Source organism: Rhizobium sp. L9 (assembly GCF_002531885.1).
In the GTDB taxonomy this organism is placed as follows: Bacteria; Pseudomonadota; Alphaproteobacteria; order Rhizobiales; family Rhizobiaceae; genus Rhizobium.
On record NZ_NWSZ01000001.1, the window covers coordinates 1 to 57187 of the forward strand.

Consider the following 57187-nt stretch of genomic DNA (forward strand, 5'->3'; position numbering starts at 1 on the left):
GATGGAGGCCTCGATACCAAGGAGAACGTCGTCGCTGCCTGTCGGTATTGCAACAACAACCGACACAAGGGGAAGCGGCCGAAAGACGAGGTGTCCTATATGGAGCTTGTTCGATCGCGGATGGAGCGAGGTCGATGGCTATCCGTCACGTTGACGGATCCCAGAACGGGTACCGCGAGAGGCTTCATGTCATTCAAGCTTCCACTACGGGAAAATCCTGGCTCACAAGGATTCCGGTAGTTCCCTTGAAACGGGAGGTGCTGGCTCGCGAACTGAACGGTCCGCTGTTTTTTGCTGCCACCGCCCTCACTGAACCACATCAATGCAACCGCTTGGAGAAACAAATCGCGCTTGAAGAAGATTCCGTAAGTCATTGAAAAATGATTCGTTTCGAGTCGGAACGAATCAGCTTCGCACGTCTTTGAGTCGCGACCCCATTGATTCGGAGTAGGCGTCATGGCGACAGGACATCGTGCCCAGTGGAAGGGCTTCCTAAAGTTCGGCGAAGTGAGTTGCGGTGTCGCTCTGTACACGGCCGCCAGCACAACCGAGCGCATCACGTTCAATACCATCAACGCCAAGACAGGCAACCGGGTCAATCGCGTCTTCATCGACAGCGAGACCGAAGAGCGCGTGGAGCGCGATGCCCAGACGAAAGGCTTCGAGATCGACGACGAGCAATATATCATCGTTGATCCCGAGGAGGTGGCCGCGACGATCCCGGAAAGCAACAAGACGCTTGAAGTGCAGGCGTTCATCCCCTGCAGCGAGATCGATGACATCTATTTTGACAAGCCGTATTACCTCACGCCGGACAAGATGAACGCAGAGGCCTTTGTCGCCCTTCGCGAGGCCATGAAGAAGTCGAACGTCGCGGCAATCGCTCGTGCTGTGCTCTTCCGGCGAGTCCGGACGGTGCTCATTCGCCCGCACGGGAAGGGCTTGATCGCCACCACGCTTAATTACGACTACGAAGTCCGCTCGTCTAAAACGGCTTTCGAGGAGATACCGAAGCTGAAGATAGAAGGCGAGATGCTCGACCTCGCGAAGCACATTATTTCGACCAAGAGAGGCGAGTTTGACCCGGCGACATTTGACGACCGCTACGAAGCCGCATTGGCCGAGCTCGTTAAGGCGAAGTTGGAAGGCAAAGTTCTTCCCAAGCCGAAGAAGGTGGAGGTCTCGAAGCCAAACGATCTTCTGGCCGCGCTTCGCGAAAGTGCCGGGCTTCTAAAGGCTGGCGCGGCCGCCGACAACAAGCCGAAACGCACTGCTGCCAACGCCAACAAAGGCACCGGTCGGGATCGCGCCACGCGCGGAGTGGCCTCGAAAGCTTCCTCTTCCGGAGCTACTGCGCGTCGCAAGGCAAGCTAACAGGAGATAGACCATGGCTCCACGCTACTATTGGAAAGGGTATCTCAAGCTGTCGCTTGTCACCTGCCCCGTCGCGATGACCCCGGCCACGTCCGAATCTGAGAAAGTGCGCTTCCATACGCTGAATAAGGCGACTGGGAACCGCGTGGTTTCGCAGTACGTCGATTCAGTGACCGGGAAGCCTGTCAAGGACGAGAACGAGGCCAAGGGCTACGCCCGCGGCGAGAATGACTATGTCATCCTGACCGAAGACGATCTCGAGCGGGTGGCGCTGGACACTGTGAAGACGATCGACATCGAAAAGTTCGTGCCCGCCGACTCCATCGAGTGGACCTATCTCGAGAAGCCTCATTACCTGATGCCTGACGACCCGGTTGGCAACGAGGCGTTCGCCGTCATCCGCGATGCCATGAAGGCGGACAAGGTATTCGGCGTCTCAAAGTTGGTGATGGGCCGCCGCGAACGCGCCGTCATCCTGGAGCCGCGTGACGAAGGCATCGTCCTATGGAGCCTACGGTTCGGTGACGAGGTGCGGCCAGAGGATTCGTATTTCGAGGATATTGACGAAGAGGCGGATCCCGACCTCGTACCGCTTGTCCAGAAGCTCATCAAGCAGAGGTCGGCGCACTGGTCGCCGGAGATGGCTAGCGATCCGATCCAGACCAGCCTGCTCAAGCTCATCGAGGAGAAAAGGAAGGCGCTGAAACCGAAGAAGACCGCCAAGGGCAAGTCGTCTGAGATTGCAGCGAAGTCCAACGTCGTCAACATCATGGATGCTCTCCGGAAGAGCGTCGAAGCTGATCTCAAAGGTCGGAAGGCAGGGTAATGTCATGCATCTGACGAACACCAAAGTTGCCCACGAGAACGGCGGCTGGGGCGTTGACTTCCCTGGGGACGACGGCGATGTCGTTACCGTTCATGTCGCCGATGCTGCCTGTATCGATGAGGAGGAGGTCGTCTAGCGTGCCCGCGCGGTGATGGTCCAGTTAACGGCATTCGGCACGCGAAGTGGTGACCGAACCTCAATCAGTACGATGCCGTCAGCAACGGAAACTTCGATGACAAAGAGCCATTGCTGGGTACGCAGCACTAGCTGCAGAAGTCCCGTTTGCAGGCGGCGCACCATGAGGCATGTTCATTTATTAGAATTCTGATATCTTCCGCGCTCGAAGGAGAGTGAGCGTTATGTTTACCGCGAGTTTGATTCCGGAAGCCTATTACTGGGCGCGTTCAGCAAAGCACTTCGACGGGAAGCTCGCAGTCGTGCAAGTCTCGACTGTCTTCGGAGAAGATCCCAACTACTGGACCCTTGCACTGCCGGGCACCGACCAGCACGCAATGCCATGCGATTTCGAGATCATCGGACCAGTGGTACTCCCGGACGAGAACCCCTTGCGGCAAGCCGCCGAGTAGTATTTTCGACGCAACCGAAATGGTCCTAGTAGCAAGCCCGCGTGGTCGGATATTCAGCCCGCTGGAAGATGATTCTTCCTCCTACATTAGCGAACGCTTGCAAAGCCCGGCAAATCAGCTCACCTTCGCGCCCCATGACCGAGATCGCGCGACCGTCAGTGTCAGAGGATCATCCTGATCGGCAAATTCGATGCCAGGATGCTATGCAACTCGCGTTCGAGCGCCTCGTGGAAAGGGCAGCCGCTGCAGGCTGGTCTGAGCGCGAAGCTGTCATTGCTATTATCGATTTGGCAGACAACCACATGCTTTCGATAGCCGCCAACAACAAGACGAACGCGCTTCTCGATCTATTGAAGCGGATGACGTGAACCGCCAGTGCCAGGCTCCCCAATGGCGGAACATTTAGCTCGCGGCTCGATTACTCGTCCTCAAACATAGGAGGAAACAACCATGGACCACACCAGCCACATCCGCTTTGCGAGCTCCGTACGGCCCGACGCTTTCGATGTTTCTCACGGACCGAAACATAAAGATGGCGCTGCGCTACGCGGTGTCGTCCGCTTTAGTTCCCATGTCTTCTAGATCCCCGCCATCTGCCGAATTTTGCGCTTAAGAGAACCAGGTTCTTTTCCAATCAGCGTTCGCCCCGTTAAATATCCAGAAACCTCATCAGATAACAAAGCAAATGAAGCGTAAAACAAAATAACGACAGGCGAAAATATAAAAAGGAAACACAACATCGCGAGCCCTGGCCCGATCGATAACTCAGACGACAAAGTGGTCGCCAAGACAACAAGGGGAATCCAGGCAAGGACGGAAATTAAAAGCCCAGTTATTATAGCATAAAGGCCATATTTCTCTTCGTTTATCACTAAAATTCTTAGAAAACTAAAAACGTATCTTCGCATCTTCAGTCCCTTAGCGACTCTGGTAAGGCATTAGCGTCTTCAGTGGCGCGTCATGAACATACCACCTTACCCTGGTGGTAGAAACTATTTTGCGGTTAACGTCGACGTCGCCAAGTTATGAAATTGCGCAGACATCAATGCTCCGTATAAGTGAAATCATTGGACCCTACCCGTCATTTCATTCGCAGGTTTCCATGCGTATTATTGCTGCAGCCGCTTTTTGTTTATTTCTGACCAAAGTCGCAACCGTTTACGGCGCCGAAGATAGTCGCTCTTCTCATCAGGCGTTCAATGGGGAGGATAAATCCTGCTATGCCGTAAACCGTGCATACGAAAACATGCATAATACCGGGCGCTACAGCTATACCTTATCGGAATTGCAAGAAGATGGTCATCTCAGGCCTTACGTGGAACTGCGGGTGATAGACAATGTCGTCTATACCAAGTGGGAAAATGGCGTCTGGGATGAAAATAAGCGGCTGCCAATTCGCACCCCGCTCGATGCACATTCGGGGCTGCCAGTCTTCACGTCTTGTAAGGTGCTCGGCGACTCGCAAACCGAAGAAGGTCTTGCTTTTCACTACTCTGCACACTGGCACCGATACAAATGGAGTGCGGCGATAGAAATCTGGATATCGAAGACCTCAGGGAAATTCATCAAGACAATCATGCGCTACGATCAGGGTGCAGGAGAGCTGCCATTTCCAGTGGCTGTCCAAATTATGGATTATGACAGAGCCCACGCAAACAAGCCGACGCTCCCACCGGCCTGTTGGACCCTTGAATTGGAGACCCCGCCTGCCATCTGCATTGATCTCACCTCTCCGAGTCCAATCACGGTCCATTGACCCGCTTGGGACGAGCTGCTGGATATTGCCGCCGTCGCGCCTGCACCTTGTCGAAGACACCATCAAACGGATAGAGGAAGTTTTCACGCGCTATTTGAAGATCATGCAGCACCGCACCGCGCTCCTGTTGCGCAACTCCGGCTCGATTGCCTCCGACGAGGACATAGAAGAAGCTCTTCGGGATCTATATGATTGAGTGCGGCAAGACCCCACGATACCTTCGGATTCATCGTCCGGGGGCGGATGGAGCAGAACACCTATCTGCCGGTGCACGAGTTGGACGAAGATGGAGAGGTCGACGGGAATGGTTGACGGGCGTTGTGCTTGACAGACTCCGCCAACTCTCACTACCAAAGTACCCTGCCCCTTTGATTGAGTTTTTCAAGCATAGTTCGGGGCAAAGGCTCGACGTAAATGTTTAAAAACTTCGCCGGGGTGGATCTTTTCTTTCGCCTTCATAATCAGGCTTTCATCAAACGATACGAGAGCCATATCAGCGGTCCACCGCTCGATACGGTTATTTTGTCTATCTCCGTCTTGTTTCTTTGGGTGATCAGAGCAGGATTACTGGATCATGTCAGCCCGTACCTAAGGTGCATTTTGGTTATTCTGCCCAAATACTACTATGAACTGCCATGGCTGGCGGAAAACCATCCGGAGCAGGTCGCCCTTTACACATGTCTTTCGTTTTCTCTGATTACATTGACATTTACGAAAACACTATTGTTTTCGCTTTATATCATCTCATCGAAACTAGGCCAAGAAATTATAGTTGCCGATCCAAAGAGCTTCGTGAAAAAATCCTTGGTATACCTGCTCACATTCGTTTCTTTTATCTTTGTTATTCCTATTCCGATCTATGGTACAGGCGCTTCGACGACAGTTGTCGGAAATGCGTATTTTCTCACCTTTTTCAATATAGTTTTTCTATGGATGCTGAGCGGTGGGATCTCGGCGAACGTGTTGCTGGCCAAGAGAATCAAAAGGCCGAATAGGAGGGGATCGGAAGCTACTAGGCCGTGAACCTATACGTGCTTGATGACAGCGTTGGGTGGCAACCGCCATGCAATTCAGCTAGTCGTGGTCCATGCTTAAGTTTATAGAACTACAGCTCGGCCAAGGTTGGGTTGCCGAGCCAAACGCGCCCGAGCCGCAGGTTTCACCCGAGGCCTATCTTCGCGATATCCTCACGCGCATCGCCGACCATCCGATCAACAGGATCGAGGAATTGCTGCCCTGGAATTGCTCATTGCCAGCCGCGTGACTGCCACGCAAACAGTCTGCGGAGTTTAATCTGGAAAAAGCTCGTTACAACGGCGGGCGAAATTGACCACGACGTCGGCGTCCTTGTCGGCTATGGCTGCCAAGGAATCGACATGCTTTTGCATGTATGCCTCTGCGTCGGCCTTCGTTCGGTTCAACTTCTCAAAATCCGCTTCCGCTTTCAAAGCGAGTTTGTCGAACTTGGCCTTGTAAACTACGGATTTGCTGATCTCACCGGCGTCCTCATAGACTTTAGCCACGATCGCAAACATCGCTCCGCATTGAAACGGATACTCATTGCGTTTGGTATTCTCCCCAGCTTGGCCTTGGCCAAAACTCGGGTATGCGGCAACGATAAATAAAAGCGATAATAAAATAGACCGACGCAAAGCCGCTCCTTTCCCAGGACAACATTGTCATCGTAGCACTTTAACCAAAAGCAAGTCGACGTCTTCGACGAGGCATAAGCCCATTCCGGAGCCTGCTTCGCCTGTTCAGCCGCGGAACTCGATCTCCGCGATCAAGGTCGCCTTGATCCAGACGACATCGCGAGTCCCGGAGTAGAAGACAGGAGGCTGCCTTCGCTTCCATATCAGCATGTCCATCGTCGATCGGAGCTGGGCCATCTGCCACATGTTGAGGGCCTGTCCCGACCTGCCCGACATAGACCACACCCGATCGCCGCGATACGCACCAAGCGGGAGCGGTCGGAAGGCTCCCATCGATCGCTCGTAGCCGATGATGAAGGAGATTCCGATTGGATGCACTTGACCTTGATCCAGTCGCCTAGGGAAAGCGATTAGGGCGAGGTGCGGGAACCGCTCAAACTTCAGCCCGTCGGTCGGCCCAGTAGTGAAGAAGGCTCAGGCCGAAGCACGAATGAAGCCGACGCGCAGGATCGGTCTTAGCCAAGAGCGAGAGTGCACAAAAAGAAAGCCGTAGGCTGCTCATTCTCGAACCGTTCTACGCTAATTTGGATGGCGTCAGAAGCGAGCACCGCTCGAAACTAGAACATCGACGATTGCGGTCTCATTCCAGCTTTTAGCCATTGCAAGAGGTGTCTGATTGTCTGGCCCTAATGCCTCCTTGTTCGCGCCTAGCTTGATCAGCAACGAGACCAAATCAGGACGGCTGGCAAAAACCGCAACATGCATAGGCGTCGATCCGAACTCATTCTTTGCGTTCAGATCTGCTCCGCTCTCAGCAATGGCTATAACCGCCTCTGGATTCTTCGCGCTGATCGCAACGTGAAGCGGCGTATAGCCATCGTAGCAACGAACGTACGGTCCGGGTGGATTTTGCAGCAGCCTTTTGACGTCCGCGGCGATCGCGCTTTGCATCTTGTTCACGTCGCACAAGCCCTCCATACTTTGAGCACTTGCGGCGCTGGAGAACGCGGTTATGACCCCTGCTGCGATCATAGATCTAAGCACAGTCACCACCCCCGAGCACCTTGAAACATTACTGGTAATGGCCCTGCCAGAAACAGGAACAACAGTAGCGCGGCCACAACTAAAATGATCGGCCGCAGCTCCCATAGCGTCTTCAACTTCTTCAGCATTTACTCCCCTCGAGCATTGAAACCAATGCACCACCCACTTCTTCACAACCTGAACGGGCACCGCAACCCTGTTCAAATGGAATGTTCCAGAGTACATTGCGCCGAGGTTGCCAACAAAGCCACGGAGAGCTTTGCCTGACCTCTTTGTAGCAGATGCCTGGACTTAGAAGGCCAGACATCGGACGCCGACACACCCCCGCGCTGCACCCTCCCAATTGCGATAAGCACTTTACTCAGCGCTTATGTTGCGAGGTATAGACTGCTTTAGATTACCCCAATATTAACGATATCCTGACTTTCGTAATCTGCGGATGAGCACCATTTAATCTTCCAGCTCGTAAACGGTCGCGTCGTCCTGCAGCGCCCGCAGCCCTTTGTAGCTGGAATCCCGCAGCTTGTTGTCGCCAGTCCAGCCGCGGATCTCAATCTCAGGAATGAGGGTCGGCTGAATCCAGACGACATCACGCTTTCCGGAGTAGAGGACAGGGGGAGCTTTCCGCTTCCACAGCAGCTTGTCCATCTTAGATCGGAGCTGGGCCATCTGTTGCATCTTGAAGCCCGTCCCGACGTGACCGACATAGACAACCTCGTCGCCGCGATAGGCGCCGAGCATAAGAGATCGAAAGCCGCCTGTCGTTGATGATCGCTCGTAGCCGACAATGAAGAAGCTCTCGGACTGGATGCACTTGACTTTGACCCAGTCGCCCAGGCGGCCGGATCGATAGAAGCTGTCGAGCCGCTTGGCCACGATGCCCTCAAGTCCGTGATCGCAGGATGCCCGAAAGATCTCGGCGCCGGTCGCGTCGAAGGATTCCGAGAACCTGATCGCGGATTCCGGTCGGCCGGAGATCAGCTCCTCGAGGAGATGACGGCGCACGCGAAGCTCGGTCTTCGTGAGGTCGTGGCCGTCCAGATAGAGCAAGTCGAAGGGCATGAACTGCGCGCCGGAAACCTTCTTCCCGGCTCGGCCGCCGAGCGAGGCCTGCAGGAGATTGAAATCGCTCCTCCCGTGCTCGTCATACATGACCGCCTCGCCGTCGATGATCGCAGATGCAACGCCCAGCGCCCTCCCCCCTTTTTCTATTTCCGGAAAGCGGGAGGTCCAGTCGTGGCCGTTCTTCGTCAGGATCCTGATGCCCGACGGTTCGATGTAGATCGCCAATCGATAACCGTCCCATTTGATTTCATAGGCCCACCGCGGCCCCTCAGGCGGCTTCGGCTTCAGGAGAGCAAGACAAGGTACGATCCGGCGAGGCATGGGATCGAGCAGAAGGTTCGGCTGCGCCGGATCCCGGCGGCGCCGGGGCTTCGACCGAGCGAGACCATCGGTGTCCTGAAGAAGCGGTTTTGACGGCGGCTTGGACATGGGACAATTCAGCCCGAAAAACGTTAAGAAGCTGAGATGAGCAGATTCACAGAGACCGAAACCGCGCTACTTGATCGCCTCCGCGCCCTGAAGGCAGCGCCCGACATGTCGATCTTCCTTGTTCGACATCGGCGTGCCGATGAATGCTGCAGGCTACTCCCGGGAGGAGATAATGGCCGTCCTGGATGCGCTCGAACAGGACAAAATCGTAAAGCGGAGTGCTGCTCGCACCTGGGTGAGAAGGCTGATTAGTCGCTATTGTTTGCCAGCAATAAGATTATGGGGTCCATACTGTACCGCGCTCGGGTAAACCCTCGCCAGTCCGCCATCATATCTAGGGAGGGCGCATCGGAAGCGATTTTGTTGAGATTTTCTTGGGTGCAGTCGATGGGATATAGCCCTTCCGAAAGGTTTCGCCATGTGTATTCGCAATCAAGCTCGATTTCTCTAAGTGCTGTCACATATTCTAAAATTGAAGACGCCAACATGTTGCCTGGCTCCAAATTGCCGTGCTGTGCGAAGTAGAACTGCTTTCCAATATTATCGAGCTTGTTTTTGATCGTTGCGTTCGGCGTGAGCATCGTCGCGACCATCGCGACCTGCAGGCAGTGGTATCCGCCAAATTGGTGGTGCAACGCGATCCATTCACGGTCACTCGAAAGCGGTGGAACGCTTTGCAAGAATGCCAAAACGGGCACCACATGTATGGCTCGACGCTCCTCCTCCTTGGTCGGAAATTGGTGTAGCGAGGCGACGTCGTCGCGGAAAAAGAGATCGCCTGTGTGCGAAAAGAGGTTCGACGGCAGGCTACGCACCGGAACTTTGCCTTTATCGCGAAAGCGCGACAACACCTCTTCCGTAATGATCATGGTATTAACCTCACACCATCATACATCAACCAATACGGTGAGAAAAACCTCTGGCACGCGTAGCCAAATGCCGCAAGTGAACCTTAGCTTCGTCGGGAGCTGTTTGTGGCCGTTGACGATCTCGGCAAGCGTGCTGGTCAGCGAAGCGAGCGGATCGACGGCATCTGTTGGACTCAAACTGATCGAGCGATTACGAATTGATCGAAGTATACCACCTTGCTTCGCTACCAAATCCCATTAACCCTTGCACCACGGCCGAGGCGTCGGCGGGCAACTCGTTCTGCCGCACACGAATGGCACTGCGAGGCCCTCGCTGATCAGAATGCTGCCAACGTCCTTCCCGTCAACCAGCAGTGTGCCGCAATAGCGCCCATGGTTGCACTTCTTCGTACCCTCGGTGCCCGGCGCACACGCGCACGCCACCTTCGTCAGTCGGACAGTGCCATGGGCAACAAGTTCCCGAAGTCGGGCCGACGCCCGCTCTCCCTGTTGGCGTTCGTACTCGCATTCGGGTGAGAACTTCTCCGGCGTGTTGAACCCGACCAGGCGTGTGCCAGCCGCCTCGCCTACCACGTGGACGGTATCTCCATCGGTCACCGTGAATTCCTGCTGCTGCGATACCCGCATTGTGGTCGGAGACGACTGAAATTGTTCTCGCCCAAGGTCGAACACCTGCAGACCGACGGTCACGGCCGCCACCACCACGAAGCCAATGGCCAAGTTTCGGAGATGCCACTTCAACCGCCTGCCTGTCCGGCCGAAATGAAGCCAAAATGATTTCCTTGCCCGATGGGCAGTTGGACGCCTGGTGGCAGTTTGTGGCGGCATCGCAATTACATTGCTTGGTCGCCCGAGAATTTCGAAGACCTTCTTCCATTGTTTGTCCGACAGACGAGCCTGCCCTTGCGACCGCTCAAGCCGGGAATGGATGTCCGTCAGGAAATTGCGCTGCCAGGCCGTCAACCTCTGGCGCTGCAAGGCTTGCTGAATGTCACTTCGGAGATTTCCGGCCGGGTCCATCGCGCTCACTGCCGTATCTAAAAGACTACAGCCTAAACCGGAGGCAGCAAAAAATCGTAAATGCGACAGACGCGGACCTCAATCCGTCTTCCCGCATTTTCGACTGGACCAGTTGCATTGTCACGTGGCATAAAATTGCTACAATCAGAACGCGAAGAAGCAAACAGATATGGGAGCCATCAAAATGGACCAGCATATTGGCGATCTGATCGTAACCGAAATGACGATAACCGGCAGTGATGTGACGGGCGTTACCCACGTCAAACCAGGCGGCCAACTTATTGCCTCGGGTGGCCTTTCAGGTGGACTGAAGATCGAAGCAGGCGCTAACGCAGTTGTTTCTGGCGAGGTGGGCCGCAACGTTCATAACGATGGAAACCTCGTGTTGAGCGGGAAAGTTCTGGGGAGAATCTTGGGGTCGGGCACGGTTGTCAAGAGTGCAGGCGCGACCGTGTCCGGCGACGACCGCCCTCTTGACGCTGAATAGCGTGGCTTTGCCTAAAGAATAGGTGGTTCTGCGGCAGCCGCAAGGTCTACAAGTGGCGCGAGGCCGAAGCTGCCGGAGCCTCTCACGGATCAGGAGCGCGTCCGCGTTCGGCCGATACCGTTGAAAAACTCGATGGAGTAGCCGCTCGTCTGGTGGTTTCGGCCTTTTGCGCAGGGGGTTATCAGTAGATGCCCTGCGCTCGTGCGCAGGGTATTGGTTTGTGCCGCCTTTATGCGGCGATGACGCCGCACGGCGGCCTTGGTGGCCTGAGTTTCGCCAATCTTCTGAGGTTCTGGGCGGTTGCTGCAAGCAAGAATTCGTCCCGCGCACCACATGGACCTCGCAGCCTCAAACGCGCCATGCGGAGAATTCGCTTGAGGTGAGCGAAGAGCATCTCGACCTTCTTGCGACGATGCCGGGACTGCTCATATTGGGGTGTGGCAGCAATCGCTCGGGCTACATCGCGGGCATCTTCGTTGAGATCACGCGGTATTTTGCGCATGGGCATGTTCGGACAGCATCTCTGCTTGAGTTTCGCAGGCGTCGCAGTCTTTCTTTTTTGCCCTATAGAGCCGCGTACCTTCGGCAGTGATCCCCGATCTTGGCTTCTCGTAGGTTCGATGGAATTGCTTCAATTCCTTTCCCGCCGGGCAGATGTAAAGCCCGTTGTTGTCGTCCCAGGCGAAGTCCGCTCGTGAGAACGTGCCGTCCGTCCGGTTCGATTTGTCGAAGACAGGAATGTGCGGCGCGATCTTCTTTTCCTTGACCAACCAGGCCAGATTATCGGCAGAACCATACGCACTGTCGGCGGCAAGATAGTCTGGCCTCAAGCCGAAGCGGTTCTCGGTCCTGTCGAGCATCGTACGGGATGCTCCGACCTCGGCCTGGCGAATAGCCCGTGTCGCCTCCACATCAAGAATGACGCCATGGTCGGTATCAATCAGATAGTTGGTTGCGTAGGCGAAGAAGGCATGGCCTTTGTGGGCACCGGTCCATTGAGCTGCAGGGTCGGATGGTGAGATGAACTTCGGCGTGACCGATGAGGCAGCACCGAAAGCCGCGTCATCCAGAACCGCCAGATATTCCTTTACAGAGCGGCCAGCGTCTTCTTTGGCTTCCCATTCAGAGCCAGGCACCGAGCGCTGCTTGTTGGCGTCCGCTGCGATCAGGCTGGCGTCGACCGCAAATCCTTCCGCGCCGACCAGTCCCTGCGCAAGGCAGCGCTCCACCACTGTCTCGAACATATGCCGCAGGATGTCGCTCTGCCGGAACCGGCCATGGCGGTTCTTCGAGAAGCTGGAATGGTCCGGCACCTTCGCGTCCAGTCCGAGGCGGCAGAACCAGCGATAGGCAAGATTGAGGTGAACCTCTTCGCAAAGCCGCCGTTCCGAGCGGATACCCATGGAGTAGCCGATGATCAGCATCCGCATCATCAGCTCCGGATCAATCGAGGGACGACCGGTACCGCTGTAGAAAGGTCTCAACTGCGCTCGCACGCTGTCGAGTTCGAGATGACGGTCGATCCCGCGCAGCAGGTGGTTGGCGGGAACGTGATCATCAAGGCAGAAGTCGTAGAAGAGCTGCGCCGGAGCCGCCTGACATCCCATCATTCGCCTAATCCCCTGCAAATCACTCAGAGGATTGAATCACGCGTCTCAAGCACCGGCAATGCGTAGTTTTTCAACGGTATCGGCCCATTGCGGTCGTTGATTATTGCCTGGTTCACGGATAGCCTTAGCGCCCCGATGGTCTAAGTTACACAAAGTGGGTCACGCGTTGCTGAGGAGGTTTTTGGTACTCGTAATCGCTGCCCTTCTTGCTCCTGTTTTCGCAGGTGCGGTAAAGTCTTATGGCTGCATTTCAAGTATCACCGGCGATCAGGTTCCTTTGGCAGCCAGGAACGCGTATCTGGAGAAACTGACGGTGACAAAGCGTGCAGGGGCGCGTGATTTGAACTTCGTGAAATGCGGAGTTCCCGATGAAGTTCCCGCTTACTTCTATGGAATCGCTGCAGGGACTGAGTGGAAAGTTTTCTGCGCGTACATTAAAAATGGAAGCGTGCTGACTTCTGAAGAGTTCAGTATCAACAGATGCAAAGCAACACGGAACTGGGAACTCGTCGACGAAGGGTTTCCGAAGCCAGCCCATGGCTCAGGCTATGACAGCCTTTTGTGATGTGTTCGCCGCACTGGGATGACGCTTCTGAGCGCTAATCCATCACATCGCAACCGCGTCTGCATCTGCCTTCGCAAGAAGGCTATAAGAGTGAATTATCTGCGCTCCCAAAAAACAAGAACATTATTTCACGAGGCATTCATGAAAGGTTCGACTAAGCCAAAAAAATTGCGGGTTTTCTTCGCGATTTTTGTTTGCTCCTGGTTTTTGCTTGGCTTTGTTTCGTCGGCTGTGGTGATCGGTTCCAATTTCATTCCGTCTGCCGAGTGGTTGGCACGGACAAATCCTCTGCGTGTCATTGTGGGCTCCCTTTCCGCCGCGCTTTTTGTCTGGATTGCTTGGAAAGGTGGCGCAGGAATGAGCAAACTGAAGCGCGTCCTCGGTGTCATAGTCGGCCCGTTTTTGGGTTATTTCATGGGAGGCAGTATCCTGTTCATCTGGCCGTTGCTGCTCCCACTGATCGCAGGCGATGTAGTTGCGCTTCCCTTCACGGTACACGGACTAGCCGATCGCCTGGGAAAGAACTGCTACTCTGCAGTGACGTTGGAGGAGACGCCTTTTCTTGTCGGCCAGGTGTGCAACGTCCCTGATGACATCAGATCACGCCTGTCACCGGGCATCGGCGTCTTCGTACGCGGCTGGGGAACGCGTCTCGGGGTGTACGCGCACGACTTGAGCCTGACCTGATCGGACCGATCCGGAGGGTAACGTCCTTGAGCTGAACAAAGACCTTGTAGTCGATAGTGGCGGGAAACTGCCAGCAGGTGGTCCGCTCTCGGTCCTGTGCGGACTTAACGCTTGAGCGGAAAACACCTGTAGTCTACCATCGAACGGTGGACGCCCATCCGAACTTGCCACCGGGTTGAAGGGCAATCAGCGTTTTTTGACGGCCATGTCAAACAAGGTCGAAGTGTAATCGGCGGACTTCGACAACGACATTGGATCGTCTTATGCTGAACGCTTCTTTTAGGTTTTCACCGTCGAATATCGCCGCTCTCAAAAAGGACCTGCGTAACAGGTATGCGCATATCAAGTCCTCGCACCTCGACGAGGCGATTGCGGCATCGTTGGGGTTCAAATCCTATGCTGCGATGCGCCCGGTTCTTCACGAAGTCAGTAAGCACGCCCGGTTGGTCGTGAACACGAATCATCTGCTTCTCGTGCTGCGCTTAGAGGAACTGGGATACCGGGATATAGCTGTTGAGGAATTGCGTCGTCTAATTTGGAAGATCGACTTTCCAGAAGCCCTGCATGACGACCGGCTGGAAAAGGCGATACAAGAGCGAAGGCGACCGGCCGCTGCCAACGGCTAGCAACGTCCGTTTGTTTGCCTTGACGTAAAGCTGGATTGAGCAATTCGCCATCCTCCTTCGGTGTTTTTGCGGCTTTTCGTGAATGTACTATTTCGAGCGTGGGAGTTTTTACCACCCCAGGCTTATCGCAATGCCATCAACATCAGGGTGGCGTCCAACTCTTATCGTCTTTTGCAATCATCAACGCCATGGCGAGAGTGAGCAGAAAGATCGTCCCGGACGATGGAACCAGGAGTGCGATCCTACGGAGTCTGACAGAGGTCGAACCAGCAAAGTCCTTCTGCTGCGATTGGCCTACCGCTTGACGCTGACATCTTTGTGGCACACATCGCTGCCGTGTTCTATGACCCCGGCCATTCGGCGAAGCGGATCGCGGCCGCGTTCGGCGAGCGTTCCCTTTGAGGTAGGTTGAAGCCCCATCGGCAATCTCGCAATCCATCCAATCATGCCTTTTGCGTCAGGGTGGCATTTGCTACCTAATTCAGAAATCATTCTGATGTTCTGGGGACGTGCATGCCAATCCACTTTAGCTTTCGGCCAACCTTCTGCTTAATTGCGGCAGTCCTTTTTTTATCCATGATTGCTGCCGTTCCGGCGGACGCAAACCAGCAGCCTCCCGAAGAGCGGCCGATGGATTTTGTTCTGGTACATGATGCCAACTGCAAAGAAACCTGTACTCAATGGATATCTGCCGAAGGCGCGATTACGTCTGATACGCCCAGGCGATTTAAGGCTCTGCTGAAGACCCTCAAGGATCGAAAATTACCTGTCGTCTTTCAGTCTTACGGCGGCGACGTCGTTGCTGCTCTCTCCATTGGACGCATGATTCGAGCGGCCGGGCTCGAAACCGCAGTCGGCAGGACCAAACTGAGCGATTGCCCGATGCTTGAGCCGCGCTGCTCACAAAAGATCGTCAAGAATAGCTGGTCAGTAGGCGAAGTACATGGCGGAGGGGCCTACTGTTTCTCAGCCTGCCCGCTTCTCATAGCTGGCGGCAAGGTCCGCGCTGCGGCTGAAACTTCCGATATCGGCCTTCACCAAATAACGAATGGCCGCAAAGGTGCTAGTTATGGAACGGCAGGAAGAAGAAACCTGGATGCAATTTCGACAAAGTCTGATCCCGCGTTAAAGCGGATGCTATCTGCGTATCTGGACGAAATGGGCGTCAGCCGAGACGATGTTTTCGCCATGATGGGACTAGCGACGCCTGATGGCCTCTATCGCGTCCAAACCGCCGAAGCACTGAGGTCCGGACTAATTACGAAAGTTTTCTCTGACACCGAAGAGCCGGGCTATGCAATTCATGCAGCCGATCCTCAGGCATCCGAAGGCGTCGTGGAGTGAGTATCCGCTGGTTCAAGAGTGATGTTGACATACAGCGGGGGATCAAAAATGCGGGATGATGAAGGCACCCCGAGTATCTCGCGTGGTATTTTGAGAGTCGGGACCCTCTGCGTGGTTGTTGTTCTGACCGCGTATTTTCTCTGGGATATGTTCAGCGAGGCCGCTGCTCTCAGGCGGCTGGCGGCGACGGCCAAAAACTACAGTTATACGGAGAAATGCGATGCCAATGGCAATTTGGTCGCCACAGGAGACCCTAATTGCGTTGATCTGAATCATTATGTGTTCGTCTATGGTCCCGTCAGCAGGGCATTTCGCAGAGCTTGTTCAGGGAAGGCGGCGGCGTTGCTTTCATTTGAGGAAGGGAAAGTAGCAAGAACCGAGATCAACACCGTCGAAAAGATGTTGCAATTTCGAGCCAGGAACGGAGTGAATTCCCCGTGCTGGCCACACAACTCGCGACAATGACCAGGAACACATCGTCGGCATTCACGCCGGTCGGGCTAGCTGTTCGCGGTCCGGCAACTCACGAGATTGTATAAACGCTCGGAGATGGAGCGCATACCCGCGTCAAGGACTGTCCATCCGATGACGACGAGGAATATGTCGCCGCCGTAAAAGCCTGTGGCGATGCAATTAGCAGGCAGATTGCTCCGGAACAATTTCAGGAAGCGCTTTTGCGTGCGGCCGATGAGGCTGGGATCGCTGCATCAACAGTCGTTCACTGAGGACAATTGGTAGTAATAGGCCCTGATTCTATCGATTTGGATACAAAAATTCATATCCACCCTGTGCTTCATCGGGCGCTGAATGTTCAAGACGAGCCTCAGAGGTCGAATGCGTGACCGGTTATCCGTCGCAGATCGGACGAATCTGCTCCTCGCGAGGAAGACCGAGTCTGGCACCTGCGGGCACGCGGCAGGAAGATCAATACTGACCTGCCGCTGTCATCATTGGAGCGCAAGGACGCCAAAATGAACCGCCACGGCTGTCTTGGATGTCATCCTGCATAGGCGAAATAAACCTTACCCCTACCCGGATCAACTATCGTCACACTGCCGCCCGGTCCATAGGTATAAAATGATACACTTGACTGGATCGACTGGTTGGCTTCCTCATCGCGCCCTTGCTCAATTGAGATAGTGAAGCCGTACTTTTCCAGGTATTCAAATATCGTTGGGGGGTGGTGCTTTGGACGCTCTATTGCCATCATATCCGGATCACGGTCGTAGTGATGCCATTGGCCTATAGCTGTTTCGTCACCACTATCGTCGACCGGCGTTTCACGCCACGCTCCTTTTGCTCCCTCCAGCATATTGCCCAGCTGGCTGCCTTGTTTCCGTGCCCACTCTGCGCTGTCATCGGTCATCCGATAGACGACGAATCCGGTCTCGTTGTCCCCGGGCATGAAGCCGACGCCCCAAGCTTCCTCCAGACGATATTCGATCTCAGCCACTTCGAGTGGTTCGGGAACGCGTGCGAGAACGGAGTTTCGCTCCCCAATTTTGATGGCAACATAGGGCAATGCGATAGCCGCCAGACCCAAACCTATAATGAGAGTTCTCAGGAGGCGCTGATCAGGTCGCGTCCGTCGCCACATGCGTCGCAGCCCCAGAAACAGAATTGCGATAGCTGCTATGAACAGCAATGCGCAAATGAGGAGCACACCCAATATAACAGCTGCAAAATTCATACGTGCTCGTGGGTTGTCGCGGACATGATTGGAATTCTCAAATGAAGTGCGGACATTAAAATCAGTATGATGAGCGTGGGCGACAGGCAGGTCGGAAAAGCGGTAAATCGTCAGGCATTCGGAGCACAGCAATCTTGCCACAAGATAGCCCTCCAAGTAGCAGGTTTAGCTTACCCATGAAATCTGGTTCGACCCCGAACCTGATGCTCAAATGCTTCCTGGTCTTTGTCTTGCTGGCCCCATGGGTGATGGTTTCAGGGCTCTCCTTACACCAGGGGCGGTAAAGGTCGCCGAGCTGACGGGGCATAGCCAATTTCGACGCCATGACCAAATATTGGAAGTTTCAAGGCTGGGGCGAGTACGAGGCGGAACATCCGCAAGATCACGAGCCCTATCCAGAAGAATGGGCAGCAATTCAGCGCACTTTTCTCGATGGCCGAAATTGAGGTGGGTTCTGCAGTCGACTGCAGCAGTCCAACCTTTGTGACCGAATTCTTTCTAATGAAAATTCCGGCTCTTCACCCTCAGTGTGTCGATATGCAAATCGGGGATGAATATGTCCCGCGACTTCATTCCCGGGCCTGACGGCTCGCGCGAATCCGGTCTGCTGGGCGAACCGTGGGCGAATTCGTCGCCCCTCCCCGTCGGCAGTCTAAATTCGGTATCGCGATCCGCCAGTCCGGTCAGACTCTCGGAAAGATCGAATAGCTGTTGGGCGACCAAGTGGACCACATCCCCTTCCCTCTGAATGCGGCCATTGATCGCCAGCATGGAGGCTCCGAGCGCAACTCGCCTCGACCGCTCAAACAGCTTGGGCCAGATGACCACATTCGCGACACCCGTCTCATCTTCAACGGTCATGAAAATCACGCCCTTTGCGGAGCCAGGACGCTGGCGCACCAGAACCAGGCCTGCCGCCATCAGCCACCGACCATCGCGAGCTGACATCGCTTCCGAACAGGTGACGATCCAGCGTTCTGCGAGTTCTCGGCGAATGAAGCTGACCGGATGCTCTCGCAACGTCAGCCCGGTATGCCCATAATCCAGGACGACGTTGTGACCCTGTGTCATCTGTCGCAATTCTACCGACGGCTCCTTTTGCTCGGCAATCGTTCTTGCCTCGCGTTCGGCGGCGGCCGAAAAAAGCGGTAACGGCTCGTCTCTCAATGCCTTGATTGCCCAGAGAGCATCGCGCCGTTCCAGTCCAATAGACGGGAAAAAGGCGTCGGCCTCGGCCAGCTCGACCAGCGATGCAGCCGGGACGCCTGACCGCCGCCATATGTCGTCGACGCTGTCGAAAGGCCGATCGGCACGGGCAGCAACGATCCGTGCAGCGTCGGCAGTGGCGAGGCCCCGCACCATCCGCATCCCAAGGCGAACGGCGTGTCCGTCGGAGCCCTCAATAGGTTCGAGGGTGCAATCCCATCGTGATTGGTTGATGCAGACCGGCCGAACTTCAACACGATGTTCCCGTGCATCACGCACGATCTGGGCCGCGGCATAAAACCCCATCGGCTGCGAGTTCAGCAGAGCCGCGCAAAAGACATCGGGGAAATGGCATTTGATGTAGCTGGATGCATAGGCGATCAACGCGAACGACGCGGCATGGCTCTCGGGAAAGCCATAGGAACCAAAACCTTCGAGCTGGCCGAATGTCTTCTCCGCAAATTCGGGCGTATACCCGTTTCGGATCATCCCGGAGATGAGCTTGTCCTTGAAGCGGCTCACGCCACCCGTGAACTTGAAAGTCGCCATGCTCTTTCGGAGCTGGTCTGCTTCCCCACCCGTGAAGCCTGCGCAGACCATCGCAACTTTCATAGCGCTCTCTTGAAACAGTGGCACGCCGAGCGTCTTGTGAAGCACGGCTTCCAACTCGGGCGTTGGGTATTCGACCTTCTCCTTGCCTTCCCGGCGTCGAAGATAGGGATGCACCATGTCGCCCTGGATGGGACCCGGCCGGACGATGGCCACCTGGATCACGAGATCGTAGAAGGTCCGGGGCTTCATGCGCGGCAGCATCGACATCTGCGCCCGGCTTTCGATTTGGAATGTGCCGAGCGTGTCGGCCTTGCGGATCATGGCATAGGTCGCCGGGTCCTCCTGCGGGATCGTAGCCAGATTGAGATCGATTTCCTTCTCCTGAGCGAGGAACGCAAAGCTCTTCGCCATGCAGGTCAGCATGCCGAGGGCCAGCACGTCTACTTTCATGAATTTCAACGCTTCGATGTCGTCCTTGTCCCATTCGATCACCTGCCGATCCACCATGGAGGCCGGTTCGATAGGCACCAAGTCGTCGAGACGGTCGTGGGTCAACACAAAACCGCCAGAGTGCTGACCTAGATGGCGTGGGGCTCCCATGAGCTGCTGCGCCAATTGAAGCGTCAGCGCGAGACGCCGATCTTCGGGGTTGAGATTGAGGTCCCTCACCTGCTTTTCGCCGACTGCTTCCGACCATGCCCAGACACCCGATGACAGAGCCTTGATGAGGTCTTCGGGCAGGCCGAGCGCCTTGCCGACATCTCGGATCGCACCCTTGCTTCTATATCGCGTGACCGTGGCACATAGAGCTGCCTTGTCGTGGCCATAGGTCCGGTAAATCCATTGGATGACCTCTTCCCGACGCTCGTGCTCGAAGTCCACATCGATGTCCGGCGGTTCGTCGCGTTCTCGAGACACAAAGCGCTCGAACAGCAGGTCATTGGTTTCCGGATCGATGGACGTGATGCCGAGCACGAAACAGACGGCCGAGTTCGCAGCCGAGCCGCGCCCCTGGCAAAGGATGCCTTGGGATCGGGCGAAGCGGACGATGGAGAAAACCGTCAAAAAATAGGGGGCGTAGCGCATCGTCTCGATGAGAGCGAGTTCGTGGTTGATGATCTTGTCAACATGTTCCGGCAGCCCCTCGGGATAGCGATTGGGGATGCATTCGCGGACATAGTGCTCCAGCGATTGCTGGGCATCCATTCCTGGCACGATGGCTTCCTCCGGATACTGGTAGGTCAGCTCTTCCAGGCTGAAGCGGCAGCGATTGACGATTTCCATCGTCCTGGCGAGCGCCTCCGGATAGCGCTGGAAGAGACGCTCCATCTCTTCAGGTGGCTTCAAAAACCGGTCAGCATGGCGCTCCCTCTCAAAACCGACATCATCGATTGTGGTCCCCGTGCGGATGCAGGTGACCACGTCCTGGAGCTGGCGGCGGCCGGGCTCGTGGAACAGAACATCATTGGTGACGACGGTCTTCACCCGGTGCCGAGCGGCCAGGTTCGAAATTTGATGCAGCCGCATCTGATCGTTCGGCCGTCGGCGCAGGCATAGCGAAACATAGGCCTGATCGTCGAAAACTTCGGCCATCTTTCGGAGCTGGATCGCGCAGGTCTCGTCCGGCAGGTCCGGCACAAGGATTCCAATCAGACCTTCGGAATAGAGCGCGACATCGTCAAGGGTCAGGATGCATTTAGCTTTGCCACCCCTGCTTTTGCCGAGCGTCAGCAGCCGGGTCAGGCGCGAGTAGGCAGCCCGGTTCGTCGGGTAGACCAGGATCGACATGCCGTCCTGCAGATCAAGGCGACAACCGACGACGAGGCGAACGCCCGTCGCTCGTGATGCTTCCAGTGCTCGGACGATACCGGCAAGGCTGTTTCGGTCGACCACGCCGAGCGCTTCAATGCCTAGTTCTTTAGCCGTCGTGAACAGCTCATCTGCGGACGACGCTCCGCGAAGGAAGCTGAAATTCGTGGTGACCTGGAGTTCGGCGTATCTCATGCGAAAACCCCATGGATGTACCATCGATACGATCCGGTATCCGCGTCAACGCCGTCACCAGATCGGTAAATCCAGTAGCGCTCGCCAATCTCGTCTTCGACCGTGAAATAATCACGGACGGCGGCCCATTCAGACGTTCGCTGCCACCATTCCCCGAAGATGCGTTCAGGCCCGTCGGCGCGCTTCACCCGCCGCCGTTTGCCGCGCCAGGTAAACCAGACGGGCGGATGGTCAGGCAGCAGAGCCATGACTTCAATCAATTCCGGGCGGTCCATCAGGCGAACCGGCCGTGGCCAGACCGATGGCCAAGTTTGCCCAACCTCTGCGGCAACAGGCGATATACGCTGGACTGAGCGCTCCGGAACATCGCTGGCGACCGGTGCCATGCGATAGATGCGATAGGTTCCCCTGTTGCCGAGCACATCGATGAATGCGCCCACATCGACCGTTGCATCATCTATCAGGTTGGATGCGATCTGCCTGTCATCCAGCGGCTCAACCACCGTCGCCGCTAGACTCAGCTTCTCGATACCGAAACCGGGATCAATCTTCTCGATGCGGTCATGCAACAGCTTGGTCAGCCAGCCGACATCACGCACAGGCTTAGCTGTCCCTGCCCTGAGTGCCTGGATCGTGTTATCGACACGGTGGACGATCAGGTCGGTCCGGCGGACGCCCAACCCCTTGGCCTGCAGTTCTCGACAGAGCTTCGTGACGAGACGAGAAAGATATTTGGCGATAGTCTCAGCTGCGCCAATCGGCTCAGCGAAGTCTCGATGGACTTCGATGATCTCGGGACATCGGATAGGGTCAATGGGCTCGGCGACCCGGCCAAACATCTGATCAACACGGCGAGCGGTTTCCGGGCCGAAACGAAGCGTCAGTGGTGCACGAGGCATCGCAGCCAACTCGCCGACTGTTTTGAAGCCAAGCATGCGAAGACTCGATATCGTTTCGGCATTCAGCCGCAGTGTCGAGAGGGGAAGTCGTGCAACGGCATCGGCTGTCTTCCCTGCTGGAATGACCTTGGCTTCCGCCGTTATGGATCGCGCAAGGCCGTATGCTGCTCCCCAAGTATCAGCAACGACAGCACGGGCTGGCAGACCGCGTGCTCGAAACCGGTTCACGAGACCGGACAACATAAGCTCTTCACCACCTTGAAGATGGTCGGCTCCCTCGGTGTCCATCACGATGCCATCCGGCGGATCGGCTGCCACGACGGGCGAGTATTGAGACAACGTCCAGAGCGTCAGACGTTCGAGAGCGGCAAGATCAGCGGCGGGATCGGCATCTACCATGTGGACACTCTGGACCAATGCCTGCGCCTTCGCAGCGGCCATGCCAACGTGAAGGCCGAGCTTAGCAGCATTCCCGTCGACGGCCGACAGCCACCGCTTCGAACCGCTGCGTGCAACAACGACGAGCGGCGTCTCAACCGGTATGGACGGATCGGCGCGTCTGATCCGATCCGTCGCCAGCGTCGGAAAGAAGACTGATACGACCCTGGGCATCGCATGCACCTATTTCAAAATCCGCACTTTCACCTGCCTTGACTCTCATCAACTCCGCGAGCCACCGTGCCCGGCCGATGCCCGGCACAGGTAGCTGCTCTGACGGCAGGACGGATATCCGCCATCGTGTCGCCGCTGACGTCGGATGACCGAAGTCTCCAGCCTCCGTCTGCCGCCGCCATCGTCGGATTAGCAGGCCTATGGTTCCGGAGCCCTCGGCGGCAAGCTGCAGACGGCGCGAAACCACCATTGGCAGGCGCACCGTTTCTCCAACCACCGCTCCGAGACCACCGAAACGAAGAGCTTCCTCGAAGCTTTCGAGCACATAGTCTTCCTTGATGGCTTCGATATAGATCACCCGATCAGGATGGAGGCCGACCTGAGCAAGTGCCGGAGCGAACAGGTCTGGGCGGGCGAGACACCAAACCACTTTACCCTTGGTCCGAGCAGCAATCCCGGCTGCAAACAGGGCAGCCGCAGCGCCGTCGACCGCCCCTGCTCCGCCACCTGCAAATTCGTGGATCGCGCCATAGGCCAGCCCACCTCCCGGAAGTCGGTCGTCGATTTCGCAGACTCCGAAGGGCAGAACCGTCTTCGGACGGGTCACCGCTCCTTCGAGGTGCTGGATGCGATCTCGAAGATCCGAGATGATCTGGTTCGCGCCGCTCTGCGCCATTCGGAGCCTTCATCAAAATCAGGTTTTCATTTCGTCAGGAAGAAAGCATGTTCCCTATTTGTTCCTTTTGCAATATGAGTCAATGTGCATGTAGTGGCGAGTAGCGAATGAACTACAACCTACCGGGATGCCGTGGAGCCCAGTTTTGAATGAATTCAATCGCATAGTTCAGAACCGTCACCAGGCGCTGAAAATGTCATCGATGAGAAAATATACCTGGAGCGATCTGACTGCGCTTCGCGATTTTCAAGCGCCCGTCAGTATCTTCGAGTGCAGCTGGGTAGTGGTCGATATCGGACCAACAACGCCCGAGAGCACATCCTATCCTACGCACGGCGAAGCGGCAGCGCGGCTTGTTGCCTCTGGCGATTGTCGTTTTGGCATCATTCTATGTGGCACCGGCCAGGGCAGCATGATGGCAGCGAACAAGGTAAAGGGCATCCGTTGTGGCGTCTGCGGCGACACATTCTCCAGCCCGAATGGTTCGCCAGCACAACGATGCAAATATGCTTTCGCTTGGCGTGCGCGTGGTGGGCGAAGGGCTAGCGCTTGATACCGTGGACGCGTTCCTGACTGCCTCCTTTGAGGGCGGCCGACATGCGACACGGGTGGAGATGATTGAGGCGCTGCAGGGTAGCGCCCGTTAAGGGCGCACTTCGGGCATCCTTGTGGCCTATTTAGCTCCTCCCGCATCCCCTTGTATGAGGTTTGGCGCAGCCTCCCGTCAAAGTCCAGGCCCGGCATTGGCAAATCACGACGCGGCAGGAAAGCGAACGCGACGGCGGTCAGAGTTCTCAAGCAGCCCGGCGGTATCGCGCGAGCTGACACGTTGTGATCGCCACGCAGCGAGTTTGTCCACGCCACCTAGTGGTGCATACCTATCCGATACCAGACGGCGTGGCCATTTCGTACGACTGCGATACCTCTATTCCCTACGAGGGCTGTAGGCTCATAGCGCCGCGACCTTGCAAGCCAAAGTTCATCTCCTGGCAGCATCCGCGCGAGCAGAGTCTTCAGTTCCTCGTCCGGGGCAGGCATGCCATCCCGAAACTCGGCGGGCAAAGCCTCGATGCCACCCATCATGGAAATGAGCCACTCGCGATATCTTTGCGGGGTTGTGCGCTCTAGCAATACAACTTCATCTTTAGAGACTTTCCGGTCGATCTTCACTCTCATTCTTCTTCCCGACGCTAACGAAATATGCGGCCATGGTTCCTCAGTCAGAGGCGATAACACGCGTGATACGGGAACAGCAACGTTCGCTTCGGAGCGACTGTGACTGTAAAAATTCGAGATAAGTGCAATTGCACAAGCCGGTTATCGGGGCAATCCTCTTAACCAAATGGATTGGCACCCAAAATTGATTGACCCAACGACGCCTGGTCGTTCTTATCAACTGCTATCTCTGTAGGCAAAATGGCCGGACTCTAATCCAGTCCGGAGAAATTCTTAGTGGCAGGTCAAATCCAACCATTCAATAGCCGGTTTTTAGGGGATTAACCACGATATCCCGTTCAAATCTGGTTCAACCTGTGATCTAACTTCGGCATTATTTCAGATGCGATCGGTTGAACTGGAAGTGATCATAAAACCTCGTTGGCTTCGCGACCTTGTTCGCTTCCTGCCCCTTAAGAGTCAGTTCGTTCTCTCTGGCAACGTCCGAGACCTTCAGGCGCATGAGATCCAGCCGGGTATGGTTGCGCCCCTCCCCTTGACCTTTTGTCTCAAAAACGAGCTGCAGGCTATCGGCTACCGGGACATTATCGTTTTTTCGCCCACGCTTGGCTTTAGTTTGCCCGGTGTTTCAGATGAGACCGAAGTTGCAAACGCCATGGCCCGAACTGGCCTGGGCGCCGAGAACCCAAGGGGAATGGGTCTTGATGCCCTCGGTAACCTTCTGGGTTCATTCACATCGGCGCCCGGTGAACCAGCCGCCCTGGTGATCGACTTCGCCTCGCGCCTGGTAAACCGCGCGGATAGCTTGACGCCCGCCGAGCATTCATTGTTCACCCAAGCGCAGATTGTCTGCCATTCCACAAATGCGAGACCGGCTGGACCTTCCCGAAAGCCGTTCTACAACACGATTATCTGGATCGCAGAGCGCGAATCCGATCTGCCGGATTGGCTGACCGTAGACAACCCGAAGCTTCGGACCATCCCGGTGGCCGTTCCAGACAGCACAACCCGCAAATCGCTTTCCCGTACGCTCCTCCGAGCGCTGCAGGACGCAAACGACGCTCCTGAAGAGACGCTCGGAAAGTCCGCCGATGCATTCGTCAACCTCACGGACGGCCTCCTTCTGTCAGATATGAACGCAATCGCCCAACTCGGCCGCAACGAAGGACTAAAAGTAGGTGAGATTGCCGACGCGGTCAGACGCTACAAGGTGGGGGTGACAGACGACCCCTGGCGAATGATCGACCGCGTCAAGATTTCCGGGGCCGAAGAGTTCATCCGTAGCCGCGTCAAGGGACAGGATCACGCAGTCGTCCATATGCTGGACATTATCAAGCGTGCAGTCACGGGGATTGGGCGCTCGTCGACCAATGGTCGCCCACGCGGTGTCGCATTTCTGGCTGGCCCTACCGGCGTCGGCAAGACCGAATTGGCAAAGACGATCACGAGCCTACTGTTCGGCGATGAGTCTGCCTACATTCGATTCGACATGTCGGAATTCAGCGCCGAGCATGCGGATCAGCGGCTGATCGGCGCTCCACCGGGATATGTCGGATACGACGCTGGCGGAGAATTGACGAATGCCATTCGCGAGAAGCCCTTCAGCGTCGTCTTGTTCGACGAAATCGAGAAGGCACACCCTCGGATTCTCGACAAGTTTCTACAGATCCTGGACGATGGTGTTCTCACATCTGGCAGAGGCGATCGCGTTTACTTTTCGGAAGCTGTGATCCTTTTCACTTCGAACCTTGGCATCTACCGCACAGACAGTTTGGGCAACCGAGTCCAGAACGTGTTCCCAGAGGAACCGCATGAAATCGTCACCGCCAAGGTGCGCGAAGAAATCAGCCAGCATTTCAAGCTGAACCTGAACCGACCGGAGATCCTCAATCGCATCGGCGAGAATGTAATTGTTTTTGATTTCATCAGACCACCAATTGCCGAAGCGATCTTCGAAGGCATGGTCTCCAGTCTCTTGGAGAGCACTCGCTCGATTGGTTTCGACCTCTCAATTTCCGATACGGCAAAGTCAGTTCTGAGAGAACTTTGCCTACAGGACCTCTCCAACGGCGGTCGTGGGGTGCGCAACATGGTGGAAGCGCACTTGGCTAATCCATTGTCGCGGGCTTTGTTTGATACCGGCGAGGTCAACGGCACGTTCCGGATTGCGGCTGTCACCCCTGGAGCGGTCACCTCAGTCTCCTTGGTGAAAGGCTAGTCCAAGCAATGGAGACCATCGCAATCTCTCGTATCCATTTTCCGGTGACGACACTCGGCCCAGGCCGCCGCATCGGGATTTGGTTCCAGGGATGCTCTATTCGATGTCCGGGCTGCATCTCCGCAGACACTTGGACCACTGGCAAGGGCATGACCACGATCGAAGAGGTCGTCAATACTCTTCAGCACTGGCTCCCTGAAGCTGAAGGGGTCACGGTGTCCGGTGGTGAGCCGTTTGATCAGAGAGAAGCCCTGCAATCACTCTTATCTGAGATAAGAAGCCGATTTGACGGGGATGTCCTCGTGTACTCTGGCTATCCAGTCGAAAGACTAACCGATAAACTGGATGGAATGACAGGGCTCATAGATGCTCTCATCTCAGACCCTTACCTCGTAGACGCTCCTCAAACGCTTGCTTTGCGTGGAAGCGATAATCAACGCCTCAACATTCTGACGCCACTCGGACAGGCCAGGCTTTCTTCCTTTCAACGAGAAACCGTCCCTTCCGATCGCAGGTTCGATCTCATGATGGGCGAGACGGGCGAGATCTGGATGGCCGGAATTCCCGGTCGCGACGATTTCAACCGGCTGACCACAATCCTCGCTTCTCAAGCCCACAAGATTGTCACCACCCAAGACCGCTCCGCTGGAACCTCGAGACGCCAAGCCAATGATTAGATTCTGCCCGAACTGCAAAACCGAACGTCCGCTCAGCGAATTTTATTGCCAAGGCGTCCTCGATGAGGGCGCGACGTGCAACTGGGATCTGACAACCGTTTCAGTGTATGAAGCAGGCAAAGGCGAGGTCGTCCAAGCGGCATCCCCTAGCCCTGCTCCTACACGCGCACCTACGGTCCCGGCATGTCCCAATGGTCACATCGTAGATGAGGGTGATCTCATCTGCATGCAATGTGGCGCGGAGATTGGGGAGGGTCCCGTTTCCGCAATCGAACCTGCACAACAGAATCCGGATGCTGAAGACGAATTCGCCGCCGACGAAAATGTCGCCACCGAGATCGCAGGCTGGAGAATTGAAGCCCGTCTGCCGTCGGCCAGTGCCGTTCGCGAGCGCTTCCTGGCCATCAACGTGGAAGCGGGGACAAGAGGTGTACTTACGCTCTATGCCGACGGGTCTGAGCCAGATCCCTCGGTCTTCGACGCTATCCGTAACATGCCCGACGACCATCTTCCCCGAATCTACGAGGTCGGTCGCTGGCACGAACGAGCCTATGAAATTTCCGAAGAAATAAGCGGCGGAAGTCTCGCGGAAGCAAAGTTCGACGGGTCAAACCTTGGCGTCGTCAACTCAATCGCTTTCGAGGTTGGAAAAGCGCTTGGCTCGTTCTCGCAGGCGGGTCTCCGTCACCGTGACATCACCCCGGCCAACATCCTGATCCGAACGCTCGATCCCATGGATCTGGTGGTAACGGGCTTTGGCTCGGCGCGGCTGTCCGATTATGACCTCGACATTGTCGCGCCGCTGGAAACTACCCAATATATGGCGCCCGAGGCGATCGCTGGCGGCGTCGCTGCGGCTTCCGATTGGTGGAGCCTGGGCATGATCTTGCTCGAGATCGTCACCGCCGGAGCATGCTTCGAAGGCGTGAACCCTCAAGCGTTCCTTATTCATGTCCTCACAAAAGGGGTAACGGTCCCGGACGGCTTGGATCCGTCCGTCGAGCGCCTCCTGAAAGGTCTTCTCGCACGCGATCACCGCGAACGTTGGCAGTGGAACGAACTCCGCGCGTGGTATTCGGGCGAGGTCGTGCCACTCCCAGCGGAGGTCGTGGATGAGGCCGATACAAACGGCAGGAGTAATATTACCCTCGCAGGCCGGTCCTATTCACAACCGTCGGCCTATGCCTTGGCGGCGGCAGAACCAGGTCATTGGGACGAAGCTCGCAACCAGGCTTCACGCGGTGTTATCGCCGCATGGGCCGAAGACGCTGGCTTCGACGATGCGGTCCAGTCCGCATTGAGGCGTCTGGCCCATACGGAGGGCTTATCAGATGACCTCCGCCTCTCCATGGCGCTGAAGATCCTGTATCCGTCGATGCCGCTGATCGTGAAAGGCAACATCGTAACGCCGGGATGGCTCCTCGACCATCCTGTCGAAGGCACGGACCTGATCTTCGGCCCTTCTGCCGAAATCCTGGCGCGGCTTGGCGTCGAGGAATGGCTGCAGCGGATGAAGCAGCGCGGCATTTCGGTGCGCGCGAAGGCTCGCCAGTTTTCGATCATGCTGAATGAGGAGGATTTGCAGGTCCATCTGCTTTCAAGTTCGAAGGCGCGGCTTGCTGCTCTTTGGACGGAAAAGCGGCGCATCCTGCCTGACACCGATCATCCAGGCCTAAACTCACTGATCGAAAGGCGTCAGACCACCGACGAAGATTTCATTCTCTTGCTATCGGCAGACGTTGGCCAGTTCCGCACGGTCGATGAAATTCTCAACGAGGCGCAGGCAACGGCAGACCGCGCTGGCGTTCGGTCATTTGATCGGGGCCAGGCCCAGGAGTTTCTGGGCTTCTCTCGAAGGGATCTGCATGCGTTGATCGACAAACGGCTTGCTGGCTTTGCGCGGTCTAACGTGGAGCGTATCGACGAGTGGGCGGACCAATTCCGTCTCGACAGGCGCATCACCCTTGATCGCACCCTGGTTTTGCTGTCGATCCCAGAAAATCATTGGATAGAGCCGCCGAAGCAGAGCTATGTTTCTACGCTGCTGGAATACTTCTCGAAAAAGATCTCCGGGAGCATCCTGCGTGGCCCGCTGACCCGAATGGTCATCGGCACGACAACGCCGCGTGTGGATCTGACCGAACTAGGTACCGAGCGCAAACCTGCGGCCGCCCTCCTCGATCTTGTTCTTGCTCGCACAGACAGAGGTGAAGACCTCGATCCATCAGCTTTCGGACGATCCGATACCTTGGAACGCCGACTACGATCGCTATACGCCCATTCAACCCTCTATAAACGAGACACCGGCATCGATGGCCTCTACATGGGCTTTCCCTTCCTAATCCATCGCGATGACCGCCGAAAGCCAAAGATCGCTCCTATTCTGCTGTGGCCGGTCAAGGTGGTACCTGAGGTCGGCAACCGCGGGCACGCTACAATTGCATTCGACCGCGACCGTGATGAGGTGCGCTTGAACCCCGCTTTCGAAGGGATGATCGGCATCGATGCATCACGTCGCTGGCAGGAGGCCGCCAACGATCTCTTGGGGCGGTCGACGCTTACCGCTGCTGATGTGGTGGACGGCTTTGGCGGGCTCGCGAAGATAGAAGGCCGTGCACTTACCAAGCTCCCCGGTAAAGACACTGAAGCTGAGTTTGGCCAAGATTTGATTTCGTGCTCTGCTGTTCTCTTCCACCTCGCATACATGGGCCAGGCCATCGTCGAGGACCTTCGACAGTTAAAGAGCAAGCAGCTTAGCGGAAGTGCGCTTGAAACAGCACTTAAGGTCACTGACGAGCCGCCGGAATCTGGGCAGCGTGAACGACCGTCTGAGATTGATCGCTTCTTCACTGTCGCAAGCGACCCATCTCAGGAGGCAGCAGTTATCGAGGCGCGGCATGCACCTGGTCTGCTCATCGAAGGCCCGCCTGGAACGGGTAAGAGCCAAACGATTGTCAACATGGTCGCGGACGCGATCGGTCGAAAGAAAAGCCTGCTGGTTATCTGCCAGAAGCAAGCGGCGCTGGAAGTTGTGAAGAAGCGCCTGGAAGCCGAAGGCTTGGAGGACCGGATCTTTATGGTCACGGACATTAACCGGGATCGCGAGCCGATTATCCAGGCAATCCGCGATCAACTGGAAGCTCATCACAATAACCAATCGAACCAGCTCTGGAAGCGCGATCGACAAAACTTGGCGACACGCATACAGGCGGTCGAAAATGATCTCAATGGGCACCATTCCGCCCTTCATCAGATCGATGACCACTGCGGCTACTCCTATCGAACTCTGCTTGGCGAACTAATCGAAATCGAGACTCCTGAGCCGCCTTTGGATGTGCCGTCACTTCGGCGGCTCCTTGGTCCGCTAAGTCCTTCTCAAATATCTGAACTCGCCGAAGCATGCGGACCACAGGCTCGCTACTGGTTGCCAGCGCACTATGAGGGAAGCGCTCTCGTCGCCCTGAAGACGTTCAATCCCGACCCGGCCAACACTGCGGCTTTCGACGGCGACCTTGCCGAATTCATTCGGAGTGAAACGGAGCGCCTCGATGTATTCGGACGAACCGCACAAGCGTTGGCCATGGAAGATCCCGAGCCCTATCGGAAGTGGCTCGCCGAGAACGACCACGAGTTCTCCGCGCTCGACAAGGAAGAATGGACGGACCTCGCCCGGTGGTACCGGCTATGCGTGACCGAAAAGGGATCGAGCAAAGCAATCACCGGCGAGACGAACCTCCGTCGCCTCAACCAAGCAATTTCTAACCTCAAGGGCACAGCACCAAAAGACGCCTTCCGTGCCCAGACGCTGACCCTCAGCGATGCGGCGCTCGATGAATGGGCAACGGATACCAATATCCTGGTCACTCCTCCGTCGTTCCTGGGAAAGCTCAATCCATTCCGCTGGACGCGAACCAGAAAGACGAAGTCTTTCCTTCAATCGGCGGGCCTTCCCCCGGCAATATCGGCGTTCGACGATGCACTTCGTTGGGAAAAGCAGCTGCGGCCGCTTCGACGCGAACTCGTTGATACCTTGAGACCGTTCGGTGAAGAAAACGCAGTATCGGACAATCTCATCGCAGGCGACCTGGCCGGTGTTGCTGATCAGAAGGCAACGGCCATTGCGAGAGCCCAGAGTTTGGTCGACAGAGCTCTGTCATATCCGGTCCCGGCCCAGCTTGAAGCGGTCCTCGCAAAAGCATCACTGGTGGAATACGAAAGCCTACGCAGCAGCGCCCACCAGGCATTCGAACGTTACGAAGCCAAGCAGTTTAGTCGCGCCTCGCTGGAAAACGCCTCTCAATGGTTCGAACCTAAGTGGGTTTCCGAGCGTCTTAAGACGATCGAGGGCGACGGAGCGAACGGGGCCGCAATAGCAACCATTATGGCTGCCCGTATGACACTTGAAGCATATCAACGCTTCAGGATCAGGGCCAACGGGTTGCCGCAGTTGGCCCTGGAAATCTTCAAGCTTCTGCGCCCAAGGGGCGAGGACTTGGCGCGTCTTCAGCCGAACAGCTTGGATGAGGAAGTACGCAAAGTCATTCGCCGCGAAGCGATGCTTGCCTGGAAGGCAAGGCTTGAGAACGACGATCCGAGATTGCTGTACGAGGCAGCGGAACTCGATGCCAAGATCAGGTCCGTTGGCGAGGCCGAGAAGGCGATGCGCCGGGCAAATCGGCAGATGCTGACACAAGGAATCGACCCGGCTCGTGTGGCTTCGCCGCGCGAATGGGAAGCAATTACACGCCTGCGAGGTCAGCGGGCACAGCGCCTGCGCGAATTCTTGGAGAAAGGACCGGATCTAGGGCTGATGGAGTTGCGGCCCGTCTGGCTGATGAACCCGGATGTCGCAAGCCGAGTCCTGCCTCTGCGTAAGAATCTGTTTGATACCGTCATCTACGACGAGGCGTCGCAGATGCCCGTCGAATATGCGCTTCCGACGCTCTTCCGTGGGGAAGTCGTCATCATCAGCGGCGACGAAAAGCAAATGCCGCCAACCGCGTTCTTCGCGAGCCGGGTGGAAAACGACGAAGCCGATGTCTTCGACGGCAACGAGTTGGACGAAGATGCGACGGAGACCGAACGCGAGACCTATAACGAAAGTTGGAACCGGCGGGAAATCAAGGACTGTCCGGATTTGCTTCAGCTCGGGAAATCGGTCCTTCCTACAACGACGCTACAAATTCATTACCGCTCGGCGTACCGGGAGCTGATCGGGTTTTCGAATAGCTCTTTCTACGGTAACCGCCTTAGCGTTCCCGTCCGTCATCCTGACGATGAGATCCTGCGAGCGAAACCGGTCGAGGTCATTCGTGCAGATGGAATCTATGCGGACCAGACCAACGAGATTGAAGCTCGTCGCGTGGTCGCGGTCCTCGGGGAAATCTGGCGCAAGCCAGGCAAAACGCCAACTGTTGGCGTGGTCACGTTCAACCGAAAACAAGCTGACCTGATCGAGGAGATACTGGAGAAGGAGGCCGAGAGAGACGACTGGTTCCGGAACATGGTCGCCCGGGAGCGGGATCGCGTTGAGAAAGGCGAAGACGTCGGCTTCTTCGTCAAGAACGTCGAAAACGTCCAAGGCGATGAACGTGACTATATAATCTTCTCGTCGACATTCGGAAAGAACGCTCAAGGCAGCTTCCGCAGAAACTTCGGGGTTTTGGGCCAAAAGGGTGGTGAGCGTCGCCTGAACGTTGCGGTTACTCGCGCACGTATCAAGGTGATAATGGTGACATCGATGCCGATTGGTGACGTTTCCGACATGCTGAGCAGCCGCCGAAAGCCATCTATCCCGCGCGACTATCTTCAGGGTTATCTGGAATACGCACGCAGCATTTCGGACGGAGACTTCGCGAACGGACGTACGCTCCTGGATCGTATGCTGACTGAGCGGAGCAGCACCCACAACCGAGATGAATCAAGCCTTGACGGTTTCTCTGCGTCCGTGGCGACCTATCTTGATGAGTTGGGTGTCTCTTACAACCGCGCAAATGATGGGAGTGCGTTCAGCCTCGATTTTGCAATCGAAGACCCGCAAACGGGTCTCTACGGATTGGGGATTGAGTGTGATGCTCCCCGCCACAGAATCCTTGACAGCGCCCGCGCTCGAGAAATTTGGCGGCCCTCCGTTCTAGGCAGATCTATCCCAGTGGTTCACCGCATCTCTTCGCATGGCTGGTACCATTCTCGCGATGAAGAGAAACAGCGGCTTCGTGACGCGGTGAATGCCGCAATCTATAGAGAGGCGGCCGAATAATGAGTGGCCCAAAGGTAGTCCGGGTTGTCACCCGCGAGGAGATTATCGCGACCTGCCAAGGTCACCTCGCCGCTCTTGATGCCGCGTTTGAGCAGTGGCTTAGGGTTGGGAAGCGCAATAATATCCTGGAGGATAGAGATACCCGGTCGACTGAAAGCAGGATCGCGTCAATTCACGAGTTGCTAAGGCAGGACAGATTCACTGAGCTTCAAAAGCAGGCTGCTGCAGAGATCGTATTCCTCAAAGCGGACATCGAAGCTCGGATAACTCGAGCAGCTGAAAAAGCCGCTCAGGCCCGGAACGAGGACAAGCGCCGCGCACGGGCTGCTTCAGCTTTGGCAAAAGCTCTGGCTGACGAAGGGCTAGCGGTGCCGCCCGCACTTCAAAATCCAGTCTCTCATTCCCGGGATGAGTTGGCGGTGGCCGTAAACAAAGCGCTCACCCTCCTAGCGTCGTCAGTGCCAGATGGGCAAATCACTGAAAGACAGCGCGAACTTGCAGCAAAGCTCAATGAAAAGACTCCGCAAATAACAATCGCGGAATGGCTCGCGACGCAACCTGCCACTATCGCCGAAGATCCGCGCCTTTCTGATCTAGAGCGTCGGTACGAAGAACTGCATGCCCTGGATCCAGAACGGGCTGCCAAATTTGATGAGCGGATGGAAAAGGTTCGTAGCGACCAATCTAACCGGCAGTCTCTGTTGATAGACAGCCTGTCCTTGGATCTTGCCTCCGAACGCCGAGCAGCTGTCGAGTATGCAGACGCCGTTGAGAGACTACTTGCCGTCAAAGCACAACTGCGAAATCATGACAGCCCGGCTGCAGCCTCGCACCTAGCCGAAGTCGAGGCCATTTTGGGTCGCTCAGCCCCACTCATCGAAATATCGAACGCAACCATAGCCGCCACAGCCACGGTCGAGGCTGCCCTACAGGCTCGCGCCGAACACGATCGGCGCCAAGCTATTCTAGCCGGTCTGGCTGACCTTGGGTACGAGGTGAAGGAAGGGATGCAGACTGCCTGGGTGGAGAACGGCCGAGTTGTTCTGAAGAGTACGAAGCGAGCAGGATACGGCGTTGAAATTGGCGGTGATCCGAGTAAGGGAATGCAACTCCGCACCGTGGGATTTGCCGATCAGGCGGAACCGCGCGATGCCGCAGCCGATATCTCTGCGGAGACGGAATTCTGCGGTGACTTTTCAGCATTGCAGGCCATGATCGCCGCCGACGGTGGAGCTTTGTCCGTCGTCAAAGCACTCGGCGTTGGCACGACGGCCGTCAAAAGGATTTCCCGTGCAGAAGATACCGTGACACAAGTGGCCGGAAAGTTGCCCCTAACTCGAAAATCGTAACGGTTGGGGCCCTTTGTTGGGCGCACCGATCCTATACTCGATCATCATGGCCCCCAAACCAAGTGCCGCTATGTCATTTGGACAGCCCGTCCTCCATGTACAAATTCAAAAACCGGGAGTCATGGGGTAACCGACCGATTGTTACCGCAGAGATTTCGCTTTGATGAATGGGGTCTGACGTTTAGCGATTAGACCCACGTTCTGGAAGTTAGGGGAACTGACGATTACACATAGCGACAAGAGACTTCAGCGCGGGCTCTTGTCGCTTTTCGGCCATCTCACTGATAATGTCGATAAAGCGCTGCGTCACCTTATGTGCCTCTTCTTCTGTGCCACCAACGGAGGTGACGTTAGCCTGTCCTTGTGTGTACGACCGGTTGAACCTCTCCATGTATTGCTTGGCACCGAGCTGGTCGCCGTCATCTTCGTAGGCGCGCACCAGCATGCGGAAGTACGCAGCGCAAACAATAGGTGTGTCGTCGTACGTGGAACGGCTTTTGAGATCCTGCGCCATCATCGGCGCAGCGCATAAGGTGACCGCGATCAAATTGCCAATGAACTTACTGAACATTTGCCGACAATACTCATTGAACGCTCTGTATTCAGCAATCGCAACATTTGGGATGAATGCAACTTAAAAGATATATTTCTGTCAATAAATTATAAAAAGCTGCTGCGAGATTTCGCTTTGAAGCGGGCGGCCAGCTCCTCGTCGTCGACAAAGCTATCGAGGAAGTCGTTTCATTCGTCGGTTGAACGGCGAGCGTAGGAGACCATCGGTCCCAGTTCCTCCATGCCGTCGTCTGTCAGCGCGGTGATGGATTCGTTCTCCCCGTTATAGACGCTGATGATGCTGCCGTAGGTCAGGTTATCATCGTTGGAGATGATTGCCCGGAGAAGCTCCGGATCCTCGCCGAGAATTTCAGCGATATATTTGATCGTGCGGACATAAGTGATTGTTGCCATCAGGCTGCCTCGGCGCAGATGGTGGCGACAGGCGACCAATTCCAGGGAAGCAGTTCGTCGAGGCGATTGATCTTGTGATCGTGGATGCGGTCGAGCAGATCGGCCAGATAGGCCTGCGGATCGAGGCCATTCATCTTGGCCGTTTCGATGATCGTCATGGCACGCGCCAGGGTCTCCGCCCCCGTGTCGGCTCCTGCGAAGAGCCAATTGCGTCTTCCAACTCCTATCGGACGCAGGGCTCGCTCAGCGGCATTGTTGTCGATGGCGACACGACCGTCGTCCAGAAACAGGCAGAGCGAGGACCACCGGCTCAGGCCATACCGGAGAGCTGTCGCCAAATCGCTCTTGCCCGGAATACGGGGCAATTGCGCTTCGGCCCAGACACGCAATGCTTCTACCTTTGGCTTGCTGAGCTTCTGGCGCGCGGTAAGGCGGACATCGGCAGGCTGACCCGCGATGTCGCGTTCGATGTCGTAAAGCGCGCCGATACGGTCGAGGGCCTCGCGCGCGATCTCGGATTTGTTCGAGGTCCAGATATCATGGAAGTCACGTCGCCAATGCGCCCAGCAGGCCGCCTCACGGAAGCGCCGTTTTCCGTCCGTATTGGGTTCGTAGAGTTTTCCGTAGCCTTTGTAGCCGTCTGCCTGAAGGATGCCACTTGCCTGCTTGAGGTGACGGTGGACGTGCTCTTCCTTCCAGTCGGGAGCAAAATAGTAGACCGCACCAGGCGGGGCTGCGCCCGCCCATGGACGCTGATCTCGAACATACGTCCAGATCCTGCCTTTCTTCACGCCTTTGCCTAAACCCCTATCGCGTAGCGAGCGATCCAGCACACGGATCGGGGTATCGTCGGCATGGAGGAGGTCACTACCCATGATCGCAGCCTCAATCCGCTCGATCAGAGGCTGAAGCACCTGCATGGCACGACCACACCAATCGACCAGCGTGCTATCGGGGATATCGGCGCCCATGCGGGCAAAGATCTCGTTCAGACGATACAATGGCAGATGGTCATCGAACTTCGAGACCAGGATGTAAGCCAGAAGTCCAGCCCCCGCCATGCTGCCCGGTATCGGACGGCTCGGGGCCGGCAACTGCACCATCTTCTCGCAGCACCGGCAGGACTTCTTCAATCGAGCGACCTCGACGACCTTCATCTGCGCCGCGATCATGTCGAGGATTTCGCTTACGTCTTCGCCAACAAGGCGCAGTTCACCACCGCAATCGGGGCAGCAGGTGCCAGGATCGAGTTCTTTGCGCTCGCGAGCCGCCTTTTCCGATACCCGCGGACGACGGCGCATAATCCTTTCGGGCGTGCTTGCCACAGGTGCGGCAGGCACGGCCTCATCGACCTCATCGAGCGGCTTCGTGCCGCTTTCCGCCGCGGCGATTAGAAGATCCTCGAGCGCCAATTCCAGCTGCTGGATTTCCCGTTCGATCTTTTCCGAGGACTTGCCGAAGACCTGTTTCTTCAGCTTGGCGATGCGGAGCCGCAGGGACTGGATCAACTGGTCATGCACCTGCAATGTCGCCGACATCTTCGCATTTTCCGCCTGCAAGACGGCGATCATTGCCTTCAGGAAGGCCGGATCATCGGGAAGATTTTGGGGCGCGCTCGACATGAACCTGACTACCATAGGTCAGGGGCGAGTATCCATAAAAACAAGCAGATTCAGTGAGATAAATTCAACCGACACGCGCCGGCGGGGCGCCCCAGTTCGGACGTCGCCAATCGATCCCTTCCCAAAGCATGGCCATTTGCGCCGTTGTCAGCCGGGCCGTTCCATCTGCTGCTGAAGGCCATGGAAACCGCCCCTTCTGCAAAATTTTATAGTACAGGCAGAAGCCCTGCCCATCAAAATAAAGCAGCTTCAAACGATCGCCACGTCTGCCTCGAAAGGCGAAGACCGCGCCGCCTGTCGGCTTCTGGCGCAATACATCCTGCGCAAGCGCAGCCAGGCCCTCTATTCCTTTGCGCATGTCCGTGATCCCGCAGGCCAGGTACACCCGCACGCCGGTCCCTGGTCCGATCATGCCGCCTCCACCGCCCGGATAAGCCGCGTCAGGGTGGCACCGTCCACAGCGCTGTCGAACCGAAGGCTGCGACCGAAGTTCAACCGCAACTCGATCATCCCAGACGGGTCTTGACGGTCTCCGCAGACCTCGGCCTGCACGGCGTTCATGTCCACCGGGACAAACACCGCATTCGCAGAAGACGACAAAAGTCCCTGCTTCTTCAGCTCACTACGCCAGCTGTAAATCTGCTGCCGCGTCACATCGTGTCGCTGCGCAACCTCAGTAACCGTCGCTCCGTCGATCCCAACCGACATGACAATCTCGAGCTTCTGTTCGTCGCGCCACCGGCGCCGACGTTCCTGCCCAAGAATCTCGACACGCATCACATACCTCGCCCAAGACACGTCGCTAACGACGTCGTTAAACACGTGTCTTAGGCCATCTACGCGCGGTCCGGCAGGCGGTGCCAATCGGGCGGTTACGTCATGGGTAACTGGTGTTCCGCTCCCTCATTGCCCTCGCCGCTCTGATCTGAGATCGCCTATCCATGGACGAGCAACGGGAGTTTCTCCATGGAGACTACATTGGAGGTTCTCGCGGCCAGGAAGTCTGGACGTGAGGTTCACCGGCACTGGCCGGGCGAGGTGAAGGCGCAGATCGTTTCCGAAAGCCTTCGGCCAGCTGCCATGGTGAATGAGGTCGCAGAGCGACACGGCCTGAAGCCTTGTTTGTTCATCAGCGCTGCAATGTCAAGGTGCGAGACCTCGATCCCTAGGCCGACCTCCGGTTACTCACAACTTCCACGCGGCAGCAATATCCTGTCGGGGGAAGAGGCACGTCAGTAAGGACGGCGCTTGGGCTAAGCATCTTTGGAACAGGTATAAGTGTCGGATTTAGTGCCTTCCATTGTGGTTCCGAAATTTGAGCTGACCTCCGCAATTCGTAGCGCATTTGCTACCGGTATATTTTTACCCTACCGGATTTAACCGGTCAGCGTTTCACCGCTAATAAACCATTTCCTCGCCATAATTGTCGCCGCGATTATTTCGCGATCAAATTTTCAGGTGGTTGAAGTGGCGTTCAGTAAGTGGCGTACTATTTTTTTACTCGCGGCGGGTCTGTCCTTTGTTGGAGGAGTTCAAGGGGCAACTTCCCAGCTCGACGAGGGATGGTGGGTCATTGTTGGGGCAACACAAGGCAGCACCTTTAACGACGAAGGCGCTTCGCGTATCCACACTCGAATCCAGAGATGTGGTTTCAAAGCCTTCAACGATTTCAGCGACAAATTCACCGGTTTCACCGAGCGTCTCACCGTTTTTGTCCTCGGACCATATCCGTCAAAAAAAGAAGCCCAAACCGTACGCGCGTCGGCCAGCAGATGCGTGCCGGATGCCTACATCAAGCAGGGGAGATATCTTGGTGAATAGCCGCATCCATTCCCATGCGGGTAATCTTATACTCAGCGCTTTCGCACTGATCGCGACGACAGGACCCGCGCACGCGGACAGCATTCCGCGGTACGACCCAGCTCAATATTGCAAGAAGGTCTCCCTGGCGGGGGGCGGCTCGCAGATGATTTACAATGGCTGCGTTGAAATGGAGCAGAATGCCTACGACGAGCTAAAGTCGATCTGGGACAACCTTCCAATTCAAGCCAAATCGTATTGCGACATGGTGGCACGCACGACGGATGGATCATACAGCATCTTGAAGGGATGCATCGACATGGAAACTGAGGCGTCCAGTTCCACGCCCAAATTCAAATTCTGAAAAACCGGCTGCAAGTCAGAGCAACTTCAGTCTTTCGGGATAGCATCGACGGGTCTCCTGTGGCCCAACGCTTTGAGTAGAAGATGGGAATGTAGCTATGGATCGTCGGGGCAGCGTGGCGGGTCTTAGCGGTCAAAGCGAAACGCAATCCAAGTGATAATGGCCACGCCGAAAGATCACTCACCAAGAAGGACAGAGAAGAACGCTTGATTTCGCTTCTTCGCATTGGCGACGAGGGTGTCGTATCCAAACGCTTGTATGAAAATCTCTTCATTGTCCCGGTAGCGGAAGAAAATCTCCGGGTTCCAGTCGTTCTTGAAGTCATGCTTCTTGAGAACCTTGACTAAGGACGGGGTTTGGTCGGCCACGATGAAAGCAAAGCGCCTGACGACACCCCGGAATGCGAAAAACGTTCCGTCTGTTTTCGTGATCGAGCCCTTCTCAGTCGCCTTCTCCAAGGTCTCGATCACCTGGAGAACAGGATCACTTTTGACGTTCCCGAAGCTGTAGTCATCCCGGCTCGGCCGCTTGAACTCAACGATTGTGATGGTCGTGCCATCGTTGTCGCCCAAGACCATGCTGTCATCGAAAAATGCAATATCGGTAACCTTGTCCCCGGTCTTTCGGCCACGTCCGTGTAGGGTGCGGTCACTGAAAATGTATGGAAGGAAGGCCAGGGCATCGTCGATCAGCCAAAGATTATGCTCAAAATAGCTGACATCGATGTTGTCCGTAAACCGCCGAAACACCAACTCATGGATGACGTCCTCGGGCGTCCGGCCACCATCCGCTCTAAACTTTCTGGCAGCTTCGACGAGTTCGATGACACTCTTGCGATGAATGACGTATTCAGCGAGTGCCTCCTTTTTATTTGCGTCGAGCGTGCCAGCCAGGCCCCCGATCTTCTCTCTGTAGCCTTCCGGGTTTTCCATGATGCTGGCAATCTGCTTGCTCAAATCGGTGGATGCTCGATACCGCTCTATAGCAAGGTCGGACACGAACTCTTCGGCTGACCAGTTGTTCGGCTTTGACGCCACGTACTCGCTGACGCTTCGCCCCTTCAAACCCAGGCGGAGGATCGGGTTTTCTTTCAACGCATCTGTCAGATCGCTGGACTGTTCACTCTTGATTTTGTCGATTTGAGCCGTCTCGGATTCCTGGATAATGTTACTTACCTTTGACACGATCCCTTCGACTGTCTTTGCTGAAAGAATCAGGCCGGTGCGAGGATCATTCAACCGGGTCTCGAAAGCCGCACTGCGGACGACAGCGATGACTATGTAGCTTTCGTTTTTCTCGTCGAGAAAATGAGGCTGCCCAAGTTTATTGGAAAGGTCGCGAGGGCCTCCCACAATACGATCGGCGGCGGAGAACAGCAGGCAGTGGTTTTTGAAGGACCTCGTCTTGGGAATTTTAGTCAAAGCGTATTTGACGGATTCCTGAATTCCGTCGATCTCAAACTCGAACTCACCAGACTTGAACTGGACGAAGACAGCTTTGAAATGCGCTTTCACATCCTGTGGCTCCGAGTCATCGAACTGGATGGTGATCTCGGGAAGCCAGCGATAAAGGAAATAGGGCAAAAAGTGGCTGGCGATAGAATCCGCGACATCCTTGAGCGGCAGCTCGCGCACAAGCTCATGCCAGGGCGAAAGAAGCTGGTCGCACACGACGGAAACGCCGGTGCCGTCGAGCCCAGGCGCGTCATCCAGGAACGTGAACTCTCTTTTTTGAAGGATATCGAATTGGAAGGAGCGCGTCTTCTGATCCGCAAAAAATTCGTATCGGCTATAGTAAATTGATCTGCCGAACACCTTGAACGCCATAAAGCGACCGAAGCCACGACCATGGGCTTTAAGCTTGTACCCCGAAAAAGGCGTCTTGAACGAGTTATAGTTCTCGTCGTTCAGACCAACACCGTTGTCGGTTACCGTGATCTTGAGCCGAAGCGGATCGTTTGGATTTTCGAATTTGATCGTAATTTTCCCGAGACTGCTGGCCTGCTCTTCCCCGAACTTGGCCTCAATGCCGTGCATTGCATTCGACACGGCCTCGAAAACAGGAAGTAGGAAATCATGCAGCGTCAGGGATAGGTGCGTGCGGGAAAGCACAGCCTGCATATCCGGCTTGATAAGCTCATCCGTTTTGACTGCTACGGTATCCACGGCGCCCCTCTCTTCCCCACCGACGCAACATAGAGTTTTCCACACATGCGCTGCAAAAAGCGACTACCGCCTGTTGGAGTTCGCGTCGCAAGCATGCCACTGCATCTGGTAGCCATATTCGTTCTTGTGCCCATAGCACCATCCAACACGATCAAGCTTGGCATCGAGTTCCGACCGACGCTCGCAAGCACGCTTCGTTTTCGCACTCTCTGGCTCGGTGCTTCCGCGACATTCATCGTTCTCGTCGTACCACTGCTTTATCAAGCGTGAGGGTGCAACCTGACCTTTGTCCGATGCGATTACCTTGCTGTTTTCAGACGCAATCCGCTGCGTTGCAGGGTCCCATGTCATAGAAAAGGACGCGATTCCCGATGAAGTCTTGTTTCCAGCGACCGCGCGGGCAAACCACTCGACCTCCCCCGTTACTTCGCACGTTGCACCACACGTAACGATTTCAGATCCGGGGCGAACGCTATAAGCTCGATCCGGCCACCGATCCGCGAACGCAGTCTTGTCCCGCATGACGTCTTCAAGGCCCAAGGTTTTACCGTAGTAATTGACTTCGGAGCCGTAGGCTCGCCGCATGAATGGAATTGCCGTCTCGTTGGCTGACGACCAAGCGTTGTGATACCGCTCAACGAATTGGAGCACCTGTTCCCGGGCATCGGGGGCTGTTGCAGAAGCTTGTTCCTGGGGCGACGGGCTGGTGACAGGAGGCGTCGATGACGGCACGTCTTGTTTTTCGGACCCGATCTGGGCATCAATTGACGTAGTCATCCTGTACTGTACCATTTCGCTGGAGGTGAGGTACCTCATATCGGCGCTGTCGACTGACAGGCTGATCTGAAGCAAGTCAGAGCTGACGCCCATCTCCCCTAAATATTTGATGATCTCGGCGGTCATGGCCTGCACGGCGGAGACAGCGGTATTGCGGTCAAATCCCGCATCCTCAGCAAAGGACGACTGGTGAACTCCAATCGAGCCAGCCTCGGCTGACCTGTGGACCCCGCCGATAAATGCCAGCGCACAGGCCGATGCGCACTCAGATGAACGAATTTGCAGTGTGTCCGCACCCAAGGCTCGGATCATTCGTCCAAACTTCATGGCCGCGACGACATTTCCGCCAGGCGACTGAAAAGTGATAAAGCTCGGCTTTAGTTGTAGGAATTCAGATACCAGGCGTGATGGATCGTCCGACTGCTCGAATTCGCCCTTAACGATCAGCACCGCTTTGTCGCCAGGTAGAATCAAATGATCATACGTTATCTGCGCCTGAGCTGGCTCCACCGCCAACAGCATCACACTTAAAAGACCGAATGACACGGCCTGCCGCATGGCTACACCCAAGTCCCTTACCCACTAACGCGTGTGGAAGTGTAACCAGAAACCGTCTTTGCCAGCAAACGTATAAGCTCGGATGAGCAGGCATTTGCTCGGGGTAGTTAATATGACGCCGATATAAAGACGGATGCCTACGATACTGCGTAGACGATGGTGTCCAACACGTGCACTCAGTTCGATGGATGAACCTAGCAGAATGGCCGTCCTCGGCGGGCGGGGGTCGTCACACAGTACAAAGACAAACCCCATTATCAGTCGCGGTATCTCATCCCCGTGACACGGCACGGATATCGGACCTCATCGGATCCCCGTCACCGGACGGTTCCGATCAGGGAGCACGCTGCAAATTTTTATCTACGGGTTGGTAGAGAATTATTCACACGACGAGGCGGAAGCACTACGGGCTGGAACATCCGTCTCAGTCATCCTCGTCCGGCATTTCCTAGAGTGAACTACATGTGGCTTCAACGCACTACATGTGGGCCAATTGCACGCTCTGCCAAGGTGTTGACAGCTTTTTTAAATCGAATAATTCCGATGTCTGCGGAATCACATTGCCAAAGCCGACCCGGCGAAATCCCGGACCGCATCAGGCAGGACTTTGTCCGCAGTCATCGGCGGATTATTGGGAGGTGCGAATGACCTATCACGGATTCTATACGTTACAGGAGGTGATGGTGATGACCTCGATGTCCGAAAGGACCATAGGGCGGTTGGTCGAAAAAAAGCGCTTTCCGCCGAAGGAGCGTATGTCTCCTGGTCGGGTCGGCTTCCGGAAGCTCGAATTCCACCGCTGGGAGGCGGCTCCGTCAGCCTACCGGCCGCCGGACCAACGAGATGATAATGGGTAAGACGTGCGTGGATCCCGCCACCGCCGGATCCCGCTCAGCAAAAATAGCGCCTCTCCTGGGCCAGCCTCGGCACCAGGTCGAGCGCACCTAACCTCAGCGCGTGCACGATCTCATCGAACCTGCTGCCAAGGAGGTCCCTCGAGGTTTCCGTCCAACATCGCGTCCACGGGATACCATAGAATGGACTGTAGGCGACGAGCCTCAAGCGACCCGATGGGCGATCCTGTAATGATGACCAGGTCGGTCCGACGTAATCCGAGTTGCGGTATTCGCTTTTCCGGATGAACCTGCCGCCGACATATTGCATGACGACCGCTTCGCTCGTTTCGACCACCGACAGCCCGATCGGTACACCGAAGACGTAAGCAACGGTGGGCCGGAGCGGCGACCACCGGACAGCAGGGCGCGCTTCTTCGATTTCCTCCTCTCGGGCGTCGACCGGTATGCGGATCAGTTCCTCGGACGCCGAAGCGATCACCACGCTATGCCCCGCCAGTTCCATTCGCAAGAACAGTTCGTTCGCGAACTTCAGGCACTTGATGCGTGTTTGTCGCGATGTCGCCACGTCGGCCAGAAGCTTCCTGTGCGGATTGAGATAGCCGCCGTCGTCTCCTGCGTCCGCGGTCTGCAAATGCGCCTCGGCCTCGGCAATCAGCTTGTGCGTACCCCTCGGCCGCGCCCGTCGTTTGTCATACTGTCCGGGTTGGCCCTCCGGGCGCAGAACCGGCGCCTCGAAGCGCGGCCGATGCGGTTGCCTCACGGCTCCTCCCTTGGACCAGATCTGGTCCATTCCCGGCTCCGGTTGCGGAAGCGGTGGCCTCGGAGTGGCGCGACCGACGGCGTGTTTCGCCCAGTAGCCAGGCGGCGGGCGCGGCACGGCGAGCTTCTGGCAGAGCCGCGTGATATAGGAGTCCGAAATACCGATCCGCTTTGCGAGTTGAACCCCGGGGATGGACCAGACCAACTCGTACATCTCTTCCCGGGTGATCATGTCGTCCTCCGTCAGTCATTAATGATTGCGTCAAGCGGATCGTCCACGAAATCCGATGCGGAACCCTCGACAATGGCCAGAAGTCGCTTCGTGAACACCGCCAGCGCTAGCCTTGCTTGCGGCAGAAAGTCGCCCTGATTGTAGACGGCAGCCATTCCCTGCTGCTGATGGCCGAGGATGTACTCTGCGACCTCCTCTGCAATGCCCAGTTCGGAGAGCGCGGAGCGGACCACCCGCCGCGTGTCGTGGAGGACCCATGCGCTCATGACCGCGCGCGGATCAAGCTCCCGCAATTCTGCCTCGACCTTCGCACGGAAGGCCTTCAGGGCCTTTGAGGACAAGCAGATCGGCGTTTGTCCTTTGGTTGCGCTGAAGATGCAGGCTCCGTGTCCTTCGCACTGATTGCGACGCAACTCATCCAGCAGCGTCATGGCTTCCAAGGTCAAGGGCACCTTGAGGTCGCCCAGTTGGGCACCGAGCTTCCTGCGGTCTTTCGGTACGGTCCAAACTCTTCGGTTCCGGTCGACTTCGGGCCAGCGGGCTCCTGTCACTTCGGATTTCCGCCGCCCTCCGGCCAGAAGGACAAATTTTAAATACGGTCCGTAGGGGTAAGGCGTCGCTTCGGCGGCCCGCCAGTACGCCCTCAGTTCCAGGGGGTTGAGTTTGTTGCGGCGGACCGGCTTCCGAAGCTTGAGTTGCCTTGCCGTGACATTGGCCATCGGGTTGCCGGTCAGTCCATATTCCTGGCGCAGGTCCGGAGACGCTGCCCAAGAAAAGAAAGTCCGAAGGTGGGCCAGTACGTTGCGTGCCTTCGCCGGGGCGGGCCTGTCGCGGACGGTCTTTATGACCCGAGACAGTTCCGCGTCGGTTACGTCGGCGATCGGCCGGTCGAGAAGTTCGTCATTGGCAGGGTCGAGGACGTCGTGGCGGATCTCGGAAGCGTCCTTGGCGGCGTGCAGGTTCATTTCCCTGTCCGGGAGGTAGGCGAGGTAGTCCTCGATCGCCGAGCGGAAGGTCCGCCGTCTCTTCAGTTTTTCCTCCTGTTCCTCGCGTTCCTTTTCTTTCTTCGGGTTCAGACCGTGATCGACCTGCCGGTTCCAGTCCTCAGCGATCAAGCGTGCGGCCTCGAGCGAGGTTTCCGGAAACACCCCTATCGTCAGGCGTGTCGTGTTCTTTGCTCCACCGAACCGGGCCGCCAGGACGAAGACCTTCCTGCGGCGGCCCACCCGTACGAACAAATTGGCGGTCAGGCCATCGGGGACATCGTATCGCTTACCACCGGGCGCGGCGGGAAGTGCCGCGATCCGATCGTTGGTCAATTTGTGGGGTCTCTTCTTGTTCATGGTCGCGCTCCATTTTGTTTCGGGCGGCGAATTGGGCAGCACACCAACGGTGGAATGGCGCCGGGGGACCAAACAAAGAAACCACCAAGTGTTGACCAACTCAATGATTCCAATATGTTCGCGTGTTCATGACCGGCCATGACGATCCCTGGCTGGGATCACGCTTCCGGCTCATAACCGCTTGGTTGGGGGTTCGAGTCCCTCCGGGCCCACCATTTTTTCTGCAAGCTCCTGTTTTTTATGTATATTTTTGATTTGCAATGTAGCCGGACGCGGATTCTCGGAATTTCGGCACGTGATCTGGAATTTTATCTGTGAGTTTTGTCATGACCGCTGGTGCACTTGGGAAGATGCAACGCCACCTCGTCACCTATCCCAGACTCGAGAGACACACGATAAGATGCTATTGTCAGCGCTATAGACGCGCTGCAGTCCACCGCAAACGGAAAGGGCAAATGGTTCCATATAGTTTTGCATGTCCGTGTGGGAGTGGCAGAACGTCCCTTGCCTGTTGCGAGAAATGGCCGGGGCACTTTTATAAAAGCCCATACGAAATCCCTTTTGGCAATTCCGGTTATAGTCATTCGAAGTGTTACATGAGTTTTACGTGCGACTGCGCGTCAAAGCGATCCAGCGAACATCTTATGAGCGATGGTATCCTGAAGCTGATCGGGCCTCTTGAGCCGAAGACACACCGATATACCAGGACTGGGAAAGCTTTTCCTGAACCTTATCCCCTGGCAGAAACGGCGAACGTGTTGTGCAAGCGGCATAACGAGATGTTCGGCGCAGCTTTTGACGTTGTGGGTATCAAGGTAGCGGCAGCGGTTGAAAGCGTCTTTAAAGACACCGCCAAAGGCGAGCACGTCCTCGTGAATGGCCAGGACTTCGAGCGGTTTCTCTTTCAGCGGCTGGCAGCATATTATTTTGCGAAAATGTTCAGTATCGAAGGGGTGCGAGATGAGGCTACTCTCTCATCCGACTTGATCGAGAAGGTAATGTTGAAGAGAGAGCTTCCCGACGGTGCGGGCCTTTATCTCACCGATCCGCCAGCGCACCACGATCCACATCGAGCGGGTTATGAAGTGGCAATGCTACGGGCATCCAAAATCGACAGTAACGTGGCGACGGTGAGCGGCATCAGATTTTCCATTCGGGACATCGCGTTTGTGCTGATCCTAGACAATACAATCTTCCCTGTTATCAAACTGCGAATGCACCGTCCGAAAGGGCTTCTCTATACAAATCGAAAGACCGGGTGGCGAAAAACTCTCATACAGTTTTGTTGGCCCCATGGCATGTCGAAAAGCGAGGCAGAGTTTCGGTCTATGAGTCGAGCCGGACAGCAATAGCTTACTGCTCAACGCGGCTTCGCGGTTTGACCGTGCCCCTTGCCTGCCGCTTAAGTTTCATCCACGCTGATGTTAATCACCGAGCTGGTGACGAAGCCCAACGGGACAGCTTTTAGAACTTCACGCCGATACCGAACTTGAGCTCGTGCTGGTTGAGATCGACGTCGACACCGAGAATGTCTTTCTCGCCGAAGTCATTATACCGATACTCGCCCCGGGCGAAGATGTTGTTGGTGATGGCAAAGTCGACGCCGGCGCCGACGGTGTAGCCGTTGAAGGTCTCGGTTTCCTTGTCTAGCCCCGGCAGGTCAACGTATCCACGCGTAGCGGTCCAGCCAGCCGCGCCATAAAGCAGCGCTCTGTCAAAGGCGTAGCCGACACGACCACGAACAGCGCCGGCCCAATCGGTGCCGACATCCGCGCCAAGCGCTTCCTCTTCGTTCCAATTGTATTCGAGGTTGCCCTCGATGCCGACAACGATGTTGTTGTCGAACTGGAAATTGTAACCTGCAAATGCACCGAAGACGCCGCCGTTGAAATCCTGGGAATCGCTGGCGCCGCCGGCGCTGAAGTCACCGTTTAGCCAACTAGCGCCGCCATCGATGCCGAGATACGGGCCTGACCAGGTGAAAACTGGCGCAGCCGCAACAGGCGCGGCCGGGACGTCCTGCACTGCATCCGCTGCAAAGGCGCTCGTTGCGACGAGTGCTAGAAAAGTGGTGGCGATCGTGAGCTTCATGTTCGTGACCCCATGTCTTGCAACACAACTGGAGGATACAGCCTCGTTCAACAAATAGCTGTAACGCCAAAGACACACTCGCATAACTGCACGGTAGAGAACATATCCGCCGAAGCGATCATGGCAAGTATCGCACCCTCTAATAACTGCACGAACGCCCATCGCTTGGCCTGAACCCACCACCGCAGGCCGGGTTGAGCGGCTGACTCTCGTAGTAGTAACCGCCATCGATCGACGAAGTCTGGTCGATGTATCCTGACGATGTGCAGGCCGAAATGAGCGTGGCAAGGCTGATCAGCGTTCCGGTCGCGATCAATGCGAAAAATCGGTTCATCTGAGCTTCTCCTCGGGGCATGGCTTCCACCCAAACCGTACAATTTACACGCCGCGGTGCAGAGAGCATTGATCTGCGGCAATCGACTGCCTCCGGCGGGTTCTTGTCACGCTAAAGTGATCGCTTTTCTACCCGCCTTTCCATGACCATGCGCTGTCACATAACTGTCATGCAAAATTGCCCGTTGTTAAGGCAGCCTGCGCAAAATATATGCCGCCAGCTAACAAAAAAAAGAATGAGTGAACTGCCATGAGCCTACAGAAACTTTTCAATCGCAATCTCCTGACCCGTTTTGTTGCCGGTCTCGGTGCGGTTCCCCAGCGCATTCGCGAGGCCCGCGAAGAGCGTAAGCCCGCGATCCATCCCTCCTTCATGGATGATTTCGGCGCCTGAGGCGCGGCGGGTCCTTCGATCCGCTCCCGGCTTCAGCCTCTGGTTTTGCGCAATCCTATCGCAAGACCGTTTCACAGATCTGCGCGACAGCGTCAGCCGCCCAATGCCCCGGCCGCCGGGTGAGGTAAAAGACCTCCCCGGGGTTGCCGCGCATTCTCAGTTGATCGCAGGTGCAGACGGTTCGCCCCAGCTGGAAATGGGTTGACCGGCCTTGGTCGGCACCCTGGCGTCGTAGAGTGCCAGCGAAGCCTGGAGCTGGCGCATATCGTTGCAGCGGTTGATGATGCCGCCGATATATTGCACGCAGTCGCTGGCGCTGCCCTGCACCGACCCCGTGGCCCAATCCTTGACGATCCCGTCGGCGCCGACCAGGAAATAGGAAAGCCGGTTATTCTCGGAAATCGTGGAGCTGCCGACCAGGCCGACGAAGTTCGTGCCGGTCTCGGTCCTGGCGGCGGGCGCCATATGTCGGTAGATCGTCATGCCGTTCTTCAACGGTGTTGCGCCGATCATCGGCCCGAAGGTTGCTTCGGAGCCGGAGAGCCGCGCCATCGGCGATTGACCGAGATTGGCGACCTCCACATAGGGTTTGCCCAGCGCATAGCTGGTGTATGAGCGGTTGGCGGCGTTTTCGGCCTTTTCTGCCACCTGGCTGCAGCCCATCAAACAGATGGCGAGGCCGATCGAAAGAATTGTCATAAAGCGCATGCTGCCCCCTTGCCGGACATGGCGTGTCCTGAAGCCCCTGTTGCTTAACCCGCCGTCATTGCTAGCAGCTTTGCGGGATTTGGGAAGGTGAGCGTTGGAAGATGCAGGAATGCAGGCCTTCCGTGCCACGCCCCTTTGCCCTGCGGGGCATCCCCCCACCGGTGGGGAGATCATAAGTGGCGAAATCTTCGCGTCTCTCCAGCGTTTCGCCGGGCTGAACGCTGATCGTTTGGCGGGCGATCGCACCCAGCCAATCCCCCGCTTGTGGGGTAGATGGCCGGCCAGAGCGGGCGGCCACGGAACGCCTACTCCTCCCACGCTCACATTTTTCTCCCGATCCGTCACCGCCCCCTTCCCTTCCGCCGCAATAGCTTCACAATCAACCGACAGAAAGCTCATCGGGAAACGACAACTAGGGAATGAAACATGGCGCCGATTCTGTCCAAGACACTTGTGATGACTGCCCTTCTGGCCCTGCCGCTCGGCAGTGCCGCGCCTGTATTGGCGCAGGAAGCAAAGCCGCGTGAGGCGGTGATTTCGGTGACGGGCGATGGCGAATCGTCCTTGGCGCCCGATATGGCCGTCGTCAATCTCGCCGTCGTCAAGCAGGCGAAGACCGCCCGTGAAGCGCTCGACGAGAACAACAAGGCGATGAATGACGTGCTGAAGGCACTGAAGGACGGCGGCATCGCCGAGCGCGACCTGCAGACCTCGGGCTTCTCCATCCAGCCGCAGTTTAATTATCCGCAGCCGGTCGATGGCCAGCAGCAGCAGCCGCAGCTGATCGGCTACCAGACTATCAATTCGGTCACTGTGCGCCTGCGCGATCTTTCCAAGCTCGGCCAGGTGATCGACCAATCGGTGACACTCGGCATCAATCAGGGCGGCGACATCCAGTTTACCAACGACAAGCCGGATGCGGCGCTCGAAGAGGCGCGCAAGAACGCCGTCGCCGAAGCCGTCAAGAAGGCGAAAACGCTGAGCGAAGCCGCCGGCGTCAAGCTCGGCCGCATCATCGAAATCAACGAGAATGAGCCGCGCCCGCTGCCGCAGCCCGCTTATCGCGCCACGATGATGAAGGAAGCCGACGCAGCCGTTCCCGTCCAGGGCGGCGAGAACAATTACACTGTCAGCGTCACCGTGACCTTCGCCATCGAGCAGTAAACGGAAGCGCGGCGCGTCTTTTGACGCCGTGTGCTGACTGCTGGCGGCCGCCTGCTAGCGCCGATGCCCCTCACCCTAACCCTCTCCCCGTTCTGACGGGGAGAGGGGACGTGCCCTACGAGAGCTCCGCGGGGAACAGAGAGCTAGCGAGTTATCCCCTTCGCCCCGCCGGAGCGGGGAGAGGTGCCGGCAGGCGGATGAGGGCTGATCTCATTATTTTCATCGACAGGACAGCCGCGGCACAAGGCCCAGGAAACGGAGCTCCTGCCTTTAAACTGAACGCCGCGCGCCCTTCCAGGCGCGCGGCTTTGGAATCTCACAAAGAAACCGCCCGTGCCGGCTCAGCGAGACGGGCGCAGGACAATCAGCGACGCAAAGCGGGGCAGCCGCGGACGTTGGCGAAGCTCATTTCATCGGGGCCGCGGCGGGTCCAGCCCTGAACGATGACGCGGCGCGGGGTGATGTCGACGACGCGCGGGCGGCGGAAGCCCCAATCGCGGGCGAGATCTTCCGCCAGCCGCGGATCGCAGCCGCGCGGGCGCCGGCCGAAGCCCGGCGGCGGAGGCGGACGGCGATAATCGCGCGGCGGATCACGATCCTGATCGCCGATAATGATACTAAATTGAGCGGCCGCCGGGACCACCGTGCCGGCAAGAGTGCCTGCGGCAAGCATGGCGGCAAGACCCGCCTTTGCCAGAAACTGCATCATCGAAAAACCTTTCGTTCTATAGTCGTCGGTGCGGTCGAGCCGCCCTCCCCACTCTCCGCATCACGCCGAGGCGTCAGTGGAATCACTTATACAAATCGGAGAAGAGACGGCTGAAAGTGTCGCCGTCAAGGCGAAAGGGCAAGCGCACATAGGCGCTTGCCGTGCAATTTTCAACGCCGGATCAGCGGGCAGCCGCGGACATTGGCGAAGACCATCCTGTCCCAGCCGCGACGATCGCGCCCGGCGACGACGACGACACGCGGCGACATGCGGGTGATGTGGGCTCTGCGCAGGCCGAAATCGCGCGCCTTGTTCACGGCGTGCATCGGCGAGCAGCCGCGGATTGGACGATAATATTGCGCCTCGACGATGAAGTTTGTCTGCGGCCCTGCGGCTGCCGCCGTGGAAACAGTGGCCGGAATGGATGAGAGGGCGAGCACTGCGGCAAGGCAAGCCTTGGTGAGGAAATGCGTCATGGAGTGTCTCCGTCGATTGGTCTTTTAAGCTCTCCCATAAGGGATTGCCTCGACACTAAATGCGGCAAGCTGAATGCTGTTCGAACCGACCATTCAGTTTGCATTCACAAGAAGATGAGCGGTTTTTGACGGCTCTTCTTTCGATCGGGATTCGCGTGATCTCTCGTCTGAAGGAGATCGCTCATCACCCGCCCCCTCCTTCGAGGCTCCGGCCTATGGCCTATGGCCTACGCGCCTGAGGATGAGGGCTGATCGTGGTGCCATGGGGCTGGTGGGCTGATCGGTGTGCCGCGTGGTCGATGGCTGATCGCCGTGCCATAGCCTCGGCAAGGACGCACGGCGTTCTCAGGCCCCGAGATGCAGCACGATTTCGCGCTGGTGCGGCCGGTCGCGGTGTTCGAAGAGATAGAGGCCCTGCCAGGTGCCGAGCGTCAAGCGTCCCCTGGCGACCGGAATGCCGATCGACACCTGCGTCAGCGCCGCTTTGATATGCGCCGGCATGTCGTCCGGCCCCTCGGCCCTGTGCACGATCCAGCCCATCGATGGGTCGGAGGCCGGCGGCACGAGCCGACGGAAGAAGGCGAGAAGATCGGTGCGCACGTCGGGATCGGCATTTTCCTGGATCAGCAGTGAACAGGATGTGTGGCGCACGAAGACGGTGAGAAGCCCCTCGTCCCGTCCCGAGGCGCTGACGAAGGCCTCCGCCTGATCGGTGAATTCGTAAAGTCCCTGGCCGCGAGTGGACAGGGTGAGGATTGTCTGGGGCACGGGCATTCTCCGTCTCGCAATGACATTGTCCGCGAGTTGGCGCGCCGTGACGGCCAAGTCAATGGCCGTCGCATGGGCAGATCGATGCCCGCCATCGGCTAAGGCCCATTCACCAGCTTGAGGATGAGCTGCTGGATATTGCCGCCGTCGCCCATTTCGACCTTGTCGAAGTCGCGGCCGCGCTGGCGCTGCTTTGCGGAAATCTCGCCGAGGCGTCGGGTCAGTTCGACCCTGATCTTCTTGCAGTCGGGGTCGTCGGCAACGGTGAAGCCGACGCTCATCGCCTCGATTTCCTTAACCATGTCCTTGATGGTTTCGCCGTGCACCCGCTCATGCGCGGCAACGCCTGAAATGAAGCCATCCCAGCTGGTCTTGACGGCTGGCGGCAGCGGGGCCGAGGGCTTAGGCAGTGTGTAGGTGATGATGAGCTTCGGCCGGTTGGTGACGATGGCGCAGGCATTGCCCTGCGGCTCGTACTTGCGGGTCCAGGTGAGCTTAAACGTTGTATGCGCGATGACCCTGCCCGTCACGCCGGCTTTGGGGCCCTGTGCCCCGATCGATTGATAAAGTTCGGCGCCGGTCTTGCCTGAAATCGAATAGGGCCGCACCTCCTCGATCGCCTGCCATTCGCTCTGCGCCGCGGCCGGTAATGCGGAGAAAACTGCCGCCAATAGGTTGGGTAGAAAAGTCTTCGTCACGCATCGTCCCGCCAAGTGATTCCCGCCACCCTAACGGCGCCGTTCCTCCCTTTCAACGCGCATGCGATGCGGCAGATATCAGCGCGGCTCTCTGGAGATGCTGAGATAGGCGGGGTCGAATTCGGCGATCTCCTGCAGGCGTTCCCAATCGACGATGGTGATCGTTCGGTTCTCCCAGGTGAAGGCGCCCTCGCGCCTGAGAGCCTGCAGCGTCTTGTTGAGGTGGACCACCGATATGCCGAGCACGTCCGCCATCTCGATCTGCGTCAGCGGAAACTGAAAGCTTTCGCCCCGGGTGCGCCTGACGACCTTCAGCCGCATGAAGAGTTCGCAGACGAGATGGGCGATCTGGGCGCGTTTGGAGCGCCGCCCCATGGCGACGATCCATTCCCGGTGAATGGCGCCGTCGACCAGCGTGTCGAGCCAAAGCAGCCGCGTCAAATGCGGCATGCGCTCGGTGATCGCCCTCAAGTCGGCATGATCGGCCAAAGCGACGTGGCAGGGTGAGAGCGCAACGATGCCATGATCCATTACCTTGACGGGAAAAGCATGGAGGTCGACAAAGTCGCCGGCAACATGAAGTGCGGTGATCTGCCGGCTGCCGTCCGCCATCACCTTGTAGCGCGCCGCGAACCCATCGAGCAGCAGCGTGCTGAAGGGCGGCCGGCTGCCTTGGGAAACGAGATCTTCTCCGACGGCGAATTGCCTGTCCTTGACGAGGATCGACCGAAGAAGGTTTTCCTCCTCGTTTGATAGCACATCACGGCTTCCAAGGTTCAGCAACAAGGGTTCAATCACGGTCCTGTCTCCCGCTATCGCAAGGGCTCGGGGCCGTCTCGGTGCAACCTGTATTTTCTATAGGAATCAAGGCCTAGCCTCGGGAACAATTGTCTTCATTGGTTATTTCCTCTCTGACGCGCAGGAAAGAACATGGCTCGCTACTATTTCGATCTACACAACGGGGAAGGTCCGACCCGCGACGAGCACGGCACCGAGCTCAAATCTCGTGAAGACATCCCCAAAGAGGTGACCCGCATCCTGCTGGACGTGGCGCGAGACGAATTGCCGGCAGGTGACCGCATGACGATTGCCGTTACCGTCCGCGACGAGCGCGGCGATCCTGTCACAGTCGCCAGTCTCGTCTTCAGCAATGAATGGGTCGACGTCATTCGATGACGGCCTCTGGATGCCGGCGGGTCCCATATAGGCATCAATCCAACTGTTCGATGGATGCGCTCTAGCTCCTTGCTTTCATGCATGTCGTCATCCGCACACTTCCGGGAGCGACATGCATTAAGACCCACCCCGGCGGGCGGCAATTAAATTTGACATAGTTCCGCGAGTGGCCCGAAAGCGTCGACGGGCATTTCTCCGGTTGAGGTCCGATCGCTTCTATTTCGCGATCTCTTCCAGAATCAGCCGAATTTCCGCAAGCGGTTTGCGGCTTTCGTCGAAAAGTTCGACCGAAAGCATGTTCAAAGGCGCAGTGGGCAGGCCTTCGGCTGCCATTTCCGCGAGGACCCTTCGCGCCTCTGCCTTGGCAGCCTCGACGGATTCGAATTCGTATCCGGTCTCGGTGCCGACACCATCGCGATCGAAGAGCTGGAAGTGGAATTTCGGCACGGCATGCTCCTTCGATGATGCCCCTAACGATGCTGAAGGCGACAGGTTCCGGCCGAACGATTTTCAGCGCCCGCCATCCGGCGATCCTCAGAAAGCGCCGGCCTCGGGCGAAGCCAATTCCTCGATTGCGTCGACACGGTCGGGATAGAAGGCGAGATGGTCCTTGATGTTGCTGACGGCGGCATGCGGGGCTTCATAGGTCCAGGCCGCGTTCTCGGAGCGTTTGCCGCCCAAAGCAATACTGTAATAAGAGGCATCGCCCTTGTAAGGGCAATGTGTGGCGTGATCGGTGCGCTGAAGCAGCGACATGTCGACATCCCTGCGAGGGATATACTGGACCGGCGGATAGGAAGCCTCGCGCAGCGTCAGCGCGTTGCGGCTGTCGGCAATCCTCCGGCCGGCGACGGTGACGACGACGCGGCAGGGATTGTGCTCGACGGTGATCGGATGGTCCGGCCCGGGAATCTTGATCGACTTGTCCAACATGGGTTCGTCTCCAGAAGATAGGATGCCCCTGAGATAGGGCGCGCATGCCGCCGGCCCAACCCCCGAGCGTTTCCTTCCCTTACACCTGGAATGCGAAACGCGGCGATGCCTGACTGAGGGCGGCGGTCGCCGCTGTCACCGACCAGTGACGCGCGAGCGCATCCGCGAGCGTCGCAACCAAGCTGGCGGTTTCCTCGCCGGCCCCGGCATGCAGCGCCTCGGCGACGATCAGCACCGAGCGCGTCGTCTCCCGCACCGCCGACAGGCCGCTCTGCCGGTTCGTCCAGCGGCGGGCATGTGCTCTGCCTTCGTCATCCGCGAAGATCACCTCGTCCGGCAACGGATATTCGCTTTGACCGCTGAAGGTGAGATAGGTCTCATGCCCCGTTGCATGCCGCACCTGGAGATCGCCGGCAATGTTTTCCGTATCGAAGACGGCGACAGGAATGGCAAATGCGAGCGAAATCGCATTGCAGAGATCGATGAGCGGATGAAGGCGCGGCAGGGCGTGCTCCTGGCGGAAGCGGCGCAGAAGCGCCTCGGAGGCCGAGCGATACTGCGTCGGCTTCAAGCCCATGCGGGAAAAGCCGCGCCGCCACGCCTGGATCTCCGGGAATTCGCTTTCCTGGGCCTCAGCCAGGCGGGCCTCGGCAATCGCGCTGAAACTTGCGACCGCCTCTTCGACGTCTGCCGCCGCATCAATGCCTTCGGCAAAAAGCGCGCCGGCGCGAAGCTCCGGAAAAACCTGCCATATCGCGTCGGAATGGCTGAATTGCATGGTCATTTCCCTTCGATGAATTTCCTGTGGTTTCCTGCAAAGGCAAGCCCGGACACGGCCGCCAGCACGCTGGCGATGCCGGCGATCTGGTTGAAGCCGACTGGCTCACCGAGGATGACGAAGGCGAGCATGACGGCCGAAACCGGCGCAAGCGCGGTGAAGAGCGCGGCTTCCGTGCCGCTCACCCTCTCTGCCCCCGCATACCACAGCAGAAAGCCGCCGACGGTCGGCACCAGGGCATAATAGACGACGGCAGC

55 protein-coding genes and 7 pseudogenes (1 of these 62 cut by a window edge) are annotated in these 57187 nt (G+C 57.0%); 29 read left to right on the forward strand and 33 right to left on the reverse strand.

What is annotated here, in order from left to right; genetic code table 11:
* The 7 genes and pseudogenes from CO660_RS33665 to CO660_RS32595 all read left to right on the forward strand — a co-directional run.
* On the forward strand, positions 1-377 hold a 377-nt coding region (locus CO660_RS33665; RefSeq protein WP_245421253.1), incomplete at its 5' end, for a hypothetical protein.
* Between the two features lie 79 nt (positions 378-456).
* On the forward strand, positions 457-1374 hold the full coding sequence (locus tag CO660_RS00005; RefSeq protein ID WP_097596848.1) for a Ku protein: 918 nt from the start codon (positions 457-459) through the stop codon (positions 1372-1374).
* Between the two features lie 13 nt (positions 1375-1387).
* Positions 1388-2200, forward strand: coding sequence for a Ku protein (locus tag CO660_RS00010; RefSeq protein ID WP_097596849.1), 813 nt, complete (start codon positions 1388-1390; stop codon positions 2198-2200).
* Positions 2201-2204: 4 nt separating this feature from the next.
* Positions 2205-2467: pseudogene (locus tag CO660_RS00015) on the forward strand (hypothetical protein).
* Positions 2468-2559: 92 nt separating this feature from the next.
* On the forward strand, positions 2560-2787 hold the full coding sequence (locus tag CO660_RS00020) for a hypothetical protein (protein ID WP_097596850.1): 228 nt from the start codon (positions 2560-2562) through the stop codon (positions 2785-2787).
* Between the two features lie 203 nt (positions 2788-2990).
* A complete protein-coding gene (locus CO660_RS00025; protein WP_245421254.1) occupies positions 2991-3155 on the forward strand; it encodes a hypothetical protein in 165 nt (54 codons plus the stop codon).
* A gap of 734 nt (positions 3156-3889) precedes the next feature.
* Complete coding sequence (locus tag CO660_RS32595; RefSeq protein WP_141504742.1) at positions 3890-4543, forward strand: hypothetical protein; 654 nt, start codon at positions 3890-3892, stop codon at positions 4541-4543.
* On the opposite strand, the gene CO660_RS34255 is transcribed toward CO660_RS32595, so the two are convergent.
* The gene (locus CO660_RS34255) at positions 4530-4655 is read right to left on the reverse strand and encodes a hypothetical protein (protein WP_280952970.1); all 126 of its coding nucleotides are present in this window, start codon (positions 4653-4655) and stop codon (positions 4530-4532) included. The genes CO660_RS32595 and CO660_RS34255 overlap by 14 nt on opposite strands.
* Here CO660_RS34255 and CO660_RS33670 point away from each other — a divergent pair.
* The 3 genes and pseudogenes from CO660_RS33670 to CO660_RS33100 all read left to right on the forward strand — a co-directional run.
* A pseudogene (locus CO660_RS33670) lies at positions 4605-4855 on the forward strand (hypothetical protein). The gene CO660_RS34255 and the pseudogene CO660_RS33670 overlap by 51 nt on opposite strands.
* Positions 4856-4957: 102 nt before the next feature.
* Positions 4958-5566, forward strand: a complete 609-nt coding sequence (locus tag CO660_RS00035; RefSeq protein ID WP_176536201.1) for a hypothetical protein — start codon at positions 4958-4960, stop codon at positions 5564-5566.
* 133 nt (positions 5567-5699) lie between these two features.
* Positions 5700-5807: pseudogene (locus tag CO660_RS33100) on the forward strand (transposase domain-containing protein); the annotation flags it as partial.
* Positions 5808-5832: 25 nt separating this feature from the next.
* On the opposite strand, the gene CO660_RS00045 reads toward CO660_RS33100, so the two are convergent.
* The 6 genes from CO660_RS00045 to CO660_RS00065 all read right to left on the reverse strand — a co-directional run bounded on the left by CO660_RS00045 (position 5833) and on the right by CO660_RS00065 (position 10622).
* Positions 5833-6195 (reverse strand): hypothetical protein, encoded by a 363-nt coding sequence (locus CO660_RS00045; protein WP_141504744.1) that lies wholly within the window; start codon positions 6193-6195, stop codon positions 5833-5835.
* A 105-nt stretch (positions 6196-6300) separates the two neighbouring features.
* Positions 6301-6573: a hypothetical protein gene (locus CO660_RS33105; RefSeq protein ID WP_097596854.1), complete on the reverse strand. Its 273-nt coding sequence runs from the start codon at positions 6571-6573 to the stop codon at positions 6301-6303.
* A gap of 216 nt (positions 6574-6789) precedes the next feature.
* Positions 6790-7146 carry an ankyrin repeat domain-containing protein gene (locus CO660_RS33110; protein ID WP_245421262.1) on the reverse strand — a complete coding sequence of 119 codons (357 nt, stop codon included), beginning with the start codon at positions 7144-7146 and terminating at the stop codon, positions 6790-6792.
* A 543-nt stretch (positions 7147-7689) separates the two neighbouring features.
* On the reverse strand, positions 7690-8733 hold the full coding sequence (ligD, locus tag CO660_RS00060) for a non-homologous end-joining DNA ligase (protein ID WP_097596856.1): 1044 nt from the start codon (positions 8731-8733) through the stop codon (positions 7690-7692).
* 248 nt (positions 8734-8981) lie between these two features.
* Entirely contained in the window at positions 8982-9602 is a 621-nt protein-coding gene (locus CO660_RS32600) for a hypothetical protein (protein ID WP_141504746.1), read from the reverse strand.
* 237 nt (positions 9603-9839) lie between these two features.
* A complete protein-coding gene (locus CO660_RS00065) occupies positions 9840-10622 on the reverse strand; it encodes a thermonuclease family protein (protein ID WP_097596857.1) in 783 nt (260 codons plus the stop codon).
* A gap of 184 nt (positions 10623-10806) precedes the next feature.
* Between CO660_RS00065 and CO660_RS00070 the strand changes: the two genes are divergently transcribed.
* Positions 10807-11109: a hypothetical protein gene (locus CO660_RS00070; RefSeq protein WP_141504748.1), complete on the forward strand. Its 303-nt coding sequence runs from the start codon at positions 10807-10809 to the stop codon at positions 11107-11109.
* Between the two features lie 229 nt (positions 11110-11338).
* Here CO660_RS00070 and CO660_RS00075 read toward each other — a convergent pair.
* Positions 11339-12719, reverse strand: a pseudogene (locus tag CO660_RS00075) (IS1182 family transposase).
* Between the two features lie 181 nt (positions 12720-12900).
* Here CO660_RS00075 and CO660_RS32605 point away from each other — a divergent pair.
* The 6 genes and pseudogenes from CO660_RS32605 to CO660_RS00100 all read left to right on the forward strand — a co-directional run bounded on the left by CO660_RS32605 (position 12901) and on the right by CO660_RS00100 (position 16666).
* A complete protein-coding gene (locus CO660_RS32605; protein ID WP_141504752.1) occupies positions 12901-13284 on the forward strand; it encodes a hypothetical protein in 384 nt (127 codons plus the stop codon).
* Positions 13285-13374: 90 nt separating this feature from the next.
* Positions 13375-13971, forward strand: coding sequence for a hypothetical protein (locus CO660_RS32610; RefSeq protein WP_141504754.1), 597 nt, complete (start codon positions 13375-13377; stop codon positions 13969-13971).
* Positions 13972-14234: 263 nt separating this feature from the next.
* The gene (locus CO660_RS00085; RefSeq protein ID WP_097596860.1) at positions 14235-14597 is read left to right on the forward strand and encodes a hypothetical protein; all 363 of its coding nucleotides are present in this window, start codon (positions 14235-14237) and stop codon (positions 14595-14597) included.
* Between the two features lie 513 nt (positions 14598-15110).
* Positions 15111-15941 (forward strand): hypothetical protein, encoded by an 831-nt coding sequence (locus CO660_RS00090; RefSeq protein ID WP_097596861.1) that lies wholly within the window; start codon positions 15111-15113, stop codon positions 15939-15941.
* A gap of 48 nt (positions 15942-15989) precedes the next feature.
* Positions 15990-16406, forward strand: coding sequence for a hypothetical protein (locus CO660_RS00095; protein WP_141504756.1), 417 nt, complete (start codon positions 15990-15992; stop codon positions 16404-16406).
* Positions 16403-16666 (forward strand): annotated as a pseudogene (locus CO660_RS00100) (DUF982 domain-containing protein). The gene CO660_RS00095 and the pseudogene CO660_RS00100 overlap by 4 nt, the downstream one beginning before the upstream one ends.
* A gap of 272 nt (positions 16667-16938) precedes the next feature.
* Here CO660_RS00100 and CO660_RS00105 read toward each other — a convergent pair.
* The 4 genes from CO660_RS00105 to CO660_RS00125 form a co-directional block, all read right to left on the reverse strand.
* Positions 16939-17772: a hypothetical protein gene (locus CO660_RS00105; RefSeq protein WP_245421255.1), complete on the reverse strand. Its 834-nt coding sequence runs from the start codon at positions 17770-17772 to the stop codon at positions 16939-16941.
* 357 nt (positions 17773-18129) lie between these two features.
* Positions 18130-21393 (reverse strand): error-prone DNA polymerase, encoded by a 3264-nt coding sequence (locus CO660_RS00115; RefSeq protein ID WP_097596864.1) that lies wholly within the window; start codon positions 21391-21393, stop codon positions 18130-18132.
* Complete coding sequence (locus CO660_RS00120) at positions 21390-22904, reverse strand: DNA polymerase Y family protein (protein WP_097596865.1); 1515 nt, start codon at positions 22902-22904, stop codon at positions 21390-21392. The genes CO660_RS00115 and CO660_RS00120 overlap by 4 nt, the downstream gene beginning before the upstream one ends.
* Positions 22825-23580, reverse strand: a complete 756-nt coding sequence (locus CO660_RS00125) for an ImuA family protein (protein ID WP_097596866.1) — start codon at positions 23578-23580, stop codon at positions 22825-22827. Before CO660_RS00125 ends, CO660_RS00120 begins: the two co-directional genes overlap by 80 nt.
* A gap of 277 nt (positions 23581-23857) precedes the next feature.
* On the opposite strand from CO660_RS00125, the pseudogene CO660_RS34430 reads away from it, so the two are divergent.
* From CO660_RS34430 to CO660_RS00160, 5 genes and pseudogenes are all read left to right on the forward strand, one after another.
* Positions 23858-24227: pseudogene (locus tag CO660_RS34430) on the forward strand (RpiB/LacA/LacB family sugar-phosphate isomerase); the annotation flags it as partial.
* Positions 24228-25138: 911 nt separating this feature from the next.
* Positions 25139-26974 (forward strand): AAA family ATPase, encoded by a 1836-nt coding sequence (locus tag CO660_RS00145; RefSeq protein WP_097596868.1) that lies wholly within the window; start codon positions 25139-25141, stop codon positions 26972-26974.
* Between the two features lie 8 nt (positions 26975-26982).
* Positions 26983-27651, forward strand: a complete 669-nt coding sequence (locus CO660_RS00150; RefSeq protein ID WP_097596869.1) for a 4Fe-4S single cluster domain-containing protein — start codon at positions 26983-26985, stop codon at positions 27649-27651.
* A 226-nt stretch (positions 27652-27877) separates the two neighbouring features.
* Positions 27878-33910 carry an AAA domain-containing protein gene (locus tag CO660_RS00155; protein WP_097596870.1) on the forward strand — a complete coding sequence of 2011 codons (6033 nt, stop codon included), beginning with the start codon at positions 27878-27880 and terminating at the stop codon, positions 33908-33910.
* On the forward strand, positions 33910-35259 hold the full coding sequence (locus tag CO660_RS00160) for a hypothetical protein (RefSeq protein ID WP_097596871.1): 1350 nt from the start codon (positions 33910-33912) through the stop codon (positions 35257-35259). Before CO660_RS00155 ends, CO660_RS00160 begins: the two co-directional genes overlap by 1 nt.
* A gap of 208 nt (positions 35260-35467) precedes the next feature.
* Here CO660_RS00160 and CO660_RS00165 read toward each other — a convergent pair whose 3' ends face one another.
* The 5 genes and pseudogenes from CO660_RS00165 to CO660_RS00185 form a co-directional block, all read right to left on the reverse strand.
* Positions 35468-35830: a hypothetical protein gene (locus CO660_RS00165; RefSeq protein ID WP_097596872.1), complete on the reverse strand. Its 363-nt coding sequence runs from the start codon at positions 35828-35830 to the stop codon at positions 35468-35470.
* An 89-nt stretch (positions 35831-35919) separates the two neighbouring features.
* Positions 35920-36225 (reverse strand): annotated as a pseudogene (locus CO660_RS00170) (hypothetical protein).
* Positions 36225-37847, reverse strand: coding sequence for an IS66 family transposase (locus CO660_RS00175; RefSeq protein WP_176536204.1), 1623 nt, complete (start codon positions 37845-37847; stop codon positions 36225-36227). Before CO660_RS00175 ends, CO660_RS00170 begins: the two are co-directional and overlap by 1 nt.
* A 64-nt stretch (positions 37848-37911) precedes the next feature.
* Positions 37912-38259: an IS66 family insertion sequence element accessory protein TnpB gene (gene tnpB / locus CO660_RS00180; RefSeq protein WP_028749098.1), complete on the reverse strand. Its 348-nt coding sequence runs from the start codon at positions 38257-38259 to the stop codon at positions 37912-37914.
* On the reverse strand, positions 38256-38624 hold the full coding sequence (locus CO660_RS00185; RefSeq protein ID WP_176536205.1) for a transposase: 369 nt from the start codon (positions 38622-38624) through the stop codon (positions 38256-38258). Before CO660_RS00185 ends, tnpB begins: the two co-directional genes overlap by 4 nt.
* A gap of 189 nt (positions 38625-38813) precedes the next feature.
* Between CO660_RS00185 and CO660_RS00190 the strand changes: the two genes are divergently transcribed.
* From CO660_RS00190 to CO660_RS00200, 3 genes are all read left to right on the forward strand, one after another.
* Complete coding sequence (locus tag CO660_RS00190; RefSeq protein WP_097596874.1) at positions 38814-39086, forward strand: transposase; 273 nt, start codon at positions 38814-38816, stop codon at positions 39084-39086.
* Positions 39087-39314: 228 nt separating this feature from the next.
* Positions 39315-39668 (forward strand): SPOR domain-containing protein, encoded by a 354-nt coding sequence (locus CO660_RS00195; RefSeq protein ID WP_141504758.1) that lies wholly within the window; start codon positions 39315-39317, stop codon positions 39666-39668.
* Entirely contained in the window at positions 39661-40011 is a 351-nt protein-coding gene (locus CO660_RS00200) for a hypothetical protein (protein WP_245421258.1), read from the forward strand. Before CO660_RS00195 ends, CO660_RS00200 begins: the two co-directional genes overlap by 8 nt.
* Positions 40012-40187: 176 nt before the next feature.
* Here CO660_RS00200 and CO660_RS00205 read toward each other — a convergent pair whose 3' ends face one another.
* The 4 genes from CO660_RS00205 to CO660_RS00225 all read right to left on the reverse strand — a co-directional run bounded on the left by CO660_RS00205 (position 40188) and on the right by CO660_RS00225 (position 46702).
* On the reverse strand, positions 40188-42176 hold the full coding sequence (locus tag CO660_RS00205) for an ATP-binding protein (protein WP_097596876.1): 1989 nt from the start codon (positions 42174-42176) through the stop codon (positions 40188-40190).
* A 63-nt stretch (positions 42177-42239) separates the two neighbouring features.
* Positions 42240-43523, reverse strand: a complete 1284-nt coding sequence (locus CO660_RS00210) for a hypothetical protein (RefSeq protein WP_245421260.1) — start codon at positions 43521-43523, stop codon at positions 42240-42242.
* Positions 43524-44402: 879 nt separating this feature from the next.
* On the reverse strand, positions 44403-45359 hold the full coding sequence (locus CO660_RS00220; RefSeq protein ID WP_097596879.1) for a hypothetical protein: 957 nt from the start codon (positions 45357-45359) through the stop codon (positions 44403-44405).
* An 11-nt stretch (positions 45360-45370) separates the two neighbouring features.
* On the reverse strand, positions 45371-46702 hold the full coding sequence (locus CO660_RS00225; RefSeq protein ID WP_097596880.1) for an integrase arm-type DNA-binding domain-containing protein: 1332 nt from the start codon (positions 46700-46702) through the stop codon (positions 45371-45373).
* Between the two features lie 644 nt (positions 46703-47346).
* On the opposite strand from CO660_RS00225, the gene CO660_RS00230 reads away from it, so the two are divergent.
* A complete protein-coding gene (locus CO660_RS00230) occupies positions 47347-48054 on the forward strand; it encodes a hypothetical protein (RefSeq protein WP_097596881.1) in 708 nt (235 codons plus the stop codon).
* Between the two features lie 112 nt (positions 48055-48166).
* Here the strand turns inward: CO660_RS00230 and CO660_RS00235 are convergent, their stop codons facing one another.
* Both CO660_RS00235 and CO660_RS00240 read right to left on the reverse strand, forming a co-directional pair.
* Complete coding sequence (locus tag CO660_RS00235) at positions 48167-48793, reverse strand: outer membrane protein (protein ID WP_085778845.1); 627 nt, start codon at positions 48791-48793, stop codon at positions 48167-48169.
* A gap of 139 nt (positions 48794-48932) precedes the next feature.
* Positions 48933-49127, reverse strand: coding sequence for a hypothetical protein (locus CO660_RS00240; RefSeq protein WP_085778846.1), 195 nt, complete (start codon positions 49125-49127; stop codon positions 48933-48935).
* A gap of 249 nt (positions 49128-49376) precedes the next feature.
* On the opposite strand from CO660_RS00240, the gene CO660_RS33125 reads away from it, so the two are divergent.
* The gene (locus CO660_RS33125) at positions 49377-49520 is read left to right on the forward strand and encodes a hypothetical protein (RefSeq protein WP_168296739.1); all 144 of its coding nucleotides are present in this window, start codon (positions 49377-49379) and stop codon (positions 49518-49520) included.
* A 156-nt stretch (positions 49521-49676) separates the two neighbouring features.
* Here CO660_RS33125 and CO660_RS00245 read toward each other — a convergent pair whose 3' ends face one another.
* A complete protein-coding gene (locus tag CO660_RS00245) occupies positions 49677-50228 on the reverse strand; it encodes a hypothetical protein (RefSeq protein ID WP_097596882.1) in 552 nt (183 codons plus the stop codon).
* A gap of 426 nt (positions 50229-50654) precedes the next feature.
* Between CO660_RS00245 and CO660_RS00250 the strand changes: the two genes are divergently transcribed.
* A complete protein-coding gene (locus tag CO660_RS00250) occupies positions 50655-51392 on the forward strand; it encodes an SIMPL domain-containing protein (protein WP_097596883.1) in 738 nt (245 codons plus the stop codon).
* A gap of 364 nt (positions 51393-51756) precedes the next feature.
* On the opposite strand, the gene CO660_RS00255 is transcribed toward CO660_RS00250, so the two are convergent.
* From CO660_RS00255 to CO660_RS00275, 5 genes are all read right to left on the reverse strand, one after another.
* The gene (locus CO660_RS00255; protein ID WP_097596884.1) at positions 51757-52101 is read right to left on the reverse strand and encodes a hypothetical protein; all 345 of its coding nucleotides are present in this window, start codon (positions 52099-52101) and stop codon (positions 51757-51759) included.
* 170 nt (positions 52102-52271) lie between these two features.
* Positions 52272-52577 (reverse strand): hypothetical protein, encoded by a 306-nt coding sequence (locus CO660_RS00260; RefSeq protein WP_085778850.1) that lies wholly within the window; start codon positions 52575-52577, stop codon positions 52272-52274.
* A gap of 345 nt (positions 52578-52922) precedes the next feature.
* Positions 52923-53345 (reverse strand): secondary thiamine-phosphate synthase enzyme YjbQ, encoded by a 423-nt coding sequence (locus CO660_RS00265; RefSeq protein WP_097596885.1) that lies wholly within the window; start codon positions 53343-53345, stop codon positions 52923-52925.
* Positions 53346-53443: 98 nt separating this feature from the next.
* The gene (locus tag CO660_RS00270; RefSeq protein WP_097596886.1) at positions 53444-54043 is read right to left on the reverse strand and encodes a DUF922 domain-containing protein; all 600 of its coding nucleotides are present in this window, start codon (positions 54041-54043) and stop codon (positions 53444-53446) included.
* 78 nt (positions 54044-54121) lie between these two features.
* Positions 54122-54841 carry a Crp/Fnr family transcriptional regulator gene (locus CO660_RS00275; protein WP_097596887.1) on the reverse strand — a complete coding sequence of 240 codons (720 nt, stop codon included), beginning with the start codon at positions 54839-54841 and terminating at the stop codon, positions 54122-54124.
* A 132-nt stretch (positions 54842-54973) separates the two neighbouring features.
* Between CO660_RS00275 and CO660_RS00280 the strand changes: the two genes are divergently transcribed.
* Positions 54974-55219, forward strand: coding sequence for a hypothetical protein (locus tag CO660_RS00280; protein WP_011426184.1), 246 nt, complete (start codon positions 54974-54976; stop codon positions 55217-55219).
* Between the two features lie 216 nt (positions 55220-55435).
* On the opposite strand, the gene CO660_RS00285 is transcribed toward CO660_RS00280, so the two are convergent.
* The 4 genes from CO660_RS00285 to CO660_RS00300 form a co-directional block, all read right to left on the reverse strand.
* Positions 55436-55666, reverse strand: a complete 231-nt coding sequence (locus tag CO660_RS00285; RefSeq protein ID WP_020921849.1) for a hypothetical protein — start codon at positions 55664-55666, stop codon at positions 55436-55438.
* A gap of 87 nt (positions 55667-55753) precedes the next feature.
* Entirely contained in the window at positions 55754-56152 is a 399-nt protein-coding gene (locus CO660_RS00290; protein ID WP_097596888.1) for a DUF427 domain-containing protein, read from the reverse strand.
* A 79-nt stretch (positions 56153-56231) separates the two neighbouring features.
* Entirely contained in the window at positions 56232-56930 is a 699-nt protein-coding gene (locus CO660_RS00295; protein ID WP_097596889.1) for a phenylalanine--tRNA ligase beta subunit-related protein, read from the reverse strand.
* A gap of 2 nt (positions 56931-56932) precedes the next feature.
* Positions 56933-57187, reverse strand: partial view of a DMT family transporter gene (locus tag CO660_RS00300; protein ID WP_097596890.1) — the end only. The gene runs 639 nt beyond the window's last position; 255 of the gene's 894 nt are visible here — the last part of the coding sequence; the start codon falls outside the window, past its right edge; its stop codon occupies positions 56933-56935.

What these genes read in the sequence shown, in the direction of transcription:
- CO660_RS00005 (WP_097596848.1), top strand. Translation starts at nt 457, where the DNA reads ATGGCGACAGGACATCGTGCCCAGTGGAAGGGCTTCCTAAAGTTCGGC.
- CO660_RS00010 (WP_097596849.1), top strand. Translation starts at nt 1,388, where the DNA reads ATGGCTCCACGCTACTATTGGAAAGGGTATCTCAAGCTGTCGCTTGTC.
- CO660_RS00020 (WP_097596850.1), top strand. Translation starts at nt 2,560, where the DNA reads ATGTTTACCGCGAGTTTGATTCCGGAAGCCTATTACTGGGCGCGTTCA.
- CO660_RS00025 (WP_245421254.1), top strand. Translation starts at nt 2,991, where the DNA reads ATGCAACTCGCGTTCGAGCGCCTCGTGGAAAGGGCAGCCGCTGCAGGC.
- CO660_RS32595 (WP_141504742.1), top strand. Translation starts at nt 3,890, where the DNA reads ATGCGTATTATTGCTGCAGCCGCTTTTTGTTTATTTCTGACCAAAGTC.
- CO660_RS00035 (WP_176536201.1), top strand. Translation starts at nt 4,958, where the DNA reads ATGTTTAAAAACTTCGCCGGGGTGGATCTTTTCTTTCGCCTTCATAAT.
- CO660_RS33110 (WP_245421262.1), bottom strand. Translation starts at nt 7,146, where the DNA reads ATGCAAAGCGCGATCGCCGCGGACGTCAAAAGGCTGCTGCAAAATCCA.
- ligD (WP_097596856.1), bottom strand. Translation starts at nt 8,733, where the DNA reads ATGTCCAAGCCGCCGTCAAAACCGCTTCTTCAGGACACCGATGGTCTC.
- CO660_RS32600 (WP_141504746.1), bottom strand. Translation starts at nt 9,602, where the DNA reads ATGATCATTACGGAAGAGGTGTTGTCGCGCTTTCGCGATAAAGGCAAA.
- CO660_RS00065 (WP_097596857.1), bottom strand. Translation starts at nt 10,622, where the DNA reads ATGGACCCGGCCGGAAATCTCCGAAGTGACATTCAGCAAGCCTTGCAG.
- CO660_RS00070 (WP_141504748.1), top strand. Translation starts at nt 10,807, where the DNA reads ATGGACCAGCATATTGGCGATCTGATCGTAACCGAAATGACGATAACC.
- CO660_RS00085 (WP_097596860.1), top strand. Translation starts at nt 14,235, where the DNA reads ATGCTGAACGCTTCTTTTAGGTTTTCACCGTCGAATATCGCCGCTCTC.
- CO660_RS00090 (WP_097596861.1), top strand. Translation starts at nt 15,111, where the DNA reads ATGCCAATCCACTTTAGCTTTCGGCCAACCTTCTGCTTAATTGCGGCA.
- CO660_RS00095 (WP_141504756.1), top strand. Translation starts at nt 15,990, where the DNA reads ATGCGGGATGATGAAGGCACCCCGAGTATCTCGCGTGGTATTTTGAGA.
- CO660_RS00115 (WP_097596864.1), bottom strand. Translation starts at nt 21,393, where the DNA reads ATGAGATACGCCGAACTCCAGGTCACCACGAATTTCAGCTTCCTTCGC.
- CO660_RS00120 (WP_097596865.1), bottom strand. Translation starts at nt 22,904, where the DNA reads ATGCCCAGGGTCGTATCAGTCTTCTTTCCGACGCTGGCGACGGATCGG.
- CO660_RS00125 (WP_097596866.1), bottom strand. Translation starts at nt 23,580, where the DNA reads ATGGCGCAGAGCGGCGCGAACCAGATCATCTCGGATCTTCGAGATCGC.
- CO660_RS00145 (WP_097596868.1), top strand. Translation starts at nt 25,139, where the DNA reads ATGCGATCGGTTGAACTGGAAGTGATCATAAAACCTCGTTGGCTTCGC.
- CO660_RS00150 (WP_097596869.1), top strand. Translation starts at nt 26,983, where the DNA reads ATGGAGACCATCGCAATCTCTCGTATCCATTTTCCGGTGACGACACTC.
- CO660_RS00155 (WP_097596870.1), top strand. Translation starts at nt 27,878, where the DNA reads ATGCAATGTGGCGCGGAGATTGGGGAGGGTCCCGTTTCCGCAATCGAA.
- CO660_RS00160 (WP_097596871.1), top strand. Translation starts at nt 33,910, where the DNA reads ATGAGTGGCCCAAAGGTAGTCCGGGTTGTCACCCGCGAGGAGATTATC.
- CO660_RS00165 (WP_097596872.1), bottom strand. Translation starts at nt 35,830, where the DNA reads ATGTTCAGTAAGTTCATTGGCAATTTGATCGCGGTCACCTTATGCGCT.
- CO660_RS00175 (WP_176536204.1), bottom strand. Translation starts at nt 37,847, where the DNA reads ATGTCGAGCGCGCCCCAAAATCTTCCCGATGATCCGGCCTTCCTGAAG.
- tnpB (WP_028749098.1), bottom strand. Translation starts at nt 38,259, where the DNA reads ATGATCGGACCAGGGACCGGCGTGCGGGTGTACCTGGCCTGCGGGATC.
- CO660_RS00185 (WP_176536205.1), bottom strand. Translation starts at nt 38,624, where the DNA reads ATGCGTGTCGAGATTCTTGGGCAGGAACGTCGGCGCCGGTGGCGCGAC.
- CO660_RS00190 (WP_097596874.1), top strand. Translation starts at nt 38,814, where the DNA reads ATGGAGACTACATTGGAGGTTCTCGCGGCCAGGAAGTCTGGACGTGAG.
- CO660_RS00220 (WP_097596879.1), bottom strand. Translation starts at nt 45,359, where the DNA reads ATGATCACCCGGGAAGAGATGTACGAGTTGGTCTGGTCCATCCCCGGG.
- CO660_RS00225 (WP_097596880.1), bottom strand. Translation starts at nt 46,702, where the DNA reads ATGAACAAGAAGAGACCCCACAAATTGACCAACGATCGGATCGCGGCA.
- CO660_RS00230 (WP_097596881.1), top strand. Translation starts at nt 47,347, where the DNA reads ATGAGCGATGGTATCCTGAAGCTGATCGGGCCTCTTGAGCCGAAGACA.
- CO660_RS00235 (WP_085778845.1), bottom strand. Translation starts at nt 48,793, where the DNA reads ATGAAGCTCACGATCGCCACCACTTTTCTAGCACTCGTCGCAACGAGC.
- CO660_RS00240 (WP_085778846.1), bottom strand. Translation starts at nt 49,127, where the DNA reads ATGAACCGATTTTTCGCATTGATCGCGACCGGAACGCTGATCAGCCTT.
- CO660_RS33125 (WP_168296739.1), top strand. Translation starts at nt 49,377, where the DNA reads ATGAGCCTACAGAAACTTTTCAATCGCAATCTCCTGACCCGTTTTGTT.
- CO660_RS00245 (WP_097596882.1), bottom strand. Translation starts at nt 50,228, where the DNA reads ATGCGCTTTATGACAATTCTTTCGATCGGCCTCGCCATCTGTTTGATG.
- CO660_RS00250 (WP_097596883.1), top strand. Translation starts at nt 50,655, where the DNA reads ATGGCGCCGATTCTGTCCAAGACACTTGTGATGACTGCCCTTCTGGCC.
- CO660_RS00255 (WP_097596884.1), bottom strand. Translation starts at nt 52,101, where the DNA reads ATGATGCAGTTTCTGGCAAAGGCGGGTCTTGCCGCCATGCTTGCCGCA.
- CO660_RS00260 (WP_085778850.1), bottom strand. Translation starts at nt 52,577, where the DNA reads ATGACGCATTTCCTCACCAAGGCTTGCCTTGCCGCAGTGCTCGCCCTC.
- CO660_RS00280 (WP_011426184.1), top strand. Translation starts at nt 54,974, where the DNA reads ATGGCTCGCTACTATTTCGATCTACACAACGGGGAAGGTCCGACCCGC.
- CO660_RS00290 (WP_097596888.1), bottom strand. Translation starts at nt 56,152, where the DNA reads ATGTTGGACAAGTCGATCAAGATTCCCGGGCCGGACCATCCGATCACC.
- CO660_RS00295 (WP_097596889.1), bottom strand. Translation starts at nt 56,930, where the DNA reads ATGCAATTCAGCCATTCCGACGCGATATGGCAGGTTTTTCCGGAGCTT.